The organism is Methylobacterium aerolatum (genome assembly GCF_022179085.1).
GTDB lineage: Bacteria > Pseudomonadota > Alphaproteobacteria > Rhizobiales > Beijerinckiaceae > Methylobacterium > Methylobacterium aerolatum.
The window spans coordinates 1-54827 of record NZ_BPQE01000026.1 but is presented as its reverse complement, the minus strand read 5'-3'; the positions used below and the strand labels follow the sequence as shown (position 1 = coordinate 54827).

Annotated in this window: 59 protein-coding genes and 1 tRNA gene (1 of these 60 running past the window's edge); 23 read left to right on the top strand and 37 right to left on the bottom strand. The window is 67.5% G+C overall.

The features are described 5' to 3' along the window. Positions 1-316, top strand: the 3' portion of a protein-coding gene (locus MFF06_RS17645; RefSeq protein WP_238206332.1) for a VOC family protein. Its footprint begins 65 nt before the window's first position; only the last 316 of its 381 coding nucleotides appear in the window; its start codon lies beyond the left edge, outside the window; its stop codon occupies positions 314-316. A 35-nt stretch (positions 317-351) separates the two neighbouring features. Here MFF06_RS17645 and MFF06_RS17640 read toward each other — a convergent pair whose 3' ends face one another. After that, a complete protein-coding gene (locus tag MFF06_RS17640) occupies positions 352-729 on the bottom strand; it encodes a hypothetical protein (protein ID WP_238206330.1) in 378 nt (125 codons plus the stop codon). Between the two features lie 23 nt (positions 730-752). Here MFF06_RS17640 and MFF06_RS17635 point away from each other — a divergent pair, with 23 nt between their 5' ends. The 4 genes from MFF06_RS17635 to MFF06_RS17620 all read left to right on the top strand — a co-directional run bounded on the left by MFF06_RS17635 (position 753) and on the right by MFF06_RS17620 (position 2318). Further along, positions 753-1055: a hypothetical protein gene (locus MFF06_RS17635; protein WP_238206328.1), complete on the top strand. Its 303-nt coding sequence runs from the start codon at positions 753-755 to the stop codon at positions 1053-1055. Between the two features lie 45 nt (positions 1056-1100). Then, entirely contained in the window at positions 1101-1406 is a 306-nt protein-coding gene (locus tag MFF06_RS17630; RefSeq protein WP_238206326.1) for a hypothetical protein, read from the top strand. Positions 1407-1506: 100 nt separating this feature from the next. Continuing rightward, positions 1507-1971 carry a hypothetical protein gene (locus MFF06_RS17625; RefSeq protein WP_238206324.1) on the top strand — a complete coding sequence of 155 codons (465 nt, stop codon included), beginning with the start codon at positions 1507-1509 and terminating at the stop codon, positions 1969-1971. 29 nt (positions 1972-2000) lie between these two features. After that, complete coding sequence (locus tag MFF06_RS17620; protein ID WP_238206322.1) at positions 2001-2318, top strand: hypothetical protein; 318 nt, start codon at positions 2001-2003, stop codon at positions 2316-2318. A gap of 97 nt (positions 2319-2415) precedes the next feature. Here MFF06_RS17620 and MFF06_RS17615 read toward each other — a convergent pair whose 3' ends face one another. From MFF06_RS17615 to MFF06_RS17575, 9 genes are all read right to left on the bottom strand, one after another. Beyond that, positions 2416-3918: a serine protease gene (locus tag MFF06_RS17615; protein WP_238206320.1), complete on the bottom strand. Its 1503-nt coding sequence runs from the start codon at positions 3916-3918 to the stop codon at positions 2416-2418. A gap of 161 nt (positions 3919-4079) precedes the next feature. Continuing rightward, the gene (locus MFF06_RS17610; protein ID WP_238206318.1) at positions 4080-5942 is read right to left on the bottom strand and encodes a hypothetical protein; all 1863 of its coding nucleotides are present in this window, start codon (positions 5940-5942) and stop codon (positions 4080-4082) included. Between the two features lie 15 nt (positions 5943-5957). Further along, complete coding sequence (locus MFF06_RS17605; protein WP_238206316.1) at positions 5958-6443, bottom strand: hypothetical protein; 486 nt, start codon at positions 6441-6443, stop codon at positions 5958-5960. Between the two features lie 29 nt (positions 6444-6472). After that, on the bottom strand, positions 6473-6805 hold the full coding sequence (locus tag MFF06_RS17600; protein ID WP_238206314.1) for a hypothetical protein: 333 nt from the start codon (positions 6803-6805) through the stop codon (positions 6473-6475). A 217-nt stretch (positions 6806-7022) separates the two neighbouring features. Further along, the gene (locus tag MFF06_RS17595; protein WP_238206312.1) at positions 7023-7718 is read right to left on the bottom strand and encodes a hypothetical protein; all 696 of its coding nucleotides are present in this window, start codon (positions 7716-7718) and stop codon (positions 7023-7025) included. 3 nt (positions 7719-7721) lie between these two features. Beyond that, complete coding sequence (locus MFF06_RS17590; RefSeq protein ID WP_238206310.1) at positions 7722-8117, bottom strand: hypothetical protein; 396 nt, start codon at positions 8115-8117, stop codon at positions 7722-7724. 25 nt (positions 8118-8142) lie between these two features. Next, positions 8143-8412 carry a hypothetical protein gene (locus tag MFF06_RS17585; protein WP_238206308.1) on the bottom strand — a complete coding sequence of 90 codons (270 nt, stop codon included), beginning with the start codon at positions 8410-8412 and terminating at the stop codon, positions 8143-8145. Then, positions 8412-9908, bottom strand: coding sequence for a hypothetical protein (locus MFF06_RS17580; RefSeq protein ID WP_238206306.1), 1497 nt, complete (start codon positions 9906-9908; stop codon positions 8412-8414). The genes MFF06_RS17585 and MFF06_RS17580 overlap by 1 nt, the downstream gene beginning before the upstream one ends. After that, entirely contained in the window at positions 9905-10342 is a 438-nt protein-coding gene (locus tag MFF06_RS17575; protein WP_238206304.1) for a hypothetical protein, read from the bottom strand. The genes MFF06_RS17580 and MFF06_RS17575 overlap by 4 nt, the downstream gene beginning before the upstream one ends. Before the next feature lie 326 nt (positions 10343-10668). On the opposite strand from MFF06_RS17575, the gene MFF06_RS17570 reads away from it, so the two are divergent. Beyond that, positions 10669-10935, top strand: a complete 267-nt coding sequence (locus MFF06_RS17570; protein ID WP_238206302.1) for a hypothetical protein — start codon at positions 10669-10671, stop codon at positions 10933-10935. A gap of 522 nt (positions 10936-11457) precedes the next feature. Here the strand turns inward: MFF06_RS17570 and MFF06_RS17565 are convergent. The 13 genes from MFF06_RS17565 to pdxY all read right to left on the bottom strand — a co-directional run bounded on the left by MFF06_RS17565 (position 11458) and on the right by pdxY (position 21863). Next, entirely contained in the window at positions 11458-12717 is a 1260-nt protein-coding gene (locus MFF06_RS17565; protein WP_238206300.1) for an AAA family ATPase, read from the bottom strand. Next, the gene (locus MFF06_RS17560) at positions 12717-12977 is read right to left on the bottom strand and encodes a hypothetical protein (RefSeq protein ID WP_238206298.1); all 261 of its coding nucleotides are present in this window, start codon (positions 12975-12977) and stop codon (positions 12717-12719) included. The genes MFF06_RS17565 and MFF06_RS17560 overlap by 1 nt, the downstream gene beginning before the upstream one ends. Then, positions 12974-13471 carry a RuvC family protein gene (locus tag MFF06_RS17555; RefSeq protein ID WP_238206296.1) on the bottom strand — a complete coding sequence of 166 codons (498 nt, stop codon included), beginning with the start codon at positions 13469-13471 and terminating at the stop codon, positions 12974-12976. Before MFF06_RS17555 ends, MFF06_RS17560 begins: the two co-directional genes overlap by 4 nt. Continuing rightward, the gene (locus MFF06_RS17550) at positions 13468-13821 is read right to left on the bottom strand and encodes a hypothetical protein (RefSeq protein WP_238206294.1); all 354 of its coding nucleotides are present in this window, start codon (positions 13819-13821) and stop codon (positions 13468-13470) included. Before MFF06_RS17550 ends, MFF06_RS17555 begins: the two co-directional genes overlap by 4 nt. After that, positions 13818-14237: a hypothetical protein gene (locus MFF06_RS17545; RefSeq protein ID WP_238206292.1), complete on the bottom strand. Its 420-nt coding sequence runs from the start codon at positions 14235-14237 to the stop codon at positions 13818-13820. The genes MFF06_RS17550 and MFF06_RS17545 overlap by 4 nt, the downstream gene beginning before the upstream one ends. A gap of 207 nt (positions 14238-14444) precedes the next feature. After that, the gene (locus MFF06_RS17540) at positions 14445-14666 is read right to left on the bottom strand and encodes a helix-turn-helix transcriptional regulator (protein ID WP_238206290.1); all 222 of its coding nucleotides are present in this window, start codon (positions 14664-14666) and stop codon (positions 14445-14447) included. Positions 14667-14731: 65 nt separating this feature from the next. Then, complete coding sequence (locus MFF06_RS17535) at positions 14732-15331, bottom strand: hypothetical protein (RefSeq protein WP_238206288.1); 600 nt, start codon at positions 15329-15331, stop codon at positions 14732-14734. A gap of 12 nt (positions 15332-15343) precedes the next feature. Continuing rightward, on the bottom strand, positions 15344-16528 hold the full coding sequence (locus tag MFF06_RS17530; protein ID WP_238206286.1) for a tyrosine-type recombinase/integrase: 1185 nt from the start codon (positions 16526-16528) through the stop codon (positions 15344-15346). Positions 16529-16670: 142 nt separating this feature from the next. Further along, a tRNA-Ser gene (locus tag MFF06_RS17525) sits at positions 16671-16760 on the bottom strand. Positions 16761-16922: 162 nt separating this feature from the next. Beyond that, entirely contained in the window at positions 16923-19190 is a 2268-nt protein-coding gene (gene glgX, locus MFF06_RS17520) for a glycogen debranching protein GlgX (RefSeq protein WP_238206285.1), read from the bottom strand. Between the two features lie 213 nt (positions 19191-19403). Further along, the gene (locus MFF06_RS17515; RefSeq protein ID WP_238206284.1) at positions 19404-20102 is read right to left on the bottom strand and encodes an NUDIX hydrolase; all 699 of its coding nucleotides are present in this window, start codon (positions 20100-20102) and stop codon (positions 19404-19406) included. Then, on the bottom strand, positions 20095-20979 hold the full coding sequence (locus MFF06_RS17510) for a PhzF family phenazine biosynthesis protein (protein ID WP_238206283.1): 885 nt from the start codon (positions 20977-20979) through the stop codon (positions 20095-20097). Before MFF06_RS17510 ends, MFF06_RS17515 begins: the two co-directional genes overlap by 8 nt. A 35-nt stretch (positions 20980-21014) precedes the next feature. Next, on the bottom strand, positions 21015-21863 hold the full coding sequence (gene pdxY, locus MFF06_RS17505) for a pyridoxal kinase PdxY (protein WP_238206282.1): 849 nt from the start codon (positions 21861-21863) through the stop codon (positions 21015-21017). Between the two features lie 326 nt (positions 21864-22189). Here pdxY and MFF06_RS17500 point away from each other — a divergent pair, with 326 nt between their 5' ends. Both MFF06_RS17500 and MFF06_RS17495 read left to right on the top strand, forming a co-directional pair. Next, on the top strand, positions 22190-22711 hold the full coding sequence (locus MFF06_RS17500; protein WP_238206281.1) for a DedA family protein: 522 nt from the start codon (positions 22190-22192) through the stop codon (positions 22709-22711). 86 nt (positions 22712-22797) lie between these two features. Further along, a complete protein-coding gene (locus tag MFF06_RS17495) occupies positions 22798-23298 on the top strand; it encodes an MmcB family DNA repair protein (protein ID WP_238206280.1) in 501 nt (166 codons plus the stop codon). 10 nt (positions 23299-23308) lie between these two features. Here MFF06_RS17495 and MFF06_RS17490 read toward each other — a convergent pair whose 3' ends face one another. After that, the gene (locus MFF06_RS17490; protein ID WP_238206279.1) at positions 23309-23563 is read right to left on the bottom strand and encodes a hypothetical protein; all 255 of its coding nucleotides are present in this window, start codon (positions 23561-23563) and stop codon (positions 23309-23311) included. Between the two features lie 339 nt (positions 23564-23902). Here MFF06_RS17490 and MFF06_RS17485 point away from each other — a divergent pair, with 339 nt between their 5' ends. The 3 genes from MFF06_RS17485 (at position 23903) to glyS (ending at position 27550) form a co-directional block, all read left to right on the top strand. Next, positions 23903-24823, top strand: coding sequence for a glycine--tRNA ligase subunit alpha (locus MFF06_RS17485; RefSeq protein WP_238206277.1), 921 nt, complete (start codon positions 23903-23905; stop codon positions 24821-24823). Between the two features lie 92 nt (positions 24824-24915). Next, positions 24916-25359, top strand: coding sequence for a DUF3828 domain-containing protein (locus MFF06_RS17480; protein ID WP_238206275.1), 444 nt, complete (start codon positions 24916-24918; stop codon positions 25357-25359). Positions 25360-25450: 91 nt separating this feature from the next. Further along, positions 25451-27550 (top strand): glycine--tRNA ligase subunit beta, encoded by a 2100-nt coding sequence (glyS, locus tag MFF06_RS17475; RefSeq protein WP_238206273.1) that lies wholly within the window; start codon positions 25451-25453, stop codon positions 27548-27550. 48 nt (positions 27551-27598) lie between these two features. Here glyS and otnC read toward each other — a convergent pair whose 3' ends face one another. After that, complete coding sequence (otnC, locus tag MFF06_RS17470) at positions 27599-28306, bottom strand: 3-oxo-tetronate 4-phosphate decarboxylase (RefSeq protein ID WP_238206271.1); 708 nt, start codon at positions 28304-28306, stop codon at positions 27599-27601. Beyond that, a complete protein-coding gene (locus MFF06_RS17465; RefSeq protein WP_238206270.1) occupies positions 28303-29316 on the bottom strand; it encodes a LacI family DNA-binding transcriptional regulator in 1014 nt (337 codons plus the stop codon). The genes otnC and MFF06_RS17465 overlap by 4 nt, the downstream gene beginning before the upstream one ends. Positions 29317-29751: 435 nt before the next feature. On the opposite strand from MFF06_RS17465, the gene MFF06_RS17460 reads away from it, so the two are divergent. The 5 genes from MFF06_RS17460 to denD all read left to right on the top strand — a co-directional run bounded on the left by MFF06_RS17460 (position 29752) and on the right by denD (position 35308). Continuing rightward, the gene (locus tag MFF06_RS17460) at positions 29752-31071 is read left to right on the top strand and encodes an MFS transporter (protein ID WP_238206268.1); all 1320 of its coding nucleotides are present in this window, start codon (positions 29752-29754) and stop codon (positions 31069-31071) included. Between the two features lie 9 nt (positions 31072-31080). Beyond that, positions 31081-31992: an L-threonate dehydrogenase gene (gene ltnD, locus MFF06_RS17455; RefSeq protein ID WP_238206266.1), complete on the top strand. Its 912-nt coding sequence runs from the start codon at positions 31081-31083 to the stop codon at positions 31990-31992. 133 nt (positions 31993-32125) lie between these two features. After that, positions 32126-32902: a 2-oxo-tetronate isomerase gene (gene otnI, locus MFF06_RS17450; protein ID WP_238206264.1), complete on the top strand. Its 777-nt coding sequence runs from the start codon at positions 32126-32128 to the stop codon at positions 32900-32902. A gap of 4 nt (positions 32903-32906) precedes the next feature. Continuing rightward, the gene (gene otnK, locus MFF06_RS17445) at positions 32907-34196 is read left to right on the top strand and encodes a 3-oxo-tetronate kinase (RefSeq protein ID WP_238206262.1); all 1290 of its coding nucleotides are present in this window, start codon (positions 32907-32909) and stop codon (positions 34194-34196) included. 134 nt (positions 34197-34330) lie between these two features. Next, entirely contained in the window at positions 34331-35308 is a 978-nt protein-coding gene (denD, locus tag MFF06_RS17440; protein WP_238206261.1) for a D-erythronate dehydrogenase, read from the top strand. 7 nt (positions 35309-35315) lie between these two features. Here the strand turns inward: denD and MFF06_RS17435 are convergent, their stop codons facing one another. Then, entirely contained in the window at positions 35316-35714 is a 399-nt protein-coding gene (locus MFF06_RS17435; RefSeq protein ID WP_238206260.1) for a type II toxin-antitoxin system VapC family toxin, read from the bottom strand. 5 nt (positions 35715-35719) lie between these two features. Further along, positions 35720-35950: a type II toxin-antitoxin system VapB family antitoxin gene (locus MFF06_RS17430; RefSeq protein ID WP_238206259.1), complete on the bottom strand. Its 231-nt coding sequence runs from the start codon at positions 35948-35950 to the stop codon at positions 35720-35722. Between the two features lie 80 nt (positions 35951-36030). Between MFF06_RS17430 and recQ the strand changes: the two genes are divergently transcribed. The 4 genes from recQ (at position 36031) to grxD (ending at position 40973) form a co-directional block, all read left to right on the top strand. Further along, positions 36031-37866, top strand: coding sequence for a DNA helicase RecQ (gene recQ / locus MFF06_RS17425; protein WP_238206258.1), 1836 nt, complete (start codon positions 36031-36033; stop codon positions 37864-37866). A gap of 224 nt (positions 37867-38090) precedes the next feature. Then, the gene (gene purL / locus MFF06_RS17420; RefSeq protein WP_238206257.1) at positions 38091-40316 is read left to right on the top strand and encodes a phosphoribosylformylglycinamidine synthase subunit PurL; all 2226 of its coding nucleotides are present in this window, start codon (positions 38091-38093) and stop codon (positions 40314-40316) included. Positions 40317-40331: 15 nt separating this feature from the next. Beyond that, a complete protein-coding gene (locus tag MFF06_RS17415) occupies positions 40332-40568 on the top strand; it encodes a BolA/IbaG family iron-sulfur metabolism protein (protein ID WP_238206256.1) in 237 nt (78 codons plus the stop codon). Positions 40569-40637: 69 nt separating this feature from the next. Then, entirely contained in the window at positions 40638-40973 is a 336-nt protein-coding gene (gene grxD / locus MFF06_RS17410; protein WP_238206255.1) for a Grx4 family monothiol glutaredoxin, read from the top strand. An 88-nt stretch (positions 40974-41061) separates the two neighbouring features. Here grxD and MFF06_RS17405 read toward each other — a convergent pair whose 3' ends face one another. Then, positions 41062-41205: a hypothetical protein gene (locus tag MFF06_RS17405; protein WP_238206253.1), complete on the bottom strand. Its 144-nt coding sequence runs from the start codon at positions 41203-41205 to the stop codon at positions 41062-41064. Positions 41206-41360: 155 nt separating this feature from the next. On the opposite strand from MFF06_RS17405, the gene MFF06_RS17400 reads away from it, so the two are divergent. Then, positions 41361-41894 (top strand): hypothetical protein, encoded by a 534-nt coding sequence (locus MFF06_RS17400; RefSeq protein WP_238206251.1) that lies wholly within the window; start codon positions 41361-41363, stop codon positions 41892-41894. A gap of 133 nt (positions 41895-42027) precedes the next feature. On the opposite strand, the gene dnaE is transcribed toward MFF06_RS17400, so the two are convergent. The 5 genes from dnaE to MFF06_RS17375 form a co-directional block, all read right to left on the bottom strand. Beyond that, complete coding sequence (gene dnaE / locus MFF06_RS17395; protein ID WP_238206249.1) at positions 42028-45546, bottom strand: DNA polymerase III subunit alpha; 3519 nt, start codon at positions 45544-45546, stop codon at positions 42028-42030. Between the two features lie 497 nt (positions 45547-46043). Beyond that, complete coding sequence (locus tag MFF06_RS17390; RefSeq protein ID WP_238206247.1) at positions 46044-46760, bottom strand: ABC transporter ATP-binding protein; 717 nt, start codon at positions 46758-46760, stop codon at positions 46044-46046. 11 nt (positions 46761-46771) lie between these two features. Continuing rightward, on the bottom strand, positions 46772-48094 hold the full coding sequence (locus MFF06_RS17385; protein WP_238206245.1) for a lipoprotein-releasing ABC transporter permease subunit: 1323 nt from the start codon (positions 48092-48094) through the stop codon (positions 46772-46774). A gap of 8 nt (positions 48095-48102) precedes the next feature. Beyond that, the gene (proS, locus tag MFF06_RS17380) at positions 48103-49428 is read right to left on the bottom strand and encodes a proline--tRNA ligase (RefSeq protein ID WP_238206243.1); all 1326 of its coding nucleotides are present in this window, start codon (positions 49426-49428) and stop codon (positions 48103-48105) included. 493 nt (positions 49429-49921) lie between these two features. Continuing rightward, positions 49922-50122 (bottom strand): hypothetical protein, encoded by a 201-nt coding sequence (locus MFF06_RS17375; RefSeq protein WP_238206240.1) that lies wholly within the window; start codon positions 50120-50122, stop codon positions 49922-49924. Between the two features lie 177 nt (positions 50123-50299). Between MFF06_RS17375 and MFF06_RS17370 the strand changes: the two genes are divergently transcribed. Next, positions 50300-50578, top strand: coding sequence for a hypothetical protein (locus MFF06_RS17370; RefSeq protein WP_238206238.1), 279 nt, complete (start codon positions 50300-50302; stop codon positions 50576-50578). A gap of 120 nt (positions 50579-50698) precedes the next feature. Here the strand turns inward: MFF06_RS17370 and MFF06_RS17365 are convergent, their stop codons facing one another. Together MFF06_RS17365 and motA are read right to left on the bottom strand one after the other, a co-directional pair. Beyond that, the gene (locus MFF06_RS17365) at positions 50699-51565 is read right to left on the bottom strand and encodes a flagellar motor protein MotB (protein ID WP_238206236.1); all 867 of its coding nucleotides are present in this window, start codon (positions 51563-51565) and stop codon (positions 50699-50701) included. A 22-nt stretch (positions 51566-51587) separates the two neighbouring features. Next, the gene (gene motA / locus MFF06_RS17360) at positions 51588-52451 is read right to left on the bottom strand and encodes a flagellar motor stator protein MotA (RefSeq protein WP_238206234.1); all 864 of its coding nucleotides are present in this window, start codon (positions 52449-52451) and stop codon (positions 51588-51590) included. A 599-nt stretch (positions 52452-53050) separates the two neighbouring features. On the opposite strand from motA, the gene MFF06_RS17355 reads away from it, so the two are divergent. Next, positions 53051-53542 carry a PilZ domain-containing protein gene (locus MFF06_RS17355; protein ID WP_238206231.1) on the top strand — a complete coding sequence of 164 codons (492 nt, stop codon included), beginning with the start codon at positions 53051-53053 and terminating at the stop codon, positions 53540-53542. A 640-nt stretch (positions 53543-54182) separates the two neighbouring features. On the opposite strand, the gene MFF06_RS17350 is transcribed toward MFF06_RS17355, so the two are convergent. Continuing rightward, a complete protein-coding gene (locus MFF06_RS17350) occupies positions 54183-54671 on the bottom strand; it encodes a hypothetical protein (RefSeq protein ID WP_238206225.1) in 489 nt (162 codons plus the stop codon). Positions 54672-54827 lie beyond the last annotated feature (156 nt).

The following is a 54827-nucleotide window of genomic DNA, read 5'->3' as shown; positions in this document are numbered from 1 at the left end:
GTTCGCCGCGATGGGCGGTAAGGCGGGCAAGGAGGACGCGGCGGGGCGGCTCGTTTACCTGCACCGTGGAGCGATGTTCCTCGTCACCAAGCCGATTGACGGTCAGCCCGCGAACCCAGGGAATGGGTGGACCCTCGGCTTCAACGTGGAGTCGCCGGAGGAAGCCGACGCTTGGCATAAGGCTGGAGTGGCGAACGGCGGTACTGCCATTGAGGACCCGCCGGGCGAGCGCAACGGCGCTGCCGGTCGTCTCTACCTCGCCTACTTGCGCGATCCCGACGGCAACAAGCTCTGCGCTCTGCATAAGCTCGGCTAAGGCCAAACGGCAGGCGGTGCGGCGGGAGCGGTCGGTCATAGCCATGCCGAGCCCTCCCGCCAATTGCATCCCACGGTGCTCAACACGAGAGCGGCGCGGGTCGAGGGGAACGACACCCCGTCGCCCATCATCCGCCCTTCGCTGTCGGGTCGGAACTCACCGTGAGAACGATGCCAACGATAGGCACTGCCTAGGGCGCAGTTCGGGCCGAAGCGCGTCGGGTTGCCCGCCTCCATCTCGCGGACGAGGCAACTGCGCTCGAACATGAGCCAGTCGTGATACTCGCGAAGGAGACGAGGCGTGACCGGCTCGGCAACAGCCGAAGGGGCGCCGATGAGAGTCACGCCGCCGCCGATGAGTGGCAAGGTGGTGAGGCCGCGAAGGAAGCCGCGACGGGATGCGGGGTCGTTCATGCGCCCCTCCCAAAGCTACCGGCATGGAAAGCGCCACCGCCCATGACGATGGGCTGCGCCGCGTGCTCATCATCGAACTGCGCGTCGTGCGGTTCGTCCTGCACGTCGCCGCCGGACGGATCGTCCTCTTCGATGTCGCAGTCGCCGTCGAGCAGGTCGAGCAGGGCGATGTCGGCCTCGATCCGCTCAGCGATCCGGCGGCGCAGGTCGCGGATGCGCTGCCGGTCGGGATCGGGCGTGCCGTCGAAATTATTCCGAGCGGGAATGTTTTGATCAGCGCCCCGCATCGCTCGGATGGCCTGCGTGACCGGTCCAATCTGTGGTGAAGGCAAGCGCGGGCGTTCACCGCCGCGAACGGGCGGTGTAAGGTGGTGGATAGCCATGACTGTGATGCCCTTCCAGTTCGTGGTCAGGGCCGGGAAGGAAGTTACAGCTTCCCCTCGGCCCGCTTTTCTGATACCCAGGAAATCATGTGGATGTCAATTACTGATACCCAGAAAAAGCGCGGGCGCCCGGCAACCGGCGTCACGCCGCATCAGGGCATCAGAATGCCGGCCGAGCTGCTGGCAGCTGTCGAGGAATGGCGCGACGATCAGGTCGAACCAAAACCCTCGCGGGCCGAGGCGATCCGACAAATCCTATCTGAGCATCTTAAAGTGAAGGGCTACCTGAAATAGAGCAGTCGCATGAAGCTCATTCTCCAACCAAAAGAGTTATCTAGTTGGAGCCGGGCTTGCATTTAACTAACTTATCCATGTCAATATCTTTGGGTAGACCATGCAATCAATGGACATAGTACAAGTAAATGCCTTGATCCAAGCGTCTTCGATCAATCCTGAAGATACGAAGTGGAGCCAAACTCCTCAGCTTGTCGCTTTTGCCGCGATTGCCGTATATTATGGAAAATTGACAAATTGGCAGCCAACAGAGAAGATTTCGAGTGAAACCAAGGAAAAACTTGCGAAGTTAGCTCGGGCGCTGAATATTGAAAAAGTTGCCTATCAGACTTTTATCGTTCACTTGCGCCGGATGGTCAGAAAATTCTGCGATGATTTCTCTGATCATGAGGAATTTCGAGAGGTTATAAATGCTGATACTGAAATTAATGCTTTGAACGGTATGCTAAATATTATGAAAAATCTTAACATTTTTACAGCCGGTCACATGCGTACTTGGGCTGGCTCTGAGGGGATTGAAGGTCTGCAACTCAAGAAACATCGTAACGAAGATCGTGCTTGGTAAATATGTTTAAGGGGCAAAAGGATAGTCGCATGCGTCCATTCGTAGACGTCCTCATCCTCGCCCCCGTCGTCGTCGCCATGCTGGCAGGACCGGCAATGGCGCAACCGTCGCCCCAGCAGCTTCTGAAGGCTTGGGACGAGGCGAGCTTCAATTGCAGTGGCAGCACTCAGAATGAGCAGTGGCGCTCCGATGAATGCGCCCGCGCAGCAGCCCTGCGGGCGCATCTGAACGACTCAGGATGGTGCTACGGTAAGAAGGGCGAGGCGCAGTACCAGAAGAAATGGCACCGCTGCGGCGCCGCCTCGCTCATACCCAATGACCTTATCACGAGCCCGACCGCCTACTAATCACACGACCGCCGATTGAGCGTTGGCCAGCGCCAATCTGAGCATCGGTCGAACACCGCGCTGAACTAACGGATCGCGGTCTGCACATCCCTTCGCTTCACTGACAGGCTACCAGTCCGCTGACGGCCTTCGCGGCATCCGCAAGATCGGCCGGGTCGAGTTTCGCACCAACTGTCGTTCCGGGTGAGACGGATACGCCATTGCTCTCAAGGAACGATGCCAAAATCGCTCCCTTGATCGCAAAGTTAATATTCTGCGGAAAGTCGCCAGAGGCGATGGCAACCTTGAGCACGTTGAGTTTGGACTGAACTACGCCGGTCACATTGCCAAAACTATCTAAAACAGGACCACCCGAGTTGCCCGACTGCACGGGTGCGGAAATCTGATAGAAGCGTGAGTCATCATTGATGCCGGCCAAGGCGGTGACGTTGCCAAGGGTGAAGTTGCCTGTGTTGGCCAGCATGTCGAGATGCGGATAGCCGAAAGTCGCTATACCTTCCCCGAGTCGAGCGCTTAGGCGCAGCGGCGCGAATTTGTGGCCTGCACCACCTGTCACCTGCAGAAGAGCGAGATCATTGGCAGCATCGGTCGCCTTGATGCCAGCCTTTCGGATTTGGCCATCCGGTGTCTTCACTACGACCGTGTCGCATTTTTCGACGACATGGCTGTTTGTGATGAAGCGCCCCTGAGCATCGACAAAGAACCCGCTTCCCGTGGAGATCTTGTCCTCTGGCTTGGACTGAGCGACCGGCGGTGGCGCCGCTGGGGTAGGCGGCGGTGCAAGAACTTTCGGAGCCGGAGGTATCGTCCCTGGATCAGGACGATTGAGCGGTAGGGTATCTGGAACTGACGCCACACGCGCTGGCGTCTCTTCCATAAAGCCCGGCGGCTCAACGAATGGCCGACCATTCATCACCGAGCCGAGGGAGGCCGACATTAGAACGGCGATACGCTCTCCACTGACCACGCCGGCGGAATTATCCCAAAACGCTACGAAGCCAAGAATGCCACTCCCATCTTGATGGTATCTTAGATAGCGGTCCTCGCCCGTTGCCGACGTCGCTGATACAACGAACCAGCCATCCTTGATGACCGAGTAATGGACGTGAGTGCCGTCCCTCTTCATTCTTTCAAGTGTATCGGAGTACACAAATTCAGCACTTACTCCTGGAAAATAATTGTATGAAACACGGAAGCGGCCCTGTGCATCTTTGTAGCTCAGGCCATTCTTGTTTGGGTATGACCGAAGGCCCATGCCTTGCGGTATCCAAATTTGCCGGCCACGTTCCGGGTGGGCAATTTGACGAAAGTCCCACATATTGAACATAGGCCGAGCTACGGCGAACAATCGATCCGACGTTGCCTTATTCATACTGCCGCTTGGAACAAGACCGTTGGTTATCTGAAATTCACGAATTGCATTGAAGGTGTGAAGCGTGAAACGTTCCGTTGGAACGGCATTTTGCTGACCGGCGCCAATCAGGAGGACCTGAGCGATTACTCTCTCTCGAAGATCGAGGGACGAATTAAAATAATCCTCTGCTGGATAAAATGCCGGCGGCTTCGGTGCGGCATATGCTGGCGTTGCTGCGAGGGCCACGGCCAATAGGATCGCCCCACGTCGCATTCGCCGACTCCATCATCAATTCAGACACATCCTCGCCATAAAATTGCAACTTGCAATAGTTGGCCCGAGGCGAGATCGCTTAGTGGTTACTCGGGAAGGGGCAAATGGCGGGTGGCTCAAACTGACCAACCGTCTTAGCGGATTGCCGTTTGCACGTTGCGCAGGCTCATGTCGTTCACCGTGCCCACGGATCGCGCCACCGCCGCGCCGGTTGCCTGCGGGTCGGCGGCCCCGTTCACCGTGACGTTGACGTTCGAGTTCATCGTAGCGGAGCGGCTGTTGTCGTTGCTGTTCGATACTGAGCCCATCGGCTGAGAGCGCAGCGCATCATCCACCCGGAACGTTCCCGGCGACATCACACCCGATGAGGGCTGCATGTTGGGGGTTGCAGCGGCAGGTGCATTCCCGGCGGTACCGCCCGCGCCGAGAAACGCTCGAACCCGCGCTGCCTCGGATGCCCGCATTCTAGCGACATGCTGCCCGATGGTGCCGTTGCCGTCGTTCTTGTTCTGCGAGGCATAGGGATTGCCGCCGTTGATGGTCGCATAGAGTTGGTTGAGGCCCATGCCGGGCTTAAACCCGCGTGACTTCAGAAAGCGCACCACGGCGGGCATCTGCTCAGCAAAAGTCTGCTTATCGTTCGCGCCGTGATCTCGACGTTCGTTGGGCCCGAACTGGATCAGGCCCATGTAGTTGCCGCCTTTGCCGCCCCATACGTTGGGCCGGAACTTGCTCTCGTAGCTGATAACGGTAGCGAGGTCTTCAGGGCTCGTCCCAAGTTCCTTCGCTGCCTGCCGGAGCACGTCGGCGTTCTTGCCGTCAAACTTGTACTCGGTTTTGTCTACCTTAGAGCCGAACCCTAGCCCGCGCTTCACCGCGTTCCACCCGCGCTGAATGACGCCCGGTTCGGATTTTGAACCAGACGTATCGCCCGCGTCGTTGGTTGCCGCCTGCGCCCCTGGCACGATGGCGTCCAGCAGCTTCTCACGGAAGTAGCCGGGGTTGATCGCCCCGATAATTTTCCCGATGGGGCTATTGCGGACGTACTCGAAGAGCCTGACGAACTGATCGTAAAGCAGGCCGATCCAGCGAACCAACTCCTTCAACGCAGCCAGAGGCTTGTCGAAGTAGGCGACGATGGCGCTGACGTTCTCTTCGCTTGTGAGGTGCTTCAGTAGGCCAGACAGCGCCGTCGTGACGGACTCAATGGCGGGCAGGAACAGGGACACCAGCTTGTCCCGCAGCACCTCAACAACGCCGCTCCACTCACCGAGCGCGCGGCTGATCGCGGTGGAGGCTCGCGCCATCTCCCCGCCGTTGACGCCGAATGTGCGCCGGAGGTCCTTGTACTGCTTTTCAAACTGCGCGATCTCCTTCCGATAGCGGATCCAGTGATCCACATCATCAGGGGACATGCCAAGTTCAGCGGCAACCCGTTGAGAGGTGTACTGCGGGTGCCGCTTGGTGATCGCGTCTAGCGCGTTCGACAGGACCTCGGAACCGTCGCCTTGGGTGCTGACACCGTAGCTGCGAATGATACCATCTACGCCGGGGTTGGCGCGGCGAGCCTTGGCGAAGTTCTCTAGCGCTTGGACCGCCGCCTCGGCCGACGAACCCGTCTGCGAGAAGGCGTAGCCGATGGCCTTGATGTTGTTGACGGACGCGCCCGTGCGGCCTGAGATGTAGGCCAGCCGGTCGAACTCACCGATGCCGTTCTTGACGGCGGTGGTGACGGCTGCGAGGGCGCCGACAGCTAGGGTGGCGAAGCCCGCGACGGCGACGCCGACCATGCGCAGGTTGGCTGCCACTTCCGCCGCCCGAAGCGTCTGCCCCGCGACACGCGCCTTGTCGGCGGCATCCCGCTCCTTGGCCGCCTTGTCGTTGGCGATCAGTTGCTTCTCTACACTGGTGATAAGTGTCGAGGTTTTCTTGTAGCTGCTCTCGTCAACCTTGAACCCAACGGAGAGTAAAAACTCCTTCAACACTTCTTGCGACATGGGCGAGACCTCGCGCTATCGAATGACGTAGGTGATCGAGCGCAAAAGCTGCCCGGTATCGAAGAGTGGCTTCAGGTCCGGTCCGGTGCGCCGGTTCTTCCTGCGGTGCAGCCGAGCGTAGACGGTGCGGTCGGCCAGTGGGGGTGAGAGCCCCGCCGTGATCTGACCCTGGATGATGGACACGGCCTTGAGGCCAGCGCGGTTCAGTCCATCGGTGAGCGCGGCTTTGCCTGCCGACACGTCCCCCTGGACGGCCGCGAGTGCGATGCCCTTGGCCAGGGCCTTCGCTAGTTCGTCCACGATCATCGGCTCGGCCGCTTCCATGCCGGGCATCAGGAAGGGCCGGGCCGGGATGTTGGCCTCGGGCGCGCCGTACTCATGGATGTAGGCGAGCGTCGCGTTGTTCATGGCGCTATCGGTCCGAGCGACCTTCGACGCTGGGATGCCGATCAGCAGCCGTTGGCGGACCGCAAACTTGCGAACCTTATCAACGTTCTGCATGGACTCCCTGGGCAGGCGCGGCTTAGCCATCAGGCGACGCTTTCTGGTGCGTCGGAAGATGTGTCTCCGGTAAGTGCTGCGATCCGAGACTTCGCGATCTCAAGAGTCGCCTGCGCAAGCCGAATGTAGAGAGACGCGACGTTGGCCTCATGCTCGGTGTTGCCCTCCGGCCAAGGGCCAGTTGCAATACCCATATCCGGCGCACCGGGCGCACGGATCGCGATCACCCATTCACTCGGAGCCGACGGCCAATCGATCTTGCCGAGCACAACGCGGAGAGCGCCGGGCGCCGCATACTCTTTGACAGTCAGAAAGCTGCCAGCCGGTACGGTGGCGGTCTTCAATGCTACAATGTTGCTCATGGCGCCCCTCGTCGGGATGCCCCCGGCACGTCGGCGCCGGGGGCTTTGTCGGGAGGACGCCGGCTCTCATGCAGTGGAGCCTCGTCGTCTGCTGGCGGTTACTTGGTGAGCGCCACTTGCCAGCTTGGCGCCGCGCGGGGTGAAGCCCGAGAAGGCCCCGCGCGCTAGCTTCGCGGCCGGACCCCGCCCTGTCAGGCAATCCGGTGATCGCGCTGCGTCAGGCGGCCGAGCGCGGTGATGACTCGGCGAACACGTCCTCCGGCATGGGGAGGCGGGCATCGGGATCGGAGGCGAGACGGTCTCGCGCGGCCTGCCAAGGGCAAGGCGGTAGTGTCGGAAGGCCCCGAACAACATGATGATCGATCATTGAATTGCCCCCGCTGAGGAAGCTGACCGTCAGTGCGCCGTCGATGGCGCGATCAAGCATTCGCAATCGCGTCTTCAGCTTGGCGTACTCGGCGACCACTGCCGCTGTGGCAGGTTCGGCAATGATGACGGCGCCCGCAGCATTCTCAACCCAGCCGACCGCCATGCTGTGCGCGCTTTCCAGCAGCCGAAGGTCGCTCTCGATCACCCGCTCCTGCTCGCGCAGGCGGGCGACCTCGGCGTTCACCTTCTCAAGCTCGGCCTCCATCGCCTCGACGGGAGTGGCCTCCGGCGGCTGCTCCCCGCTCAAGAGGGCGTCCAGACGTTCGGTGTAACTCGTCGGGGCGCGGCGCTGATGCTTCAGATCGTCTTCCAGAGCGAACCGCCGCGACCAAAGCGGCTGATACTTGTCCATGTGAGCCGCCTTCTCGGCGCTCTTGGCCTGGACGAGTGCGGCCCGGCGGTCGCGCTCAAGAATGGCGTCGGCCAGCTTCTGCCGCTCGGGCGTGCGGGCCGGGGGGATGAGGGTGAGGGATGCCTTCGCCACGGCTCAGTGCTTCCTGAGTCGGGACATGTTCGGGAATGCCTTCTCGGACGCCGCGACCTCAGTCTCGGTCATCCGATGGGGCTTGGTGCGCGGCTTGACCGATCCAGTGGGGACGGCGCCGATATCGGACGGATCGCTCAGCCGGAACATGTCGGGGTGCAGGCCGAGAATGATGTCGCGATCCGCCACGATAGCCTGCGCAGCGCGCTTTCGCTGAACCCGGTAGCCTCGCGCTTGGCAGTCCATCGCCAGTTTGGCCCGGCGCTTGATTGCAGCATCGGCAGCGATCTCTTTCGCCGGAACCTGTTTCGCCAGCATCTCCTCCAAGGTCATCAGATCCTCGTCAGGGATCTTGCCCATGCAGAATTCGAGGAGGTTTTCCATGGTCTCAGGGGTCATCGATCTATTCCTTCGATTTAACGGCTCAGTTGGTCCACGGGACAAAGTTCACCGCCGGCACGTCGCTCGGCTTCTCGGTGATGGGGTAGAGTTCGATCACGCCGCCGTCGGCGGGGTTGCCCGTGACGCGGGACGCCGCCGCCCAGGCCGGAGTCATCAGGTCGGAGGGGCTGACGATCAGGAATGAGCGCGTGTCGCCCGCGATGCCGGTGTAGGCAGCGGCGTTGACGCGACGGCCACGGCGGCCATCGGCCGTGAGGGCGGCGACATCGTAGAGGCAGACGCGATAGGCCATCAGAGCGTGCTCCCGTAGCGATAGCGGTGTCGGTTGCGGCCAGGGCCGGGACTTTTGAAGAATGCGGCGGCCTCAGCGGTGATGATGAGAGGTTTCGGGCCGCTGCCGACGAGCACCACGGCGCCCGCCGCCGCGTTCGCCACGTCGTCGTGCGCGCCCTTCACCTGCGGATGGTCGATGATGTCCCGGCCCGTCCCGCGCGTGGTGCGCCGCTCCAATGAGACGATCTGCGCCTCAAGTTTCGGCGCCTCGATCAGCCGGGCGCTCTGCGAATTCAGGATTGGTAGGAATGCCGCGTAAATCTCGGTCTTGCTCTTGTCCGAGATCTCGTAGGTGATGCCGTGCTTGGCGAACTGCTCGCGCGGCCACTCGCCGGCGTACTTGTCGCCCGTGACCTTCCGGATCCCATAGGTTTTCAGCGTCTCGGCAAACCGCTCCACCACCAGCGCGGGCGATGTCCCGACTGTCTCCTCGCGGATCGCGTCGAGGAAGGTCAGATCCTTCTCCCGGTGTGCAATGCCGAGCGTCATGCTGTCGGCGCCGCCACCGGCCGGGTCCACGAAGGCGACGTAGCGTGTGCCTTCAACCGGAGGCCGCTCGCGAACCCCCGCGTCCATGCACGCCTGAACCGCCTCCAAGGTGATGAAGGCTTCCACGTCCCGCCGGAACTCAGCGCCATACTCCGCCGCCGCCGCCGCCGGATCGCGGGTATAGGCCCGCTTCACCACCGCAGGGTCGAGGCTCGGGTTCATCGTCTGCGACGGGGCGCGGAGCACCAGCACCACCGGGTCGCCGTTCGGCCCGAAGTCCCGCTGATGGGTCCGGTAGAGTTCACCCTTGCGCGCGTAGGGGCTCGACAGGACGCAGAGAGGGCCGCCCGTCGTCGCCATCCCCGGCCTCACCGCGTCGAGGATCAGCGTGTCGGGATTGGCGCTGTTCTCAAGGCTCCAGAACGCCACCTCATCGCAGAGGCACCCAATTAGCGTCTCGCCCCGGATCGTCTTGTAGTTCGCTGGCCGAACCTCAATGTCCACGCCCGCGCGCAGCCGGATCGTGTCGGCGGTCGGCTCGCCGTCCACCATGTCCCGCATCTCGGCCGAGTACTCGAACACGCCGCGCATGTACGAGAAGATCTTGGCGGCCTGGACCGTGGTCGCGGCCATGATCGGCAGCTTGAACCGCTCTCCGATGCCCTGAATGGCGCTGTAGTCCACCAGCCCGGCGAGGTAGGCGCCAAGCACGGAGAAAGCGCGGGACTTGCCGCCGCGACGGCCGACGATGCCCCAAAGCTCGTCAACGGGATGCTCCGGCTCGCGCTCGCGGCCGGTAAGCGCGGTGAAGATCGCCCGCTCGTCGTCGGTCAGCTCCTCGCCCCTGGACGCGATCAGGATGGCTCGCCACGGCGCCCAGGTTTCGCCCGGCAGGATCTCCGCGAAGATCGCGGGATCGGCCAGGGCCTCGCGCATGGTGCAGAGGGGGCGGCAGGCCGGGTTCATGCCGGGCGACCCTTGGCGTAGCGCTCGCGGACGCTCTGACGCTCGGGGGCCTTCACCGGCCCCATGCGTCGAAGCTGGCGGTCGGCCCGGTCGCACAACTGGCCGTAGGTCTCAGGATCAATGGCGCGCCCTGCGGCCCGCTCAGCCTCCATAAGCTCGCGTTCGACCACCAATTGCGCGTAAGCCCGAATTGCCTGTCTGCGGCCAACGTCGAGACTTTCAGCGCCGCCCCGCTCCGCCTCCAAGGTTCGAACCAGATCCTTGAAGCGTCGCCCGGCAGCGGATCGGCCATCCACCCGGCCGAGATGCATCCGGGTGCCATTGCTCAAGGCCGACTGAACCCGAGGGGAGCGAGTGGAACCGCGCACGGCCAGCGTCGAGCCCTGCCGCCCATCGGGCCGGTCGGTCGTCGTGGTGTGTGCGCCGTAGGCCATTGCCTGCCATCCTGCCGCGCTGAGCCGCCGAAAACGGCACGCACTCGAACGCTTCGGTAACTAATATAGCACAAGCTATAATATTTTCCATAGCTTTGGTAGGCGGCTCTCGGAGACTTGCGTCTGCGGCGATGCCGAACAGGACAACACGCCCGCGAAGCCTGACGCGAGTAGGGTGGAGCCGCAGACGGATTAGTCGCTGAAGCTGGACGCCAAGCCGAAGCAGTAAGCGTCACACGGGGACACCATTCTCGCCGTGTCCTTGGCAGACGACATTTTGACCGCCAGCGTGAAACCGTGGCCACGCCTCGGGCGTAGCGGGCGCCATGACCAGGCTACCCGACCGCTACAACCCCGTCCTCGATGTCGTCGCCTCGGCGCTCGGCGTGCCGGTCGAGCACTTCTTTGAGGATGCCGCTGTCCTTCCCGATGAAAGCGCCGTAGCCCTACTCAGAGCCTGGGCGGCCATCAGTGACGCACAGGCCCAACGGCGTGTCCTAAGCTTCGCCCAGCATGAGGCAGACAAGGCCGCCGGGCATGAGGGCGTCTCAGACCCGACGACGGTGGTTCCGCTAAGGTCGGGCGGTCCCTGAAGCATTCGCTCTACCATACGTGGCTCAACCGGGTCAGAAACGCCCCCAATCGTGGGCGAGAACGTGGGTAGCGTGACGGCTGCAATCTCAAGGCATTGCCGTTGCGGTGCTTTTCGGCCTCGATAGCGGACGACCTATCCGCCATTCGGTTTTCGGAACGATGCGGGTCGGTCAGCGGCGGCGCCAACGATGGCGGTCGGCTGTTTTATTCAGGCCACTGGCGCGGGCGAGCGGCGCCCAACAGCCCCTATATCGCCAGCGTCTCAAGGTGATGGGGTGCTGCGATGGGCAACGGTCTGATCGGTGAGCTTGTGGTTCTGGCCCTCGTCGTCAGCGCCCTCGTTGCGGGGTTCATCTACGTGCGGAGGCTCAAGGACCCCTGAGGAACGTGCTGCGCCACCTCGAAAAGGTGGAGCGCCGCAAAGTGGCGCAGTGGAGCGGAAAGGATCTTTGCGCCACTGCGCCACTTGCGCCACCCCCTTATAGGGGTGGCAAGTGGTGGTGGCGCAGATCCCGGCCATTTCAGGTGCCATCCGAGGTGGAGCAAGCGAGAGTGCCAACCTCGATGAAAGTGCGGACCTTTCGGCCCTCGTCTTGGCCCTCAACTGTCACGAACATGCCGTTGGCGATCCACGTCTTGAGCAGTCGGCCGATGCGCTGCCGGTCGGTCTTGCTGTCGGGATCGAGGCGAAGAGCCTTGGCGATTGGGTAGCCGATCCATTGAGGCGACTGCGGGCTTTGCCGCCACGGGCCACCGGCCATGACTTCGGTCTGCGCGGCCACCAGATCGCGGACTTCGATGCCCTCGAAGGCGTCGGGCCACTGCCACGACTCTACGACGCCGACGCTATCGCCGAAGTCGAGATTGCCGGGGCCTCGGTTGCCGAGATCGACGGAGGTGAGGTGAAACCAAGTGGAGGCGTCGCTGCTCGGCGGCGCGAGGTTGCCCTTGCCCCGATCCACCCGGAAGTAGGTGCCGCGCATTTCCACTCCGGCTCTCTCCGCTTCCTCCTTCGTCATGGGATTGAGCACGCGGGCGGCGCGGGCCTTGGACAGAAGGGCGACGGCACCGCGCGCATCTTCGGCTGTCACCTCCTGGCCACCGGTCTTCCGGGAGTGATGCACAAGTTCGATGGCGGCTCCGGTGCTATCCGCGATCTGCGCCCAGGCGGTCGCCACGGCATTGATGGCGCCGTTGTCGTTCTCGTTGACCGCGTGGCAGCTCACGAACGGGTCGATCACCACCACGTCGATCATGTTGCCGATGATGGTCGCGCGGATGGCCTCGACCACCGGCACCGCGACGACTGTGCCGGTCCGTTCCTGTCGGGCGATGACGATCTCGGTGTCGCGGCCCGAATTGACGAAGAGCCGGCCGCCAATGTCCTTCTCAGTGATGCCGTAGCGCATGGCCGTGGCGATGACCCGACGCTGCAACTCGTCTTCCGGGTCCTCCCCGTTCCACAGCCAGACGCGATAGGTGCCGTGGGGTTCGTGTCCGATCAGATTGCGGCCAGTGACGAGCGACAGCGCCTCCGCGATGCTGAGGGAGGATTTGCCGACGCCGCCGGGGCTGACGGTGGTCGAGATGAACTTGCGGATCATGTGCCGCCCGAGCACCCACTCGCGGCGGGGAAGCTTGGTCGGATCGATCCACTCGAACCGTTGCGCGCGGATGGGGCGCGCCACTGGCGCACCCTCCTGTTGTCCGTACTCCGGCCATCGGCCGTCGTCGGCGCCGCCTAGCGGCGGAAGGGTGTCCAGGCGTTCGTAATGCTGCATCAGACCCCCCTTCCTGGTCCGATGTCTTCGGTGCGGGTGCGGAGCATCGCGGCGGCACGGGACCGCTCGACCTCCGCGCCTGCCGCTTGCATCGCCCTCAGGTATGCGACGGTGCAGCGGGTGGCGTAGTCGAGGCCCGGCAGAAACCGGATCTCGGCGTACTGCCGCATGACGGTGGCGTGCGCGATCACGCCGCCGGCCATCTCAGCGAGGAAGTCGCAGGCATTCTCAACGGTGCCGTAGGGAGCAGGTTCGTTCATGCGGCCTCTCCCTTCGCGATGGTGTCGGCGCCGTAGCGGGCGAGCAGGGCGGCGTCGGCTCGGTTGTGGTCCTTGCGGCGCTCAAAGCGTTCGCCGCTGACGGGAAAGAGCCGGATTGCCAGTGCTCGCGCGGCCTCCTCACCGCCAGCTGTCTTGCCCGGCAATCGGAAGTGACGCTTCCAAAGCTGCGCCGAGACGAGGTGGGTAGGAATGCCCGCTGCCTCAATGGCAGCGCGAGTCTGCCCATAGGCCATGCCGAGCTTGAACGACGCGATGGAGCCGTTCTTCGGCATCGCATGAACCTGCTCAACGATGGCCAGCGTCGGCCCCATCTGAGCGATCCGGCGCCGCAGCAGGCCAGTATCGATCTCGCCGCCCGCCGTCGGGGCATCTTCGACGGCAACACGATCCGGCGCCGAAGGAAAATACCAAGCTAGGGCGCCAGTCAGACCGCAATCGACGCCGAGGATGCAGATCTCGGGAGGCTTGCTCATGCCCGGCCTCCCTGCCTGTAGGATGTCGTCAGTTCGGCCAGCCGAGCGCCATAAGTCTCCGCCGCGACCTTCCCGAGATCCAGCGCCATCTCAAGCGTGCCGCCGTTCACGTGAACCGTGTCTGCGATGGCAAGTACGTGGTCATAGATGGCTTTGTCGGCGAGCGCCTGTGCCTCCTCCAGGGACCAGCCCGGTTCGGTCTGGACCTTGAAGAACACGGTTTCGGCGTTGTCGCGGGCGAGCGCGGTGATCAGCTCGATGAGCATGCCAAATCCGTCTGGCACGTAGTCGAGACCTTCAAGGCGTTGTGTGAAGTGGTCGGCGATGCGCTGAACGTTATCGGTGCTCATGCATGACCTCCCTGGTTGTGAAAGGCCGCAATGAGCAGGCTGATAGCCTCGCTAAAGTCCCGACCTGGGTAGATCAGATCCCAAGCCTTCTTGCACTCGGAAGCGTAGCGAACCTCAGTCTTCGCATCCGCTCGACCAACGTCTTGCATCGCTCCGATAAGACCCTGCGCCATGAAGTGCGGGGCAATCGTCACGATGCCGTCTGACGTTGCGACCGTGCGGATGTCGTCCTTCCATTCCGAGGAACGAAGCTTGCGCTGGAAGTCGCGGCGAAGGTCGCGCGGCAGATCAAGACAATGCTGAAGGTCTTCGGGCGCGTGCCAGGGCAGGTGAGGGCCCGGCAAAGGCGCCATGAAGAACCGCAACGGCTTGTTGTTGAGGGTGCCCGTGTAGGATGGGACGAGGATTGCGCTCATCGCTGCGCCCTCCATGAGTCGAGGACGGGATAGACAAGCTCGGCCAAAAGCGCCGCCGTCGCAGGGGCGACGCCGAAGCGGCTAGTAAATCTATGGACGGCGAGGGAGTGAGGCGCTATATCGGAAGGGTCGATGCGATACGACAATTCCGAAGCCCGCTGGCGTGCCACCGCCGTGCGGGCTTCACCTTTTCTGGATGCCATTCGTCTACGCGGCCTCAGTCAGCGAGTTGAGGTAGCCGCGAATGCTGTCAGCAAGGATCAGCGTCCGCGCGCCAGCCTTGATCGCGCGAAGTTTGTCCTTCGCGATTAGATCGTAGACTGTCGTCCGGCCGAGACCTGTCGCGTAGCAGGTTTCGGGGATCGTATAGGCAAGCTTCTCCACTGGCGTGCGCGGGGTCTCCACGCCGCCCTGAACCGTGTAGTTCATGGCTGCACCTAATTTTTGCCCGCGCCGCGTTCGGGCGGGTACAGGTGGATACTGGCGCCGCCCGCCTACGTGCTCAATGGCCCCGGAGTGCCATTCCCAGAGATGGCACTATCGGCGTCGAGGATTTCCGCAATCTGCCTCTGGATTGTTCTCCAGCCATAGCCGCGGTCCCGCCTCGATTTGTTGGCACGCCTACAAACTCCAGCCTCTAAGTCTTGTGCCAGCTGCTTTGAGTTGCGAAGAGGTTGGCCGAGATCGGCAGCCTCAGCGATGATGTGCTGTCGTAGAGCAGCATTTTTATCTGAAGCTGATTTGGATTTTTTAGTATTTGCGTTCTCAGAGCTTATTAAACCAGCGTAGCCCGCACCATTGTGGCTGCCAACTTCGAGCATCGTATCTACGAGGCGCATAAGCCTAAATTTGAAGACCCACTTTGGGGTGCCTTGCTCAGCAGCCAGATCTATCATGTGCATCATTTGATCAATGGTTCTGCGGGCATCTTTCACGCTGATCGCAATCTGCATCTTTGCGGAGATGTCGATTTTCTCAGACCGCTCAATAGTCTTAGCTATCGCCTTTAGCCTCTTGATTATGCGTCGTTGCGCGTCTCTCTCATCCTTTAAGCCACTATTGACCAGCGCAGCTAGGTCGTACCCATAGTCCATGGCCGGATGCTCCTAAGCTTGCCGGCCGACATAAGCTGCCCAAGCGCTCATCAGCTCACGCCGCTTTTCGAATAGGTCGCCGCGCCGGTAGGCTCGTTCGACCTTCGACTCTACGGTATGGGCCAACGCCATCTCGACCACTTCTGACGGGAAGTCGGTGGTCTCCGAGGCCCAATCCCGGAAGCTGCTGCGGAAGCCGTGAACAGTGAGATCGCCCCGCTCCATCCGCCGGAGCAGGACGAGCATGGCCATATTGCTGAGTGGCTTGCCGCGCCGGCCGCCGGGGAAGACGTAGGTGGCGTCCAGGCCCTTCATCTCCCCGAGGATAGCCAGCGCCGCCGACGACAGCGGCACGCGGTGTTCGGCGGCGGCCTTCATTCGCTCTGCCGGTACGGTCCAGATCCCGGCCTCAAGGTCGATCTCGCCCCATCGGGCACCAAGCGACTCGCCTGTGCGTGCCGCCGTCTGGATCGTGAAGGCCAGCAGCTTTGCCGCAATGCCCTCTTGGGCGGCCAGCTTTGCCATGAAGGCAGGGACTTCTGCGAAGGGGAGGGCGGCGTGGTGCTCGACCTTGGCTACCCGCGACCGCTTCGGCAGCAGGTTGGCGAGATGGCCTTTCCAACGAGCGGGGTTCTCGCCGCGTCGGTAGCTGTGGGTCGTCGCCCAATCGAGGATCGACTCGATCCGGCCGCGCACCCGCGTCGCCGTCTCGGCCTTCGTGGTCCAGATCGGCTGCAACGCCTGCATCACCAGCCCGGTATCGACCGCCTGAACGGGCAGTTCCCCGAACACAGGATAGGCGTAGGCGCCGAGGGTCGCCGTCCACTGCGCCGCGTGCTTCGCATTGCGCCAGCCTGCCTTGTGCGACTCGATGTACCGCTCGGCGCAAGTTTTGAAGGTTATGGCCTTGGCGGCCTCAATGGCGGCGTCCTGTCGCTGGCCGCGTCGCATCTCAATCGGGTCGATGCCCTCATAGAGAAGCTTCCGGTAGGTGGTCGCCTTGTCGCGTGCCTCGGCCAACGAGAAGGTGGCCGCCGATCCCAGGCCCATCTCCCGCGACTTGCCGCGCAGGGTGAAGCGGAAAATCCAGCTTTTGGCGCCGTTGCCGGTCACCTGAAGCCAAAGGTTGCCGCCGTCCCCATACATGCCGGGGGTCTTGAGCTTCGCAACCCCAAGGGCAGTGAGCTTCCCAACCATTTCAGTATCACCCACGCGAGTACCCACATGGTAATCGCGAATTTGGGCGAACGCCAGCGACCGGCTGCGAACAGAAAGCTGATGATTATCTAGCGATTTGAGTGGTTTAGCGAACCGCTGCGAATGGTGGCGAACGGTTATCTGGCGGAGGGAGCGGGATTCGAACCCGCGATACGGTTTCCCGTATACACACTTTCCAGGCGTGCGCCTTCAACCACTCGGCCACCCCTCCGCACGGGAGACCCCTGCCGGAACGGGGCCGGGCGCCGGGGTCTCGCGTGAGGGGGGTGCTGTATCCCGGCGCGGGGGCATCGCGCAAGGCTTAACCGGCGAGGAAATGCCGGAACCGCTCCGGGCGTGGCCGGCGGGGTTCTCCGCCGGCCACGCCCTCGCCTCAGGCCTCGTCGTCGAGGTGGAAGCGGACGCGTTCCACGTTCGCCCGCTCGAAGGCCTGCATGACGTGCTGGTAGGAGCGCTCCATCTCCGTGGCGGCGTCGCCCGGCGTGTCCTCCGGCTTGAGGACGAACATCAGGAGCGAGCGGCCGGTCACCTCGTAGGGCTGGCCGAAGCCGAAGCTCTCCACGTCCTGGCTGTCGGGCAGGTTGGTGTCGAGGAGGCGCGTCCAGGCCTGCCCGCCTACCGTCTCCGGCAGCGTGAAGGTCACGAGGTCGTGGTAGGCGTTGAACAGGAGGAGCAGCGTCGCGTCGCCGCCCCGCCGGTGGAGGCCCGTCGCCTGGGCGCGGCCGTCGAGGCGGACGGCGAAGCTGCGGGCCTCGCCGTCGCTCCAGTTCTCCGGCGCCATCTCGCCCCCGTCCGGGCGGAGCCATTCCACGTCCTTGACGCCGAACTCCTCGTCGTACTGTCCCGTGAGGAAACGCCCGCGGTTCAGGATCGGCAGGGCGTTGCGCAGGATGATCAGGCGCTGGGCGAACTCGGCGAGGTCGCGCTCCTCCTCCGCGATGGCGCCCCAATCGAGCCAGGAGATCGCGTTGTCCTGGCAATAGGCATTGTTGTTGCCCTCCTGGGTGCGGGCGAACTCGTCGCCCGCGAGCAGCATCGGCGTGCCCCGCGAGAGGAACAGCGTGGCCAGCATGTTGCGCATCTGGCGCATCCGCACCGCGCGGATGCCGGCGTCGTCCGTCGGCCCCTCGACCCCGTAATTGTACGAGAGGTTGTGCGAGTGCCCGTCGCGGTTGCCCTCGCCGTTCGCCTCATTGTGCTTGTCGTTGTAGGCGACGGTGTCGTGCAGGGTGAAGCCGTCATGGGCGGTGAGGAAGTTCACGCTCGCCCAGGGCTTGCGCCCGCGCTTGTTGAACTTGTCGGCCGAACCGCTGACCCGGGCCGCGAGGTCGGGCAGCAGCCCGCCGTCGCCCTTCCAGTAGGCGCGCACGTCGTCGCGGAACCGGTCGTTCCACTCGGCCCAGCCGGGCGGGAAGCCGCCGACCTGATAGCCGCCGGGGCCGCAATCCCACGGCTCGGCGATGAGCTTCACCGAGTTCAGCACCGGATCCTGGCGGCAGGTGTCGAGGAAGCCGCCGCCCTCGTCGAACCCGTAGGGCTCCCGGCCGAGGATGGTGGCGAGGTCGAAGCGGAACCCGTCGACCTGCATCTCGGTGGCCCAGTAGCGCAGGGAATCGGTCACGAGCTGCAGCACCCGCGGATGCGACAGGTTGAAGGTGTTCCCGGTGCCCGTGTCGTTGATGTAGTAGCGCTTCTCGTTCGGCAGCAGCCGGTAGTACGAGGCGTTGTCGATGCCCTTGAACGAGAGGGTCGGCCCCTTCTCGTTGCCCTCGGCCGTGTGGTTGTAGACCACGTCGAGGATCACCTCGAGCCCGGCCCCGTGCAGCCGGGAGACCATCTCCTTGAACTCGGAGAAGGCGAAATCCGGCACCGCCGCGTAGCGCCGCGCGGGGGTGAAGAACGAGATGGTGTTGTAGCCCCAGTAGTTCACGAGGTCCTTCTGCTCCAGGTAGTCGTCCTGGACGAAGGAGTGGACCGGCAGCAGTTCCACCGAGGTGACGCCGAGGCTCTTGATGTAGTCGAGCACCTCCGGCGTGCCGAGGCCGGCATAGGTGCCGCGCAGCTTCTCGGGCACCCTGGGATGCAGCTTGGTGAGGCCCTTCACATGGGCCTCGTAGATGATCGTGCGCTCCCACGGCACGTGCGGCTTGCGCTGGCGGCCCCAGGTGAAGGCGGGGTCGATCACCCGCGAGCGGCGGGTGTAGGGGGCGGAATCGCGCTCGTCGAAGGTGAGGTCGTCGCCCGACTCCATCTGGTAGCCGAACAGGGCCGGATTCCAGGTGATGGAGCCGATCAGGCCCTTGGCGTAGGGGTCGATGAGGAGCTTGTTCGGGTTGAACCGGTGGCCCGCCTTCGGCTCGTAGGGGCCGTGGACGCGGTAGCCGTAGATCGTGCCCGGCCGGGCATCCGGCAGGTAGCCGTGCCAGATCTCGTCCGTGTACTCGGGCAGTTCGATCCGCTCGATCTCCCGCTCGCCCTGGTCGTCGAACAGGCACAGTTCGACCTTGGTGGCGTGGGCCGAGAACAGGGCGAAGTTCACCCCCAGCCCGTCCCAGGTGGCGCCGAGCGGATAGGGCTGACCCTCCAGGATGCGCGAGCGGGCCGCGCGGGCCTGGAACGTCGAACGGGGGGAATCGGACATGGGGTCTCCGGTGCTCCGCCCGTCGGCGCCGCGACGGGGGCAGTTCGGGAACGTGCCGGACACGGCGAAGCTCCCCGCAGTGCGGGAAAAATTGAGCTCTGGGATTCCAGACGAGTCCCTCGGTGCGGTCCAGGGGCAAAGCCCCTGGGCCCTGGCGGGGCGCCGCCCTGCACCGGCCAGAGGGCTTGCCCTCCGGACACCCCGTTCACGGCTTCAGAACGCCCCGGCGAGGTAGGCGCGCACGAAGCCCGGCATCCGCTGCGGATCGCCGTCGGCGGGCCCGCGCAGGGCGTGGAGGCCCGCGAGCTCCGGCTCCGCCTCGGCCCGGCGGTGGGCCTCGGCTTGCGCCAGCAGCGCGTCGGCGGTCCCGGGGAAGCGGACCGGGCGCAGGAAGGCGAGCTGCCCCTCCCCTTCGAGGAGGATCCAGTCCTGTGCCGCGCCCTCGGGGAGGGCGAGGCCGGTCTCCTCGGTGAACTCGCGGGTGGCGCTGCCGGCGAGGTCGACCCCGGTGCCGCGCACGTCGTCCCGGTCGGGGGTGCCGCAGGGGAAGTAGAGCTGGCCCGCATTGGCGGTGTGGGCGGCCATCTCGCCGATCAGCACCGCCCCGTCCGCGCTCCAGGGCACGATGGCCGCGAAGGCGTTGGCGACGGCGTCATCGAAGACTCCGCCGTCGCGGTAGGCGATGAACCGGGAATAGGACGTCTCGAACAGGTCGATCCGGCAGTGCCCGTTCGTCACCACGCAGGCGCAGGCCAGGAGGACGATCCCGTCGAACATCGCCGGCCGCGCCGCCCGGCGCCGCTCCCAGTTCGCCGCAATGGCCGCGGCGTTGTCCCGCGCCCAGGGCCAGTCGTAGGGGACGAGCCGTGCCTCGATGCCCCTGAGGTGGATCGTGCGGAAGCCGTCAGACACGCAGGACTCCCTCGGAGATCAGCACCGCCGCGCCGCCGATCTCGACGCCGTGCAGGGCGCCGGCCAGCACCGTGACCTGCAGGTCGATCCGGCTCGGGCGGCCCATCGCCTGCCCCTGCAGGATGGCGACGTCGTGGCTGCCCTCGCCCAGGGCCTCGAACCGCCTCAGCACCCCGGCGAAGGCCGCCGCCGCCGCGCCCGTGGCGGGGTCCTCCGCGATGCCCATCTGCGGCGCGAACATCCGGGTGCGGAAGGCGAGGCCCGTGGAGTCCGGATCGGGGGCGTAGAGATAGAGCCCGTCGCCCTCCTCCGGGGCCGCCGCCGGGCGGATGCCGTCGAGGCGCTCCACAGACGCCACCGGCACGCAGGTGAAGCGGGGGCCGGTCCCGAACCGGCTCGGCCGGTGCGCGCCGAAGCCGATCTCGCCGGGTGCGAGGCCGAGGCGCGCCGCCAGCGCCTCCGGCTCCGGTCCCGGCCCGAGCTCCTCGGGCATCGTCGGCAGGCGGAAGCGCGCCCGGCCGCCCGAGCCGTCGGCCAGGGTCTCGACGATGCAGGGAACGATCCCGATCTCCTCCTCCAGCCCGAAGGCGCGGGCGTCGGCGACGGGCGGGTCCTGCATCGCCAGGAACACGGCGGTGCCCACGGTGGGGTGGCCGGCGAAGGGCAACTCCCGGGCGGGGGTGAAGATGCGCAGGCGCGCCCGGTGGCGGGGCTCCGACGGGGGCAGGACGAACACCGTCTCCGACAGGTTGAACTCCCGGGCGATGGCCTGCATCGCCGCGCCGTCGAGGCCCTGCGAATCGAGCACCACGGCCAGCGGATTGCCCGCGAGCCGGTGCGTGGTGAACACGTCGAGGGTGGCGAAGCGGCGCGTCATGGCGGAACCTCGGGCTTGTCGGGACGGACGCGGGGTCAGACCGCCTCGGCCGGGAAGGTTTCGGAGGGAGCGACGAACTCGTCCTGGGCGGCCACGGTCAGGATCTCCCGCGAGCCCGCCCCGGCGGTGCGCCGCAGGAGGCCGTAGACCGAAGCGGCCGCCTTCTCCAGGGCCGTGGCGACGGCGCCTTCGCGGGCATAGTGGACGAGGAACAGGGCGGCGATGCAATCCCCCGCCCCGTTGATCGCGAGGTCGAGGCGCGGGGTGCGCACCCGGTAGAGCGCCCCGCCCTCCCCGGCCAGGAGGTCGATCCGGTCGGTCGGGGTCTCGGCGGTGGCCGCCGAGGTCACGAGCACCACCCGCGGCCCCCGCGCCTGCAGGGCGGCGACGGCGGCCCGGGCCTCGGCGAGCGTGGCGCTCGGCAGGCCGGTGAGGAGGTTCAGCTCGAACTGGTTGGGGGTGACGATGTCGGCCGCCGGCACCGCCCGCTCCCGCATGAACTCGGTGATGCCGGGGCGGACATAGACCCCCTCCTCCGTGTCGCCGATCACCGGATCGCAGCAGTAGAGCGCCCGGGGATTCTCGGCGCGCACGGCGGCCACGGCCTCCAGGATCGCCTCGCCGATCGGGGCCGAGCCCATGTAGCCGGAGAGCACCGCGTCGCACCGGGCCAGCGCCCCGCGCTCCGCCACGCCCTGCACGACGTCGCGGATCGTCTGCGCCGCGAAGACCTCTCCCCGCCACGCGCCGTAGCCGGTGTGGTTGGAGAACTGCACCGTGTGGACCGGCCAGACCTCCACCCCGAGACGCTGCATCGGGAACACCGCCGAGGCGTTGCCGACATGGCCGTAGGCGACGTGGGACTGGATGGAGAGGACGTTCACGCGGACGACTCCGGCGGGCCGGGACTCACGGCAGCCTGCCGAGGAGGTCCTGGACCACCTGCGGATTCTTGTCGAGGAGGGCCGGCCTCCCGCTCCGTATACGCCTCGATCGGGCGCGCCAGCGAAGAGATCCAGTGCGGCGGAGCATGTCCGGACGTGATGGATCCCTGGATTGCTTCGCTGGCGCTCGCCTCGACGGTGTCGGTGGAGGAGCCGTCACGGCGTGCCTTCCACTCCTCTCGGTATGCATCCCGCGAAGCCCGTCCCTTGTCGGCATGCTGTGCGCGCATCAGATGGGATCGGCCCAAGGAGATCATGCCGGCCCCATGGATATCGACGCGCTTAAGGATTCGACCCTCGCCTTCGTGCAGGCGCACCGGGCGTGGACGCCGGTGATCGCGGCGGCGCTGGCCTTCTGCGAATCGATCGCGGTGCTCTCGCTCATCGTGCCGGCCACGGTGATCCTCCTCGCCGTCGGCGCACTCGTCGGCGGGGCGGGGGTCGAGTTCTGGCCGGTGGTGGTCGGCGCGGCCGTCGGGGCGATCCTGGGGGATTGGATCTCCTACGAGTTCGGGCACTGGCTCGGGCCGGGCGCCAAGGCGAAGTGGCCCCTGAATCGCTATCCCGAGATGACCGCGAAGGCCGAGGGCTTCATCCATCGGTGGGGCGTGGCGGCGGTGGCGCTCGGCCGGTTCTTCGGCCCGGCGCGCGCGCTGGTGCCGCTGCTCGCCGGCGTGCTCGGCATGGCGCGGCTGCCGTTCCAGCTCGCCAACGTCGCCTCGGCCTTCGTCTGGGCCTTCGTGCTCCTCGCGCCCGGTGCGGGGCTTCTCACGTGGTTCGGCAAGTAGGGCCGGGCGCGTGATGGCGCGCCGCAGGTGACGCCGCCGCCCCGCGCCTTCAGGATGTCCCGATTCGGCACGATACCGATTCGGACATGACACTCACCGCCCTGCCCTCGCCCGAGGTCTCGCCCCTCCTGCCGCCGGACCGGCGCCAGTCGCCGACGGCGCTCCGCATCCAGCGGGGCGTGCGGCGCCTGTTTTCCGAGATGGGCTGCGTCACCCTGCCGGAATTTTCCCTGGTCAACGGGCGGCGGGCCGACGTCATCGCCCTGTGCGGGGCGGGGCGCCTCACCATCGTAGAGATCAAGTCGAGCGTCGCCGACTTCCGGGCCGACCGGAAATGGCCCGATTACCGGGACTTCTGCGACCGTTTCTTCTTCGCGATCCCCGAGGATGTGCCCGAGGCGTTGATCCCCGAGGAATGCGGCCTCATCGTCGCCGACGCCTACGGGGCGGCGATCCTGCGCGAGGCACCGGAGCACGCCCTCAGCGGCCCGCGCCGGAAAGCGGTGACGCTGCGCTTCGCGCACAGCGCCGCCCGCCTGCTCCATGCGATGGCCGATCCCGGCGCAATCCGCGAGGGCGCCCTGTAGGGCTGTCCGGTCAGCGCGCGGCGCAGCCCTCCGGCGTGCCGTAGCTGCCATAGACCACCCGCACCTTGCGCACGCACTCGGGTTGGCGCGCGGGGGCCACAGGGCTCACCTCGACCGGCTCCACCCGGAGCGTCGCCGTCGCCACCGGGTCGTCGGAGGTCGCCAGTGCCCGGCTCGCGTTCATCACGAGGGGAGTCGCGGCCATCGCCGAGACGGCGAGGGTGGCGATGAGGGCAAGGTGGCGATGGGCGAAAGACTTGCGCATGGTCCGCGATCCGCAGCATTCGGCAGCGCGTGGCTGCCAGATATCCCCTGGTTATCAACATAACTTGGCTGTGGGCGTCACGGTTCCGCTTGGCGGCGGCGCTTTTCCATGCATTGCGAAGAAATGGCCGGCCGCCCACGGTGCGGAAACGCACCGCCCCGGTGAACTTACTGGGCCGGGCGGCGGCGAAGTCTCTGCGCATCGCCCGTGATCCTTGGATCACAGGACGCCTGCTCCGCGCGACCGTCGCGGCGCGGGCTCCCCCGGCATCGGTGCGCCTTGCGCCCTCGGCCCGGCTCTCCTAGACCGCGCCCCGAGTCCGCCACACGACGACAGATCATGCCGAGCGCCGCCAACTCCCCGAAAAAATCCTTCCAGGGGCTGATCCTGGCGCTCCAGGAGTACTGGGCGGCCAAGGGCTGCGTCATCCTCCAGCCCTACGACATGGAGGTCGGCGCCGGCACGTTCCACCCGGCCACCACGCTCCGGGCGCTCGGGCCGAAGCCGTGGAAGGCGGCCTACGTGCAGCCCTCCCGGCGCCCGAAGGACGGGCGCTACGGCGAGAACCCCAACCGGCTGCAGCACTATTACCAGTTCCAGGTGATCCTGAAGCCGAACCCGCCGAACCTTCAGGAACTCTACCTCGCCTCGCTGGAGGCCATCGGCGTCGATCTCAAGCTCCACGACATCCGCTTCGTCGAGGACGATTGGGAGAGCCCGACGCTCGGGGCCTGGGGGCTGGGCTGGGAGTGCTGGTGCGACGGGATGGAGGTGAGCCAGTTCACCTACTTCCAGCAGGTCGCGGGCTTCGAATGCGCCCCCGTGGCGGGCGAGCTGACCTACGGGCTGGAGCGGCTGGCCATGTACGTGCAGGGCGTCGAGAACGTCTACGACCTCGACTTCAACGGCGCCGAGGGCGAGGACCGCGTCACCTACGGCGACGTGTTCCTCCAGGCCGAGCAGGAATACTCGCGGCACAATTTCGAGGCGTCCGATTCGGAGATGCTGTTCCGCCAGTTCACCGATGCGGAATCCGCCTGCCGCGCCTACCTCGCGGCCGGGGCGCCGGAGGAGGGCCAGCGCCACCGGATCGTGCAGCCGGCCTACGACCAGTGCATCAAGGCGAGCCACGTCTTCAACCTGCTCGACGCGCGCGGCGTCATCTCCGTCACCGAGCGCCAGAGCTACATCCTGCGGGTGCGGGAGTTGGCCAAGGCCTGCGGCGCGGCGTGGCTGAGGACGGAGGCCGGCGGGGCCTGACGGCCGTCGCCCGGGAGCGCCGGGCGGCCTCGCGCGTTGCAGCCCCGCCAACCGGCGCGCCGCGGCGCGTCCGCAGACGCAGGAATCGCATCATGAAACAGACCGTCTTCGCCTTCGGTATCCTCGCGCTGGGGCTCGCGCCGGCGCTCGCGGCCGAGGCCGGCCCGGAGGCCGTCGTGAAGAAGCTCTACGCCGAGCCTCACCCGAACCACTCGGCCGTCTACACCAAGCGGCTGCAGGGCCTGTTCGACGCCGACGCGAAGCAGGCCAACGGCGCCACCGGCAACCTCGATTTCGACTACCGCCTCAACGGCGAGCCGTTGAAGCCCGACACGGTGAAGGCGCTCACCTTCAAGGAGGCCACCGAGGGCAAGGATCAGGCGAAGGTCACGGTCCAGCGCAAGGGCGGCAACGGCGCCCAGGCCATCGTCTACGATCTCGTGCGCGAGGACGGCGGCTGGAAGGTCTCGGACGCCCACGCCATCGGCGACCGCAAGTGGCAGCTCTCCGCCATCCTCAAGGGCGAAGCGAAGTAAGGGGGTTCCAAGGGACGAGTCCCTTGGCGGGTGCAGGGCAGCGCCTCGCGAACCCCTCGACAGGGGTGCGGCGCGGCGATATGGCCCCGCCATGCCCGACCTTTTGCTCGAACTCCGCTCGGAAGAGATCCCCGCCCGCATGCAGCGGCGCGCGGCCGAGGATCTCAGGAAGCTCGTCACCGACGCGCTGGTGGAGCGTGGCTTCCTGTACGAGGGCGCCAAGGCCTTCGCGACGCCCCGCCGCCTCGCCCTGCACGTCGCGGGCCTGCCCCCGCGCGGCGAGGCGGTGCGCGAGGAGCGGCGCGGGCCGCGCGTCGGCGCCCCCGAGGCGGCCGTCCAGGGCTTCCTCAAGGGCGCCGGGCTCACGAGCCTCGATCAGGCCCAGACGATCACCGACCCGAAGAAGGGCGAGTTCTACCTCGCGGTGATCGAGAAGCCCGGCCGCGAGACGCTGGACGTGCTGGCCGAGATCCTGCCGGAGATCGTCAAGAACTTCCCCTGGCCGAAGGCGATGCGCTGGGGCGCGGCCTCGGCCCAACCCGGCGCCCTGCGCTGGGTCCGTCCGCTGCAATCCATCGTCGCGACCTTCGGCCCCGAGACCGAGACGCCGGAGGTGGTCCCCTTCGAGGTCGGCGGCATCCGGGCCGGCACCACCACCTACGGCCACCGCTTCCTGGCGCCGGGCGCCATCGAGGTCCGCCGTTTCGACGACTACATCCAGGCGCTGGAGAAGGCGAAGGTCATCCTCGACGCCGACCGGCGCAAGGACGTGATCCTGCACGACGCCCGCGACCTCGCCTTCGCCCGCGGCCTCGACCTCGTGGAGGACGAGGGCCTGCTGGAGGAGGTGGCGGGGCTGGTGGAGTGGCCCGTGGTGCTGCTCGGCTCCTTCGACGACGCCTTCCTCGACATCCCCGCCGAGGCGATCCGCGCCACGATCCGCGCGAACCAGAAGTGCTTCGTGCTGCGCAAATCCGGCTCGGAGGATCTGGCGCCGGCCTTCATCCTGGTCTCGAACCTCGTCGCCAGCGACGGCGGGCTTGCCATCACCGCCGGCAACGAGCGGGTGGTGCGCGCGCGCCTGTCGGACGCGAAGTTTTTCTGGGAGACGGACAAGGCGATCCGGCTCGCGGAAAGGCTCCCGAAGCTCGACAGCATCGTCTTCCACGAGAAGCTCGGGACGCAAGGCGCCCGCATCCAGCGCATCGCGGCGCTCGCGAAGGAGCTGGCCCCGCTGGTCGGCGCCGATCCGGCTGAGGCCGAGCAGGCGGCGCGGCTGGCCAAGGCCGACCTCGTCACCGAGATGGTCGGCGAGTTCCCCGAATTGCAGGGCCTGATGGGCGCGAAATACGCGGTCCTCGAAGGGCTTCCGCCGAGCGTCGCGACGGCCATCGGCGATCACTACAAGCCGCTCGGCCCCACCGACCGGGTGCCTTCCGACCCCGTCGCCATCGCCGTGGCGCTGGCCGACAAGATCGACACTCTGGTGGGTTTCTGGGCCATCGACGAGAAGCCCACGGGGAGCAAGGACCCCTACGCCCTGCGCCGGGCGGCGTTGGGGGTGATCCGGCTGATCCTCGACAGGGGCCTGCGGCTGCGCCTGCGTGATCAATTCGGCGCCGCCGATCGCCAACTTGGGGACCGGGCCGGGGCCGATCCTGCGGATCTGCTCGCCTTCTTCGCCGACCGCCTGAAGGTCTACCTCCGCGATCAGGGCGCCCGGCACGACCTCGTGGACGCGGTCTTCGCCCTGCCCGGCCAGGACGACCTGCTGCTGATCGTCCGACGGGTCGAGGCGTTGCAGGCGTTCCTGAACTCGGAGGACGGCAAAAACCTGCTCGCCGGGTACAAGCGCGCCGCCAACATCCTCCGCATCGAGGAGAAGAAGGACGGCCGCGCCTACGACGCCGCCCCCGATGCGGCTTTGGCCGCCCAGGGCGAGCCGGCCGAGCGGGCCTTGGCGGAGGCGTTGCAGACCGCCCGCACCGAAGCCTCCAAGGCGGTGGAGGCCGAGGACTTCGCCGGCGCGATGCGGGCGCTCTCGACGCTGCGCGCCCCGGTGGACGCCTTCTTCACGGACGTCACCGTGAACGCCCCCGATCCGAAGCTCCGGGAGAACCGCCTCGCCCTCCTCAACGCGCTGCGCGCCGCGACGCGGGAGGTGGCCGACTTCTCGAAGATCGAGGGGTGAATCACCCCCCTCTCCCCGCAGGCGGGGCGAGGGGACGATCACCCTCATTCATCCGTGATCGTGCCCGTCATCGTGATCGTGCCCGTCATACTCCGGCAGGGTGAGCCCGAAATGGCTCACCAAGTCCTGCACCTGCGCGGGTGACAGGTGCCGCGGGTTGAGGTTGCGGAGCAGCAAATACAGCTTGGCCGTCTCCTCCAGTTCCTCCGTGGCGAAGACCGCCGCCTCCAGGCTGTCGCCGGCCACCACCGGCCCGTGGTTGGCGAGCAGGACCGAGGAATAGCGCCCCGCCAGCCCCCGGATGGCGTCGGCCACCGCCGGGTCGCCGGGGCGGAAATAGGGGACCAGGGCCGTGCCGCCGGTGCGCATGAGGTAGTAGGGCGTCAGGGGCGGCAGCACCGCCTTCGGATCGATCTCCGGCAGCATCGACACCGCCACCGCGTGCGTCGAGTGCAGGTGGACGATGGCGCGGGCCGCACCCCGGCTCTCGTAGAGGGCGCTGTGGAGGGGGATCTCCTTGGTGGGCTTGTCGCCGGACAGGAGCCGTCCCTCCCCGTCGAGACGGGAGATCCGCGCCGGGTCGAGGAAGCCGAGGGAGGCGTTCGTCGGCGTCACCAGCCAGCCGCCATCGGGCAGGCGAAGCGAGATGTTGCCCGATGAGCCGGGCGTCAGGCCGCGCTCGAACAGCGACCGGCCGTACCGGCAGATCTCCTCGCGCAGGCGGGATTCCTCGCTGATGCGGGATTCCTGGCTCATGCGGTGGCTCCTTCGATCAGTGTGAATCCGAGGTCGATCCGTGCGGGCCCGGTGCCCGTGAGGCAGGCGGCGGCCCGGCGGCCGATCTCCAGGCGCGGCGTGCGCACCGTCGAGAGCGGCTGGGGCATGGCCTCGGCGAAGTCGAGACCGTTGAAGCCGAACAGGGCGATCCGCTCCGGCACGGCGAGGCCCAGGGAGAGGCAGGCGAACCAGCCGCCGAGCGCCATGTCGTCGTTGGAGAAATACACCGCGTCGAGACCGGGCCGGCGGGCGATCAGCGCCTCGAACCCCGCCCGGCCCGAGGCGGCCGAGGACCGGCCGGGGCGGATCTCCCGTTCCGCGAGCGCGGTGCCCGCTTCCGCGAGGGCCGCCTCGAACCCCGCGAGACGCTTGCTCGCCCGGAGGTCGGCCGAGGGATCGTGGCCGCAATAGCCGATGCGCCGGTAGCCGCGGGCCAGGAGATGCCGGGCGCTCGCCTGCCCGGCCGCCCGGTTCGAGAAGCCGACCACCGTATCGATCCCCTCCCCGTCCGTGTCGATCATCTCCACCACCCGCACGCCCGAGGCGCGGGCGAGGGTCACGGTGCCCGCCGTATGCTCCAGGCCGGTGAGCAGCAGCGCCTCCGGCCGCCAGGACAGGAGCGCGGCGACGAGCGCCTCCTCGCGCTCCGCGTCGTACTCGCTGACGCCGACGACGCTCTGCATCCCCGTGCCGTCCAGCGCCCCCGTGAGGCCGCGCAGCAGGTCCGGGAACACGACGTTGGCGAGCGAGGGAATCACCACCCCGACGAGGCCCGTTCCGGTCCCCGTGCTCGCCCCCGCGAGGCTGCCCGCGAGACGGTTCGGCACGTAGCCGAGGCGGGCCACCGCTTCGGCCACCCGCTCGCCCGCGCGCTTCGAATAGGAGCCGTGGTTGCGCAGCACCCGCGAGACGGTGCTCTCGCCGACCCCCGCCTCGCGGGCGACATCGGCCAAGGTGACGAGCCGTCCCGGCGGCTGGAATTCGGTCATGGTCTCCCATCCCCCTGGCGCCGTGTCTTCGACGGATCGCCCGCCTCGTCCCAAGCCTGCGAATCGAGCCGGAAAGGTCGCGGCGTTTCGGGATTCCCCCACGGTCCTTGCGAGCGAAGCGACGCAATCCAGGGCAGCGGGCCGTCTCTGAACGTGGCGCGACCCTGGATTGCGTCGCTTCGTTCGCAAGGACGACGGGGGGCCGTGAGCGATCCGGCACGACGAGGAGGATGAGGGCGAGGGTGGGGCATTGTCCGTTTCGGGCGCTTTCCAGCGATTGCCGAGGCATGCGCGTCATCCCGCATACCTACGTGCATTTTGTTTCACAATAGAATTGGCAGCGCTGCCAAACGGAGATATAGGGCCGCCAACGCCGCCCGTTGAGCGGCCCCGTCATCGGCCCGCGTGGCGGGAATTGGGGAAGGAAGACACGCCATGTCCGTTCAGGCTACCGCGGCGCCGGGGAGCGCCGCGCCGAGCGATGCGAGCTTCATCGACAAGACCTACTCCAAGGTCTTCTGGCGGCTCGTGCCGTTCCTGATGCTCTGCTACGTCGTCGCCTACCTCGACCGGGTGAACGTCGGCTTCGCCAAGCTGCAGATGTCGAAGGAACTCGGCTTCTCCGAGACCGCCTACGGGCTGGGCGCGGGCATCTTCTTCTTCGGTTACTTCCTGTTCGAGGTGCCCTCGAACGTGATCCTCCACCGGGTCGGCGCCCGCGTGTGGATCGCGCGGATCATGATCACCTGGGGCTTCATCTCCGGGGCGTTCATGTTCGTGAACTCGGAGATGACCTTCTACGCCATGCGCTTCCTGCTCGGCATCGCCGAGGCGGGCTTCTATCCGGGCGTGATCCTCTACGTGACCAACTGGTTCCCGTCGCACCGCCGGGCGCGGGTCATCACCGTGTTCATGGCGGCGATCCCGATCTCGGGCGTGTTCGGCAACCCGCTCTCCGGCTGGATCATGGACACCTTCCACCAGACCCACGGCCTGTCCGGCTGGCAGTGGATGTTCCTGCTGGAGGCGGTGCCCGCCGTGATCGTCGGCCTCGCGGTGCTGTTCTACCTCGACAACCGCCCCTCCGAGGCCAAGTGGCTCGATCCGCAGGAGCGTCAGGTGCTGGAGCGCGACCTCGCCGCCGAGGAGCGGACCAAGACCGACAGCCCGCACTCCATCGCCACCGTGTTCCGCCACGGCCGGGTGTGGTTCATGAGCCTGATCTACTTCCTGTTCGTGGCCGGCCAGTACGGCCTGACCTTCTGGGTGCCGACCATCGTCAAGGCGTCCGGCGTGCAGGGCAACTTCAACATCGGCCTGATCAGCGCGATCCCCTTCCTCGTCGCGACGGTGACGATGGTGCTGCTCGGCCGCAGCGCGGACCATTTCCGCGAGCGGCGCTGGCACCTGATCATCCCCGCCCTGATCGGCGCTGTGGGCTTCACGGTCTCGGCCTCCAGCGCGGACACCACCATCGCCATCGCGGCCCTCTCCGTGGCGGCGGGCGGCGTGCTGGCCTGCTCGCCCCTGTTCTGGTCGCTGCCCACGGCGTTCCTGAGCGGCGCGGGCGCGGCGGCGGGCATCGCCCTCATCAACTCGGTGGGCAACCTCGCGGGCTTCGCCGGCCCCTACGCCATCGGCGCGCTGCGCGACGCCACCGGCAGCACGGCGGCGGGCATGTACGTGCTGGCGGCCACCCTGGTGCTCGGCGCGGCCTGCGTGTTCGCCGTGCCGTCCCGCCTCGTGAACCGCTGAGGGCTGGCCATGACGGGAACGGCAGACACGAACCGCGTCGCGGTGATCGGCCTGGGCTCGATGGGCTCAGGGATGGCGGCCTCGCTCCTCAAGGCGGGCTTCTCGGTCGCCGCCTGCGACGTGAACCCGGAGGCGGTCGCCCGCTTCCGGGAGGCGGGCGGGCAGGCGGCGGCCACCCCCGCCGAGGCGGCGAAGGGGGCCGCGGTGGTGGTGGCGGTGGTCGTCAACGCCGCCCAGACCGAGGCGGTGCTGTTCGGCGAGAACGGCGCGGCCGCCGCCATGCCGGAGGGGGCGGTGTTCGTCTCCTCCGCGACCATGGACCCGGCCATCGCCCGGCGCCTCGCGGCCCGGCTGGAGGAGACCGGCCGGCACTATCTCGACGCGCCGATGAGCGGCGGCGCCGCCCGTGCGGCGGAGGGGCAGCTGACCTTCCTCGCCTCGGGCTCGAAGGCCGCCTTCGCCGGGGCGCGCAAGGCCCTCGATGCCATGGCGGGCACCCTCTACGAGCTCGGCGACGAGCCCGGCCAGGGCGCCGCCTTCAAGATGATCAACCAGCTACTGGCGGGCGTCCACATCGCCGCCGCCTGCGAGGCGATGAGCTTCGCCGCCAAGCAGGGCCTGGACCTTCGCCGCGTCTACGAGGTGATCACCAAGTCCGCCGGCAATTCGTGGATGTTCGAGAACCGGGTGCCGCACATCCTCGATGCGGATTACTCCCCGAAGAGCGCCGTCGACATCTTCGTGAAGGATCTCGGCATCGTGCAGGACATGGCGCGGGCTGAAAAATACCCCGTGCCGGTGGCGGCGGCCGCGCTCCAGATGTTCCTCATGGCCTCCGGCGCCGGCATGGGCCGGGACGACGACGCCTCCGTGGCGCGGCTCTACGCGCAGGTCTCGGGGGCGAAGCTGCCGAACGCGTAGGCTCGCGCGCCGTCATCGCGAGCGACAGCGAAGCGACCCAGGGCAGCGGGCCGCTTCAGACCTTGGCGCTGCCCTGGATTGCTTCGCTCCGCTCGCAATGACGGAAGCGGCCGAATGAGAAGGTTCGGAAAAAATGCCCCGCTTCGCCGCCAACCTCACCCTGATGTTCAACGAGGTGCCGTTCCTCGACCGCTTCGAGGCCGCCGCGCGGGCGGGGTTCGAGGCGGTGGAGTTCCTGTTTCCCTACGAGCATCCGCCGGAAGCCATCGCCGAGCGCCTGCGGGCGAACGGCCTGACCCAGGCGCTGTTCAACATGCCGCCGGGGGATTTCGCGGGCGGCGAGCGGGGGCTGGCCGCTCTCCCCGACCGGTTCGACGAGGTGAAGGCGGGCGTCGAGACGGCGCTCCGCTACGCCGGGGCGACGGGCGTGAGGCGCCTGCACCTGATGGCGGGCCTCGCCGACCCGAAGGACGCGAGCGCGCAGGGCGCCTACCGCAAGGCCGTGACCTATGCCGCCGAACAACTCGCCCCGGCCGGGCTCGACCTCGTGCTGGAGCCGATCAACGGCCGCAACATGCCGGGCTACTTCCTCAACGATTTCGGTGCGGCGGCGGCGCTGATCCGCGAACTGGCCCTGCCGAACCTGAAGCTCCAGTTCGACCTCTACCACTGCCAGATCCTGCACGGCGACGTCACGATGCGCCTGCGGGACCTGATGCCGATGGTGGGCCATGTCCAGACGGCGAGCGTGCCCGACCGGCACGAGCCCGGCACCGGCGAGATGGACGATGCGTTCCTCTTCGCCGAACTCGACCGGCTCGGCTACGACGGATTCGTCGGCTGCGAATACATCCCGGCGGGGAACACCGAGGCGGGCCTGACGTGGTTCGCCCCCTACAGGAAGGCTTGATCCCATGACAGACGGCAAGCCGCTCGCCCTCGGTTGCGTCGCCGACGACTACACCGGCGCCTCGGACCTCGCGAACACGCTCACCAAGGCGGGCCTGCGGACGGTCCAGACCATCGGCATCCCTGCCTCCGACCTCGCGCTGCCCGAGACGGACGCGGTGGTGGTGGCCCTGAAGAGCCGCTCGATCCCCGCCCCCGAGGCCGTCGCCCGCTCCCGCGAGGCGGAGGCGTGGCTGCGGCAGCGCGGCGCCGCGCACGTGATGTTCAAGGTCTGCTCGACCTTCGATTCGACCGATGCCGGCAATATCGGCCCCGTCGCCGACGCCCTGCGCGAGGATGCCGGCGAGGCCATCGCCCTCGTCACCCCCGCCTTCCCCGAGACGGGGCGCAGCGTCTACCAGGGCAACCTGTTCGTCGGCGCCCTGCCGCTGAACGAGAGCCCGCTCAAGGACCACCCGCTCAACCCCATGCGGGACGCGAACCTCGTGCGGGTGCTGGAGCGCCAGAGCCGCCACGGGGTCGGCCTCATCGACATGGCGACGGTCGCCAAGGGGCCGGAGGCGGTGGCCGCCCGGCTCGAGGCGCTGGCCGCCGAGGGCAAGGGCGCGGCCATCGCGGACGCCATCTTCGACGACGACCTCGAGACGCTGGGCCGGGCCATCGTGGGACGGCGGTTCTCCGTCGGCGCCTCGGGCCTCGGCCTCGGCCTCGCCCGGGCGCTGGCGGCGGACGGGCGGGGCACCCGCGACGCGGCCGGCGCCGCCGTGGGCGAGCCGGTCGGCGGCCATGCCGCCTGCCTCGCGGGCAGCTGCTCGCAGGCGACCCTCGGGCAGATCGCCGCCGCCGGGGCGGTGATGCCCGTGCTGCGCCTCGACGCCGGCCGGATCGTCGCCGACCGCGAGTCCGTCGTCGCCGAGGCCCTGGCCTTCGCCCGCGAGCGGATCGCGGCAGGCCCGGTTCTGATCGCCTCCTCGGCCGACCCCGCGGCGGTGCGCGCGCTCCAGTCCCAACACGGATCCGAGGCGGCGGGCCACGCGGTCGAAGCCGCCCTCTCGGCCATCGCCGAGGGGCTGGTCGCGCAGGGCGTGCGGCGCCTCGTGATCGCGGGCGGCGAGACCTCGGGGGCGGCCGTGGACCGGCTCGGCCTGCGGGCCTTCCTCGTCGGCCCGGAGATCGCGGCGGGCGTGCCCGTGCTGCGCACCGCCGGCCGCGCGGAGCCGATGCTGCTCGCCCTCAAGTCGGGCAATTTCGGCGGCCCCGACTTCTTCGCCCGCGCCCTCGACATGATGCGCTGATTCGCGGTTCCCAAAGGACTAAGTCCTTTGGCGGGTGCAGGGCAGAGCCCTGCGAGACCCAGGGGTTTCACCCCTGGCCTCCACCAAAGGGCTCGCCCTTTGGGACACCCAACCAAAACTCTCGGGAGGTTCTGATGCACGCCCTCATCCTCGGTGCCGCCGGCATGATCGGCCGCCGTCTCGTCGACGTCCTGGTGGCCGAGGGACGGGTCGGCGGGCAGCCCCTCACCGGCCTGACCCTCCTCGACGTCGTCACCCCCACCGCGCCCGAGGGCGTGCCCGGCCCCGTGCGTGCGGAGGCCGCCGACCTCACCGCTCCCGGCGCCGCCGAGGCGGCGATCCGCGACCGGCCGGAGGTGATCTTTCACCTCGCGGCGGTGGTCTCCGGCGAGGCGGAGGCGAATTTCGACCTCGGCTACCGGGTGAACCTCGACGCGACGCGCAGCCTGTTCGAGGCGATCCGCGCGGCGCACGAGGCCGAGGGCTACACGCCGAAGGTGGTGTTCACCTCCTCGCTCGCCGTCTTCGGCCCGCCCTTCCCGGCCGTGATCCCCGACGACCACATCCTGCGCCCCGCGACCTCCTACGGCACGCAGAAGGCCATGGGCGAGATGCTGCTCGCCGACTATGCCCGCCGGGGCATCTTCGGCGGCATCGGCCTGCGCCTGCCCACCATCTGCGTGCGGCCGGGCAAGCCGAACAAGGCGGCCTCCGGCTTCTTCTCCGGCATCATCCGCGAGCCGCTGGCCGGGCAGGAGGCGATCCTGCCCGTGCCGGACACGGTGCGGCACTGGTTCGCGAGCCCGGCGGCGGCCGTGGGCTTCCTGACCCATGCGGCCGAGCTCGATCTCGCCCGCCTCGGCACCCGCCGCAGCCTGACCATGCCGGGCGTCTCCGCTACCGTCGCCGAGGAAATCGAGGCCCTGCGCCGGGCGGCCGGCGACAAGGCCGTCGCCCTGATCCGCCGCCAGCCGGACGAGGCGGTCCAGCGCATCGTGGAGACGTGGCCGGAATCCTTCGACACCGCCGCCGCCACGGATCTCGGCTTCCGGGCGGACGCCTCCTTCGACGCGATCGTCGCGCAGCACATCGCCGCGTTCCACGGGGGGTGAGGCGCCGTCAGAGCGCGGGGGCGATATCGGTCTGCGGAAAATCGTCCCCGACGAAGAGCAGCCGCGCCCCGTGCGCCTTCGCGCAGGCATAGGCGAAGCAATCGCCGAGGTTGAGGCGCGCCGGGTGGCGGCCCTTGCCGAAGCGGGCGTGGGCCGTCAGCGCGATGATCGTCTCGGTGACGGTGATCGGCACCAGGGCAATACCGGCCTCGTTGAGAAAACTGACCACAGCCGCTTCGGCAACCGACACGCTTACGGATCGCAGGCGCGACAGGGCGAGGGTCGCTTCGAAGACCGCGAGACCGCTGGTGAGCGGCGTGGCCACCCCTTCCAATCGATCCCTCAGCGTGACGTATCCCGGCTCTTCGGCCAGGATCGCGACGATGGCGGAGGCATCGACGAACATCGCCGTCAATCGTCGTAGAGGCTGTCGTAGAACGCCTTGTCGGCCTTCAGTCCCGTTCTGGGGGTGCGGGCCAGTTCGTCCTGGATCGGCCGGATGCGCTCGGCCAGCGTCTTGCCGGTCCGCGCCAGTTCGTGCACCAAAGCGACGCGAACCGCCTCGGCCTTGCTCACGCCGGTCCGCGATGCCAATTTCTCGGCGAGCTGATCGACCTCGTCGCTGGCGATGGTGAGCGGCATGGCGGCCTCCGTGGTGCCTGGAAAAACGTAAGACCCGCCGCGCCTTGCCGCAAGCACACCAGACAGTGAAAGACCCCCGGATGACTCGCCTCGACGAGGCACGCGCCGCGCTCAAGACCACGTTCGGCTACGAGGATTTCCGGGCAGGCCAGGACGAGGTGATCGGCGCGGTTCTCGACGGCGTCGATGTGTTCGCGGTGATGCCCACGGGCTCGGGCAAGTCGATGACCTACCAGCTCCCGGCACTGGTGGATGACGGGCTGACCGTGGTGGTCTCGCCGCTCATCGCCCTGATGCACGATCAGGTGCAGCAGATGCGGGCCTTCGGCGTCCCGGCCGCGACCCTCAACTCCACCGTCACGGAGGTCGAATCGCGTGAGACGTGGAGGGGCATCCGCGACGGGACCCTGCGGCTCCTGTTCGTCTCCCCCGAGCGCCTGCTGATGAACGGCTGCATGGAGGCCCTGCGCGGCGCGGGCGTCCGGCGGCTGGCGGTGGACGAGGCCCACTGCGTCTCGCAATGGGGGCACGACTTCCGGCCCGAATACCGGGAGATCGCCCGGGCGCGGGAGGCTTTGGGGAACGTCCAGACCCTGGCGCTGACCGCCACCGCCGACGCGGCGACCCGCGCCGAGATCGCCGAGCGGCTGTTTCCCGAGGGCCGGCCCCCGCGGATCTTCGTCCATTCCTTCGACCGGCCGAACATCCGCCTGATCTTCCAGCCGAAGGACAACCCCGCCCGGCAGATCGAGCGCTTCCTGAAACACCGCCGGGAGGAGAGCGGGATCGTCTACTGCTCGTCGCGCAAGCGCACGGAGCAGCTGGCGGAGACCCTGAGCAAGGACGGGTTCAACGCCCTGCCCTACCATGCCGGCCTCGACCAGGGGACGCGGGCGCGCAACCAGGACCGGTTCCTACAGGAGGACGGGGTGGTGATGACCGCCACCGTCGCCTTCGGCATGGGCATCAACAAGCCCGATGTCCGCTTCGTCGTCCACGCCGACATGCCGACCAACGTCGAGGGCTACTACCAGGAGATCGGCCGCGCCGGCCGCGACGGGCTGCCCGCCGACACGCTGACCCTCTACGGCCTCGACGACATGGCGCTGCGCCGCCGCCAGATCGACGAGAAGGAGATTTCCGACGAGCGCCGCCGGGTCGAGCGGCGCAAGCTGGAGGCGATGATCTCGCTCTGCGAGGGGGCCTCCTGCCGCCGCCAGTCGCTGCTCGCCTATTTCGGCGAGGCGAGCGGGCGGTGCGGCCGCTGCGACCTGTGCCGCGACGGGGTGGAACTCGTGGACGGCACCGTGCCGGCCCAGAAACTCCTCTCGGCCATCGTGCGCACCGGCCAGCGCTTCGGCGCGGCCTATGTCTGCGACGTGGTGCACGGCAAGGAGAGCGAGCAGATCCGCCGCAACGGCCATGACGGGCTGAAGACCTTCGGCGTGGGGTCGGACAAGCCGGTGGCGGCGTGGCGGGCGATCCTGCGCCAGCTCTTCGCCGCCGGCGCCGTGGCCGAGAACAGCGACGGCTACGGCGGCCTCAGCCTGACCGACCGGGGCACCGAGATCCTCTACGGCCGCGAGCCGATCACCCTGCGGCCCGATCCCGAACCCAAGGCCGCGACGCGGGACCGCCGCCGGTCCGCACCCCGGGCCACGGAGGAAATGGGTCTGTCCGAGGCGGACGAGGCCCTGTTCCAGCACCTGCGCGGCCTGCGGGCCACCCTTGCGCGGGCGGAAGGCATCGCGGCCTTCATGGTCTTCCCCGACCGCACGCTCATCGAGATGGCCCGCCAGAAGCCCGTCGATCTCTGGGCGATGCGCACCATCCACGGCGTCGGCGAGCGCAAGCGCGAGGCCTACGGAGACCGCTTCGCGGAGGCGATCAAGGAGTTCCTGGGCCACACCGCGTGAGGGGGCGGCCGGATCTCCCCACCGTCATTGCTTCGCTCCGCGCGCACTGACGGACGTGGCGGTCGAGAACGGGAGAAACGAACCGGTCTCCGCTGTCTCATTCACATGAGAGACAGTGCAGATGTTGCATCGCATGACCAGATGGCACTAATCCGTCGCGATTGTCCCAGCGCCCGGTCCGGGTCCGGGTTTGCCGCTGTGTGCCTGCTCGTCGAGACCGCCGCATGTTCCGCAACGATGTCCCGATCACGCCCGAGCTCGTGGCCCAGCACGGCCTCAAACCGGACGAATACGACCGCTTCCGCGCCCTGATCGGCCGCGACCCGACCCTGACCGAACTCGGCATCGTCTCGGCGATGTGGAACGAGCACTGCTCGTACAAGTCCTCCCGCAAGCACCTGCGCGGCCTGCCGACCTCGGGCCGCCACGTGATCCAGGGGCCCGGCGAGAACGCGGGCGTCATCGATATCGGCGATGGGCTGGCCTGCGTCTTCAAGATGGAGAGCCACAACCACCCGAGCTTCATCGAGCCCTACCAGGGCGCAGCGACCGGAGTCGGCGGCATCCTGCGCGACGTGTTCACCATGGGGGCGCGGCCCATCGCGGCGCTGAACGCGCTCCGCTTCGGCGACCCCGAGCATCCCCGCACCCGCGGCCTCGTCTCCGGCGTCGTCGCCGGCGTCGGCGGTTACGGCAATTCCTTCGGCGTGCCGACGGTGGGCGGCCAAGTGGGCTTCCACCGGCGCTACGACGGTAACATCCTCGTGAACGCGATGGCGGTGGGCCTCGCGAGGCAGGACGGCATCTTCTACGCGGCCGCCGCCGGGGTCGGGAACCCGATCGTCTATCTCGGCTCCAAGACCGGCCGCGACGGCATCCACGGCGCCACCATGGCCTCGGCCGAGTTCGACGAGGGCACGGAGGCCAAGCGCCCGACCGTGCAGGTCGGCGATCCCTTCGCGGAGAAGCTGCTGCTGGAAGCCTGCCTGGAGCTGATGGCGTCCGGCGCCGTGATCGCCATCCAGGACATGGGCGCGGCGGGGTTGACCTGCTCGGCCGTGGAGATGGGCGCCAAGGGCGACCTCGGCGTCGAGCTCGACATCGAGAAGGTGCCCGCCCGCGAGGAGGGCATGACCCCCTACGAGATGATGCTCTCGGAGAGCCAGGAGCGGATGCTCATGGTGCTCAAGCCCGGCATGGAGGCGGAGGCCGAGGCCATCTTCGTGAAGTGGGGCTTGGACTTCGCGGTGATCGGCAAGACCACCGACACGCTGCGCTTCGTCATCAAGTGGCACGGCGAGACGGTGGCCGACCTGCCGATCAAGGAGCTCGGCGACGAGGCCCCCCTCTACGACCGGCCGCACATCGCCAACACCCACCAGCCGGTGATCGCGGCGGGCGAGGTCGCGGCCCCCGCCTCCCTGGCCGACGCCCTGGCGCGCCTCGTCGCCTCGCCGGACCTCGCCTCGAAGCGCTGGGTCTACGAGCAGTACGACCACTTCATCCTCGGCAACACCGTGCAGAAGCCCGGCGGCGACGCGGCCATCGTGCGGGTCGAGGACGGGCCGAAGGGGCTCGCCATCACCTGCGACGTCACCCCCCGCTACTGCGAGGCCGACCCGGTCGAGGGCGGCAAGCAGGCGGTGGCCGAGGCGTGGCGCAACATCACGGCGGTGGGCGGAAAGCCGCTGGCCATCACCGACAACCTCAACTTCGGCAACCCGGAGAAGCCCGAGGTGATGGGCCAGCTCGTCGGCTGCCTGCAGGGCATCGGCGAGGCCTGCCGGGCGCTCGACTTCCCCGTCGTGTCCGGCAACGTCTCCCTCTACAACGAGACCAACGGCGTCGGCATCCTGCCCACCCCGACCATCGGCGGCGTCGGCGTGATGGACGACGTCACCCGGCACGCGACCATCGCGATCAAGCGCGAGGGCGACACCCTGGTGCTGATCGGCGCGGGCGAGGGCTGGCTCGGCCAGTCGGCCTATCTCGCCGTGGTTGAGGGCCGCGAGGAGGGCGCGCCGCCCCCCGTCGACCTCGCCCTGGAGCGCCGCAACGGCGACTTCGTGCGCGGCCTTATCGCCTCGGGCACCGTGGACACCGTCCACGACCTGTCGGATGGCGGCCTCGCCGTGGCGCTCGCCGAGATGGCGATGGCCGGCGGCATCGGCGCCGCGCTCCCTGAAGTGCCGGTGGACCTGCCCGCCCACGCCTACCTGTTCGGCGAGGATCAGGCCCGTTACCTCCTGTCCGTCCCGCCCGAGACCGCGACGGACCTGCTCACCGCCGCCTCGGCGCAGGGCATCGACGCCGCCGTCATCGGCATCACCGGTTCGGACCGCCTGACCCTGCCGGGCGGCGAGACCATCGCCGTCGCCGCCCTGCGCGAGGCCCACGAGGGCTGGATGCCGGCCTACATGGCGAGCCAGCCCGCCGCCCCCGCCGCCTGAACGGAGTTCGAACCCATGCCGATGGATGCCCGCGAGATCGAGCGCATGATCGTCGAGGCCCTGCCCGACGCGAAGGTCGAGATCCGCGACCTCGCCGGGGACGGCGACCACTACGCCGCGACCGTGCTGAGCCACGCCTTCAAGGGCAAGACCCGCGTGGCCCAGCACCAGATGGTCTACGGCGCCCTCCAGGGGCGCATGGGCGGGGTGCTCCACGCCCTTGCGCTGACGACGGGCGTCCCGCAGGATTGAGCACAACGCAGTTGAAATCCACGCCCGACCGTCACTAGATCACGGATACGGAACAAGGATCGAGATCCCATGACCGACGCCAACACGACCATCCAGAACGAGATCGCCTCCCAGGACGTGGTGGTGTTCATGAAGGGCACGCCGCAGATGCCGCAATGCGGCTTCTCGGGGCAGGTGGTGCAGATTCTCAACTACCTCGGCGTGCCGTTCAAGGGCGTGAACGTGCTGGCCGACCAGAGCATCCGCGAGGGCATCAAGGCTTTCTCAAACTGGCCGACCATTCCGCAGATCTACGTGAAGGGCGAGTTCGTCGGCGGCTGCGACATCACCCGCGAGATGTTCCAGTCCGGCGAACTGCAAACCTTCCTGTCCGAGAAGGGCATCCCGGTGAAGAGCGCTGCCTGACAAATCGGGGTGTCCAGAGGGCGAGCCCTCTGGCGGATGCAGGGCGGAGACCTGCGGATGTCCAGGGGCTCCGCCCCTGGACCTTCCCTCAGATCCAGGCGCGCTTCGTCGCCACGATGGTGCGAGCACCGGCATGTTCGGTGTCCGGGTTGCGCGGCTCGCGGAAGCCGGGGGCGCGGCCATCGACGAGGTAGACGAGCAGGGTGAGGACGAGGGTGATCTTGATACGCATGACGACGCCTGAGACTTAAGCGTCGCTGTGTAGAGTGGATCGCTTTTGAAGGAATTGCTGCAGCGCACATGGCGGTCGCGGTCGTGACTGTTTTTGTCCCGCCATCCTTAAGGGATGCTGGCGGCCCGGCTGCGGCGGGCCTCACGGGTTAACGAATGCGGATTCTCGGCCTCGCTCTGGCGGTCTCGCTGGTCACGGCCCCGGCCCTGGCGGCCGGGGGAGAGGCGGATCTCGCCGGCGAGGCGACGATCGGTACCGAGGCGCGCCACGTCGCCCTGCACCTCGCCTGCGACCCCGCCCATGCCGGGCTCTCGGCGGCGCTGACGGTGCCGCGCTTCGCCGACCTGACCGCCCGCTTCGCCTTTGACGCCTTCGAGGGGCCGAGCGGCACGACCAAGCCCCTCACCGCCCTGCGCCTCGTCGGCCCGAGCGGGGTGCGCACGGTGATCGCCCCGGCCAGCGGCGCGGTGGCGGCCGATCCCTCGACCAGCTTCACCCTCACCGTCGCCGCCCCCCGGCGCAGCGAGAACCCCCTGCGGGCGGTGGCCGCTGGCTTCGCCCAAGCTGGGACGCGGATCGTCTGGACGCAATCGAGCCCGCGGGCGGGGGACGCTTCGATGGTGGCGACCTTCACGGTGAGCGATCCGGCGCCGCTGCGCGCCGCGCTGGAGCCGTGCTTTGGGCCGTGAGGCCCGCCACCATCGCGACGCTTATCGTCATTGCGAGCGAAGCGAAGCAATCCAGGGCAGCGCGACCTGACCGAACGTGGCGCAAACCTGGATTGCTTCGCTCCGCTCGCAATGACGGAGCGGTGGGTGCTGCCTAGCTCACCTCCACCTGCGCCACCCCCGGCATCGCGCGCAGCATCCCCGCGAGCTGCGGCGTCGCCTGGTAGCGGCCCGGCAGGCGGATCTCCACCTCGCGCTCGCCGCCGTCGAGGCGGAGCACCAGGGACACCTCCCCCTCCCCGCGCATGGTGAGGCGGCTCTGCACCGCCTGGATGCCGCGGGCGTCGTCGAGGTGGATGCGCATGCCCTTCTGGAAGCGGGCCACCGCCGCGTCGAGGGGTTCGACGGTCATGATCCGGGCGCGGACGTCCTCGCCCTCCAGGTTCGCCTGCAACTGGAGCACCAGGGGGCGGCCGGGCTCCAGGGTGTCCCGGTAATGGGCGAGCCCCTCGGAGAAGATGATCGCCTCGAAATGCGCCGTCCGGTCCGAGAGGGTGACGATGCCCATCTTGTTGCCGGTCTTGGTGCGCCGCTCGGCCCGGTCGAGGACGGAGGCCGCGACCCGGCCGACGCTCGTCGTGCCCGCCCGCACCGCCCGGCAGAAATCCGCCCAGCTCTGCACCCGCAGCTTGTCAAGAAGGTCGCCGTACTCGTCGAGCGGATGGCCGGAGATGAAGAAGCCGATCGCCGCGTATTCGCGCTTCAGCGTGTCGGCCATGGGCCATAGCTCGTGGGCCGGGATGCGGAGCGACACGTCCGCCGAGGCGACGCCGCCGAACATGTCGGCGACGCCCGTCGTCTCCGCCTCCACCGCGCTGGCGGCGAGCCGCATCATCGGCTCGACGGCGGCGAAGGCCCGCGCCCGGTCCGGCTCGATGCAGTCGAGCGCGCCGGCCTGGACGAGGCTTTCCAGCGTCCGCTTGTTTACGAAGCGCGGGTTCAGGCGCCGGGCGAGGTCGGCGAGGTCAGTGAAGGGTGTGTCGCCCCGCGCCTCCACCAGCGCCCGCACTGCCTCGCGGCCGACGCCCTTGATGGCGGCGAGCGCGTAGAAGATCCGGCCCTCGCGCACCTCGAACACCTCGCCCGAGGCGTTGATGGAGGGCGGCTCGACGACGATCTTCAGGCGCTGCGCGTCCTGGCGGAATTCGGCGAGCTTGTCGGTGTTGTCGATGTCCAGCGTCATGGCGGCGGCCAGGAACTCGACCGGGTGGTTCGCCTTCAGGTAGGCCGTCTGGTAGGTCAGCAGGGCGTAGGCGGCGGCGTGTGACTTGTTGAAGCCGTAATCGGCGAACTTGGCCAAGAGGTCGAAGATCTCGTTGGCCTTGGCCTTGGTCAGGCCGCCCGCCTCGCAGCCTTTCACGAAGCGCTCGCGCTGGGCGTCCATCTCGGCGCGGATTTTCTTGCCCATGGCGCGCCGGAGCATGTCGGCCTCGCCGAGCGAGTAGCCGGCGAGCACCTTCGCGATCTCCATCACCTGCTCTTGGTAGACGATGATGCCGAAGGTCTCGCGCAGCATCGGCTCCAGCTTGGGGTCCGGATACCACGACATCTCGTTGCCCGCGTCGCGGCCGAGCTTGCGCTCGCAGTAGACGGGGATGTTGGCCATCGGGCCCGGCCGGTACAGGGCCACCAGGGCGATGATGTCCTCGAACCGGTCCGCCTGCATCTCGCAGAGCGCCTTGCGCATGCCGGCCGATTCCACCTGGAACACACCCACCGTCTCGCCCCGGCCCATCGGCTCGTAGGTCTTCGGGTCGTCCAGCGGCAACGAGGCGAGATCGATGTGGATGCCGCGCTGCTTCAACAGATCGGTGCAGCACCGCAGCATCGTGAGGGTTTTAAGTCCCAAGAAATCGAATTTGACCAGCCCGGCCTGCTCCACCCATTTCATGTTGAACTGGGTGACGCGCATCCCCGTCTTCGGGTCGCGGTAGAGCGGGACCAACTCTTCCAGCGGCCGGTCGCCGATCACCACGCCGGCGGCGTGGGTCGAGGCGTGGCGGTGCAGCCCTTCGAGCTTCTTGGCGATGTCGATGAGGCGGCCGACGATGGGCTCCTCCTCGATCGCCTGCTGCAGCTTCGGCTCGCCCTCGATGGCCTGGGCGAGGGTGACGGGGTTGGCCGGATTCTGGGGCACGAGCTTGGTGAGCTTGTCCACCTGCCCGTAGGGCATCTCCAGCACGCGGCCGACATCGCGCAGCACGCCCCGGGCCAGCAGGGTGCCGAAGGTAATGATCTGCCCGACCTGCCCCTCGCCGTAGCGCTCCTGCACGTAGCGGATCACCCGCTCGCGGCCCTCGACGCAGAAGTCGATGTCGAAATCCGGCATCGACACGCGCTCGGGGTTGAGGAAGCGCTCGAACAGCAGGCCGAAGCGGAGCGGGTCGAGGTCGGTGATGAGCAGCGACCACGCCACCAGGGAGCCGGCGCCGGAGCCGCGCCCCGGCCCCACCGGGATGTCGTGCTCCTTGGCCCACTTGATGAAGTCCGACACGATCAGGAAGTAGCCGGGGAACTTCATCGAGACGATGACGTCGAGCTCGAAGGCGAGCCGCTTGCGGTAGTCGTCCTCCGAGAAGCCCGGCGCGGTGCCGTGCTGTTGCAGGCGCAGTTCGAGCCCGGCCTCCGCCTGGCGGCGCAGCTCGGTCGGCTCGTCGGAGGCGATGGCCTGGGCCACGTCCCCCGAGGCCTGCGCCAGCGCCTCGGCCATCGGCGCGGCCTCGCCTGCGGCGACCCGCGAGAAATTCGGCAGGATCGGCTTGCGGGTGCGCGCGCGGACGGCGCAACGCATGGCGATCTCCACCGTCGCCGTCAGGGCGTCGGGCAGGTCCGCGAACAGGGCGGCCATCTCGGCGCGGGTCTTGAAGTGGTGGCGCGGGGTGAGCTTCCGGCGCCGGTCGTCGGAGACGATCCGCCCGTCCGCGATGGCGAGCAGGGCGTCGTGGGCGTCGTAGTCGTCGGGCTTGGTGAAGTAGGTCTCGTTGGCCGCCGCGATGCCGAGGCCGTTCCGGTCCGCGAGATGCAGCAGGGCCGCCTCGATCCGCGCCTCCTCGGGCAGGCCGTGGCGCTGGATCTCGACGTAGAGATGGTCCTCGCCGAAGGCCCGTTTCAGGCTCTCCAGGCGACTGGCGGCGAGTTCCGGGCGGCCGGCCCGGAGCGCCGCGTCGAGGGGGCCCCCCGCCCCGCCCGTCAGCGCGATGAGCCCGGCCGCGTTGTCGGCCAGGGCGGCGGCAGCGACCCGCGGCGCCTCGCCCAGCGGCGAATCGAAATAGGCCCGGCTCGCCAGCCGCAGCAGGTTGGCGTAGCCCGCCTCGTCCTGCGCGAGCAGCACCACGCCGTGGTAGGTCGGCAGGGTCCGGCCATGCGGGTCGGCGGCCTCGAAGGCGACCGAGAGCTGGATGCCGGCGATGGGCTGCAGCCCGTCCTTGGCCGCCTTCTCCGAGAATTCGAGCGCCCCGAACAGGTTGTTGGTGTCGGTGAGCGCCAGCGCCGGCTGCCGGTCGGCCACGGCGGCCTTCACGAGGTCGCCGACCTTCACCGCGCCTTCGAGGAGCGAATAGGACGAGTGGACGTGGAGGTGGCAGAAGCCGACCTCCTTCAGGTGACGTGTCATGTCCGGCCTTGTTCGGGAGCCGGGAGGATCGTCCCGCCGCGCCCCCAAGTCGATGTGGCCCGCTTGCCCCCGGGGAGCTTTTCCACCGCTCGTGCCCCGTTCGCATCACCCGCGCCGCCGGATCAGGGAAATCCGGCGCGGAGGCCGGGTTAGCCTGTGGACAACCCGCTTTTCGCGGGAACCGGCCCACGCCCGGGGAGAGCCCGTCAACGGATCGGCGCCAAGGCTACCGCCCAGGCCCCGACGGCGCCGAACAGCATTCCGAACGCCATGAGCTCCGCCACCCCGGTCAGGAACATCCGCTTGCCCATCGCCGCCTCCCGTCTTGTCGGGGGCGATTATGTTCTTGTTTTGTTCTATTGGAAGTGGCGATTTGAGCTGCGCGGCGGCGGTGTGGGGAGATGGTCAATGAAGGGTTAGCGCGCTTGCCCCTCTCCCCGCAGGCGGGGAGAGGAGAAGGGCGGCCACTTCGGAGGCAAAGACGCCCCGCCTACTCCTCACTCCAGCGGCAGGATCTGCCCGTCCTGGATCGTCACCCGCCGGTCCATGCGGGCGGCGAGGTCGAGGTTGTGGGTGGCGACGAGGGCGGCGAGGCCCGAGGCCCGCACCAGCGACATCAGCACCGAGAAGACGTGCCCGGCCGTGACCGGATCGAGGTTGCCGGTGGGCTCGTCGGCCAGCAGCAGGCGCGGGCCGTTGGCCACGGCGCGGGCGATGGCGACGCGCTGCTGCTCGCCGCCGGAGAGTTCCGCCGGGCGGTGGGACAGCCGCTCGCGCAGGCCGAGGAAGGTGAGGAGTTCCGCCGCCCGGGTCTTCGCCTCGTCGCGCTTCAGGCCCCGGATAAGCTGGGGCATGGTGACGTTCTCCAGGGCGGAGAATTCCGGCAGGAGGTGATGGAACTGGTAGACGAAGCCCATCTCCTCCCGGCGCAGGCGGGTGCGCTCGGCGTCGGCCATGGCGGCCGTCGGGCGGCCGCCGATATAGACCTCGCCCCCGTCCGGCCGTTCCAGCAGCCCGGCGAGGTGCAGGAGGGTCGACTTGCCGGCGCCCGAGGGCGCCACCAGGGCGACGAGTTCCCCCGGCCAGATCGCGAGGTCGGTCCCGCGCAGGATCTCGAGGGCGCCCTCGGCCTGGGCGTAGCGCCGCTCCACCTGCGCGAAGAACAGGGCGGGCACCGGCTGGTCGCCGACGGCAGGCTGGGGGCCGGAACTCATCGTGAAGGGCCTCAGCCGTAGCGCAGGGCCTGCACCGGATCGAGCCGGGCGGCGCGCCACGAGGGATAGAGGGTGGCGGCGAGCGACAGGAGCAGCGTGGTGATCACCACGGCCACGATCTCGCGCGGGTTCATCTCGGCGGGGATCTCGGCGAGGAACCGCACCGTGGGGTCCCAGGCGCCGGGGAAGAGGAAGCGCTGGATCGGCTTGATGTTGAGGGTGATGACGACGCCGAGCGCCAGCCCCGACAGCGTCCCCACCACGCCGATCAGCGCGCCGTTGATGAGGAAGACGCGCATGATCGTACCCGGCGTCGCCCCCATGGTGCGCAAGATCGCGATGTCGCTGGACTTGTCCCGCACCAAGAGGATCAGGCCGGAGACGATGTTGAGCGTCGCCACCACCACGATCAGGCTGAGGATCAGGAACATCACGTTCCGCTCGACTTCGAGGGCGCCGAAGAAGGTGCGGTTGCGCTGGCGCCAGTCGGTGAGGAGCAGAGGCCGCTCGGCCGCCATCTCCAGGGGCTCGCGCATCTCGCCCACATGGTCGGGATCGTCCACGTAGATCTCGAGCAGCGAGACGTCGCCCTCGCGGTTGAAGAAGGTCTGCGCCTCGGTGAGCGGCATGAAGACGAAGGTCTGGTCGAACTCGGTCATGCCGACCTCGAACACCGCCTTGACAGTGTAGCTCTTGGTGCGGGGCGCCGTGCCGAAGGGGGTCGAGGCGCCCTTGGGCGTCGAGAGGGTGATGGTGTCCCCGGCCTGGAGGCCGAGGGAATCGGCGAGTCGCTTGCCGATCAGCACGCCGGTCCCGTCGTCGAACCCGTCCAGGGTGCCGCCGCGGACCGAGGTGGTGACCGAGCCCAGCGTGTCGAGATCCTGGGCGCGCACCCCGCGCACGAGGACGCCGGAGCCGCCGTATTGCGAGGAGGCGAAGGCCTGTCCCTCCACCAGCGGCACGGCGGCCTTCACCCCCGCCACCTTGGACAGGCGGTCCGACAGGTCCTGCCAGTCGGTGAAGGAGCGGTCGATGGGCGTGGCGAAGAGGTGGCCGTTGATGCCGACGATCTTCGACAGCAACTCGGCGCGGAAGCCGTTCATCACCGAGAGCACGATGATGAGCGTGGCGACGCCCAGCGCGATGCCGAGCACCGAGAAGAAGGCGACCACCGAGACGCCGCCGCCCCGGCGGCGGGCGCGGAGATAGCGTCCGGCCAGGATCCACTCGAACGGCGCGAAGGGCGGCGTGCCCGCCCGGAACGACGCCGCCGTCTCCGCCGCGAAGCCGGCCGCGCGCTCCTTCAGCCGTTCGAACGTCTCGCGCCCCGCCATCGGCCCGCCTAGACGCGCCGGATGCGGGCGAGCAGGTCGACCGCCGCGAGGCTCTCGCGCTCGCCGCCGGCCCGACGCTTCAGCTCGATCTTGCCCTCGGCCAAGCCCTTCGGCCCGACGATCACCTGCCAGGGCAGGCCGATCAGGTCGGCGGTGGCGAACTTGGCGCCCGGCCGCTCGTCGCGGTCGTCGTAAAGGACGGAGAGGCCGGCGGCCTCGAGCTCGCCCTGGATCTTCGCGCAGGCGGCATCGGTGCCCGCCTCGCCGACCTTGAGGTTGATGAGCGCCACATCGAAGGGAGCCACCGCATCCGGCCAGATGATCCCCGCCTCGTCATGGGAGGCTTCGATGATCGCCGCCACCAGACGGCTCGGGCCGATGCCGTAGGAGCCCATGTGGACCGGCCGCTCGATCCCGTCCGGCCCGGCGACCTTGGCGCCCATGGGCTCGGAGTACTTGGTGCCGAAGTAGAAGATGTGCCCGACCTCGATGCCCCGGGCGGAGAGGCGGCTCTCCTCGGGCACCTCGGCGAAGGCCGCCTCCTCGTGCATCTCCTCCGTCGCGGCGTAGCGGGAGGTCCAGGCGTCCACGAGGCCCTGGAGGCCGGCGACGTCCTCGAAATCCACCGTCTCCGGCGGGATGTCCATGGCGAGATACGCCTTGTCGCAGAACACCTCGCTCTCGCCGGTCTGCGCGAGGATGATGAACTCGTGGGAGAGGTCGCCGCCGATCGGCCCGGTATCGGCCCGCATCGGGATCGCCTTCAGGCCGAGGCCGGCGAAGGTGCGCAGGTAGGCGACGAACATCCGGTTGTAGGCGTGGCGGGCGCCGGCCTGGTCGAAGTCGAAGGAGTAGGCGTCCTTCATCAGGAACTCGCGCGAGCGCATCGTGCCGAAGCGCGGGCGCACCTCGTCCCGGAACTTCCATGAGATCTGGTAGAGGTTCTTCGGCAGGTCCTTGTAGGAGCGCACGCTCGCCCGGAAGATCTCGGTGACCATCTCCTCGGCGGTGGGGCCGTAGAGCATCTCGCGCTCGTGCCGGTCCTTCAGGCGCAGCATCTCCTTGCCGTAGGCGTCGTAGCGGCCTGATTCCCGCCAGAGCTCGGCCGATTGCACCGTCGGCATCAGGATCTCGACGGCGCCGGCGCGGTCCTGCTCCCGGCGGATGACGTCGCAGACCTTGTTCAGCACCCGCAGGCCCAGCGGCAGCCAAGCGTAGATGCCCGCCGATTCCTGGCGCACCAAGCCGGCGCGCAGCATCAGGCGGTGGGAGACGATCTCGGCTTCCTTGGGCGTCTCGCGCAAGGTCGGCAGGAAGTAGCGGGAGAGACGCATGATCGTTCTGTGCGGAAGCCTTGCCGGGCGAGGGGGCCGGGAGAGGGGCGCCGGGCTGGGGCACACAACACATCACTGTGGCAAAATACAAGCGGCGGACCACAACGAGACCGGGCAATCGCCCCCGTGCCCCGGCGAGGGCGGATTGGGGCGGGAATGGGATGGTTCCTCGCTTTCGGCAAAAAAGCGCAGATTTTTCTCGGCCCCCCGGTGACAGCACGCATTCTTGTTCCTATAAGCGTGCCGCGATGTTTGCGACGCCCCGCGGGGCTGGCGCAAGGTCCGAGTCTCGGGAGGAAAAACCGGCCACCACGCAGGCAATGCGTCGGGCAAACCAAGGCCGAACAACTAGCGCTTCAAAAGCAAGGCCTTCACGGCCTTGCTTTTTTGTTTGCGCATTGCAGCAATCAACTTGGCCGGGGGGGTTGCGCGCGGCGCGTCGTATCCCCCGCGCGCACCTACCCCCAGGTTGTATCGCCGGACGGGGCCGTCCTCAGCGGACGGCGGTGTCCGACAGCTCGCGCGTCCAGCAGAACGCGGAGATCCGGGCCCCCTTCTCCGTGGAGAAGGCGTAGGGCGAATGGCGCAGGGCCGAGCCGTCGGGACGGCGGATGACCCAGCGGAAGCTCGGGGCGAGGCCGTCGCAGGGCACGATTTCAATGGTGTGGGAGCGGGAAGCGATCGTCTGCATCATGCGAAACTAACGTTCGCAACCGCGAAATGGTCCCACGCAAAATGCTGACCCCGCGAGATCGGTGTCACATGCTTACCACATCCCTGCGCCGATTGGTTCGGCAAGGATAAGCTGCCACACTCTGCCCGAACGCCTCCTCCATGACTGCTTCCACAGTCAGACAGGGAAGGCGAACCGATGAGCAACCGGAGGCAGGCGGAGGACGCGACAATCGTGGCTTTTCCGGCTCTCCTTTCGCCGGCCGTGGCCGACGAGAGCGTGGCGTCGGTGATCGAGGTGCTGCAGGATCAGCTCGCTTTGGCCCGCGAGGGCAAGCTCCGCTCGGTGGCCGTCGTCTCGGTCTCCTCCGACGGCGAGGCGATCGGCACGCAATGGTCCTGCCGCAAGGGCGACCTCACGAGCCTGATCGGCAAGCTGACGGTCCTCACCCACGACATGATGGCCTCCCGCGAGTAGGCGGCCGGCCCGTTCCCCACGGACGGCGAGAGCCCCGCCCGGTCCAGGCCGGCGGGGCTCTTGTCGTCTTGGGCGCCCGCGCGCAAGGGGAGCCGGGGCGATGCCCCCTCCCCCGCGCCGTCAGCGGAGGAGGTTGGAGGGCGCCGGCGGGTTCGCGTTGAGCAGGGTGATCGTCACCCGCCGGTTCGACGCGATGTAGGGATTGTCGGGGAAATACGGCTCGGTGTCCGCGCGTCCGACCACGGCCGAGAAGTTGTCGCTGGGGACCCCGGCCCCCGACAGGATCTCGCGCACCGCGAGCGCGCGGCCGGCGGTGAGGTTCCACGGTTCGCCGGCCTGGACCGAGCCTGTGCCCGGCCGCGCGGTGGAGGTGTGGCCGGTGATCGTCAGCCGGTTGGGCAGGCGGCGCAGGGCGGGCGCGATCGCCTCCAGCACGCGCCGGGTGCGGTCGTAGGGATCGACCGAGCCCTCGCGGAACATGGCGCGGCCGTTCTCGTCCACGAGGGAGACGTTCACGCCCTCCCGGGTCGGCTCGATGAGGATGTTGTGCGACAGCTCCGCGATGTCGGGCATCGTCTGGAGCGCCTGCCGGAGGCTCGCCATGGCGCTGTAGTTGATTTCCGCGTTGACGGCTTGGCGGCCCGCATCGGGGTCGCCGGCTTGGCCCGGACGGGCCTTGCGCGCCTTGTCCTTCTGCTCGGCGGAGCCCGTCTCCGTGTCGCGCGGCTTGGCCGACTTGTTGCCCGAGGAGTCGAGGGCGGTGCCTTGCAGCATTCCGCCGGCGCCGCTGGTCGTGGCGCTCAGGGAGGCCGGGGCGAAGTATTCCGCCAAGCCGACCTTCTGCTCCTGCGTCGTCATGCTGATCAGCCACATCAGCAGGAAGAAGGCCATCATGGCGGTCACGAAGTCCGCGTAGGCGATCTTCCAGGCCCCGCCGTGGTGGGCGTGGCCCCCCTTCTTGACCTTCTTGATGATGATCGTGGACATGGCGTCCCTGCTTGCGGTGGGGTCAGGCCTGGGCGGGCAGTGCGGCGGTGGCCTCCTCGACCTCGTTGAAGGTCGGGCGGACGTCGCTCATCAGGGACTTGCGGGCGAATTCGATCGCCATCACCGGCGGCTGGCCGCCGATATGGGCGAGCAGGCCCGCCTTGAGGGACAGGTAGTACTTGGACTCGGCCTCGAAGAGGCTCCTGAGCGACTGCGCCATCGGCCCGAAGAAGCCGTAGGCCACGAAGACGCCGAAGAAGGTGCCCACGAGGGCGCCGCCGATGAGGTGTCCGAGCACCTCCGGCGGCTCCTTGATCGCCCCCATCGTCTTGATGACGCCGAGCACGGCGGCGACGATGCCGAGCGCCGGCGTGCCGTCGGCGAGCGACTGCATGGCCGAGACGATCCGCTCCTGCTCCTGGTGGTGCGTCTCAAGTTCCTCGTCCATCAGGACTTCGATCTCGTAGACGTTGTTGACGCCCAGCGTCACCATCCGCATGTAATCGCACAGGAATTCCACCGCGTGGTGGTTGCCAGCGAAGGTCGGGAAGGCGTTGAACAGCGCCGACTCGCCCGGGTTCTCGATGTGCGGCTCGAGGGCCATCGAGCCCTTCGACTTCGCGAGCTTGAACAGCGAATACTGCATGCCCAGCAGTTCGAGATAGCTCTGCTGGTTGTACTTCGGGCCCTTCACCAGCGTGCCCAGCATCCGGGGCACGGCCTTGAGCACCGGCCCGATGTTGCCGATCACGAAGGCGCCGATCGCCGCCCCGAGGATGATGACGAACTCGTACGGCTGCCAGAGCACCTCGAGGTGGCCGCCCATCTGCGCATAGCTGCCGAAGACGCAACCGAAGACGATCAGTGTGCCGACGATCAGCCGCATGATTTGCGATCCTTGCCTGGCGGCAGGTTCAGCCCGCGCGAAGCTACCAATGAGCCGGTAAATTACTGATCAAGGTTAACAGCGAGTTTAGCGGGCCGCCGGAAAGGCCCGCGATGGGGGCGGACGGGCGGCGGGACGGTGCGGCCGTGGCCCCCTCGATCGCCTCGCCTCGTCCGCGACGACGGGAGAGCCCGTCGCCCCCGCCGCGTGCGAGTCCAGCGCGTCGCGCCTGGATGCAAAATACGGTCAAAAATCACTCAAATGGATTCATGACTTGGAATCTCAAGACTGAACGTCGCAGTCTTGCAGGTGACTAGTTCGATTTGCATTCGTACCAGTATAAAATTCAAAGCATTCTTGTTTAGGAAGTTTGGCGGTACTTGAAGGAGCAAGCTGGAGATCGAAGCGACGGCTTGCTCGAAGGTCCTCGCGCGCCAGCGGGGTTCGACGTCAAGACCTGGAAGGGGTGGGCGGCGATGGGATCACTGAACGGCGGCGATCTCAATCAGGCTCGGACATCCGGTAAGCTGGGGTCCGGCTCCGATTTCGCGATCCGTGGCCGCGCGATGCTCGCCGGCGGGACGGAGTTCCCGTGCCGGGTGCAAGAGATCAATCTGAAGTCGGCGGAGTTCATCGCCACCGCCCGGGTCGAGGTGGGGCAGGTCGTCGTCTGCTCCCTCGATTACATCGGCATCCTGCCGGGCAGGATCTCGACCCTGACGCGTCGGGGCTTCATCCTCGACTTGCGGATCCCCGAGGACCGTCGCGGCCGCGTCTCGGCCCGGCTCGACTGGTATGCGAAGCGGCGCCTGCAGCAGGCCGAGTTGCGCGGCGCCCCCCGCATCGTGCCGAAGCATCGCGCGGTCGAGGTGCGGCTCGGCGAGAACATCCTGATGCCCGGCACGATCCAGGACATCTCGCTGTCCGGGGCCGCGATCGACCTCGGGACCGACGCGTTGCCGTTCGTCGGCTCGCGCGTGCGGGTCGGGGCGCGCTACGCCACGGTGGTGCGGTTGATCCCACGGGGCATCGCGGTCCAGTTCGCGGAGCCCTTCGCCGCCGATTCCTTCGCCGATTGGGTACGCCCCTGATCGGCGGACGAACCGGCCGCCCGAAGCTCACCGAGCGTAGTGCGGATCGCCGCAACGGCGACGCCGGCCCCATGCCCGGCACCCGACGCAGGAGCGGAAGCAGAAAAGCCAGACGGTCGAGGATGTTGTTGAGGTGATGGCTCCCCGAGCAGTTAAGCCATAAGCGAGCGCTGCCAACACGTTAGCTCCCGCACCGAGGTGAGCGTGGGCCATTCACGGCAAACGGCAATTTTCGACGCCTCCCGCACCGCACCGAGCTTCCCGTGGCCGGAGGAACGGTCGTAGCTCTGTCTAAGAGCCTTTTACAAAACTCCCGCTGCGCCGTTGTGGCCGGAGGGGAAAACTCCCGGCTGTCGGGAGTTTTGTGAGGAGCTCTAAGAAAGGGATGTCGTGATCGGCAAGCAGGCCGTCGCTGCTGGGTTAGCCGGAATATTCCCGCAGCAGTGCAGGAGGCCGGTCTCAACGACTTGTCTCTGCTCGTCCTGCGTTTCGTCGGGGCTAGCGCATAACCGAAAAGCCTGGGGGAGTCGGGGTGGCTGCTTGCCCTCTCGATGAATGTCAGAGTTGGGTGGATTTCCGCCCGTCCGCTCCCGAATTGGAAATGGAGGAAGCGGACGTACTTGAGGCGTTGGGTCGCAACCTAAGAAGAAGGCTTCATCCGCAGTCTGAGCCAACAGCCCAGCAAGCTCGGAAATAAGTATAGATTAAAATTCAATTGCCGGTAAAATTCTGCCAGTGAAGATGGAGTATCATCCGATATATCACTGTACAATTTGAAATCAGGAAGGGCGGTATCTTGTGCCCAAACCACGGGAACACATAGGACAACAATCAAGCACAGCATCCATAGCGGAATGCGGCCAAATATAGCAGCTGAAATGTACGCAACACATCCTGCCAGAATAATTGCCCCTGAGAAATGGATTATAAGAAAAATTATACCAGCTATTGCACTCATTAATGGAAGGACTGTAAGGGCGTGCAAGATGGAGCGATGTGGGTTTGCTTTAAGGATATCGGTTATCAATATCTGATACATGCCCCACGCAACAAACGTCAGCACAAAGAAAAACGATCCGAATAGTAGAAATGTTGCTGCGGCTTTTGCTGGGCTTATTTGTTGTTGCATGTGATAGGTTCCCAGTCAGCGCATTCGCGCGGACCCTGCCTCAAGCGGCGCTCTGTTTCTACCCCGAGCCGAAGTTCCCGGGGGGCTGAAGGCCGGCCGCTTTGGAGAAGCTCCGACAGTGATCCTGGCGGCTGAGTTGGGTCGCTACCGGACTGG

Coding starts and splice junctions, on each gene's coding strand:
- MFF06_RS17555 (WP_238206296.1), bottom strand. CDS start 13,471: ATGAGCAAGCCTCCCGAGATCTGCATCCTCGGCGTCGATTGCGGTCTG.
- MFF06_RS17565 (WP_238206300.1), bottom strand. CDS start 12,717: ATGCAGCATTACGAACGCCTGGACACCCTTCCGCCGCTAGGCGGCGCC.
- MFF06_RS17605 (WP_238206316.1), bottom strand. CDS start 6,443: ATGCAGAACGTTGATAAGGTTCGCAAGTTTGCGGTCCGCCAACGGCTG.
- MFF06_RS17510 (WP_238206283.1), bottom strand. CDS start 20,979: ATGACGCGCCGCTTCGCCACCCTCGACGTGTTCACCACGCACCGGCTC.
- MFF06_RS17400 (WP_238206251.1), top strand. CDS start 41,361: ATGCGGATTCTCGGCCTCGCTCTGGCGGTCTCGCTGGTCACGGCCCCG.
- MFF06_RS17600 (WP_238206314.1), bottom strand. CDS start 6,805: ATGAGCAACATTGTAGCATTGAAGACCGCCACCGTACCGGCTGGCAGC.
- otnK (WP_238206262.1), top strand. CDS start 32,907: ATGACAGACGGCAAGCCGCTCGCCCTCGGTTGCGTCGCCGACGACTAC.
- MFF06_RS17575 (WP_238206304.1), bottom strand. CDS start 10,342: ATGGCCTACGGCGCACACACCACGACGACCGACCGGCCCGATGGGCGG.
- proS (WP_238206243.1), bottom strand. CDS start 49,428: ATGCGTCTCTCCCGCTACTTCCTGCCGACCTTGCGCGAGACGCCCAAG.
- glyS (WP_238206273.1), top strand. CDS start 25,451: ATGCCCGACCTTTTGCTCGAACTCCGCTCGGAAGAGATCCCCGCCCGC.
- MFF06_RS17590 (WP_238206310.1), bottom strand. CDS start 8,117: ATGACCCCTGAGACCATGGAAAACCTCCTCGAATTCTGCATGGGCAAG.
- MFF06_RS17370 (WP_238206238.1), top strand. CDS start 50,300: ATGAGCAACCGGAGGCAGGCGGAGGACGCGACAATCGTGGCTTTTCCG.
- otnI (WP_238206264.1), top strand. CDS start 32,126: ATGCCCCGCTTCGCCGCCAACCTCACCCTGATGTTCAACGAGGTGCCG.
- MFF06_RS17545 (WP_238206292.1), bottom strand. CDS start 14,237: ATGAGCGCAATCCTCGTCCCATCCTACACGGGCACCCTCAACAACAAG.
- denD (WP_238206261.1), top strand. CDS start 34,331: ATGCACGCCCTCATCCTCGGTGCCGCCGGCATGATCGGCCGCCGTCTC.
- MFF06_RS17390 (WP_238206247.1), bottom strand. CDS start 46,760: ATGAGTTCCGGCCCCCAGCCTGCCGTCGGCGACCAGCCGGTGCCCGCC.
- MFF06_RS17585 (WP_238206308.1), bottom strand. CDS start 8,412: ATGGCCTATCGCGTCTGCCTCTACGATGTCGCCGCCCTCACGGCCGAT.
- dnaE (WP_238206249.1), bottom strand. CDS start 45,546: ATGACACGTCACCTGAAGGAGGTCGGCTTCTGCCACCTCCACGTCCAC.
- MFF06_RS17375 (WP_238206240.1), bottom strand. CDS start 50,122: ATGATGCAGACGATCGCTTCCCGCTCCCACACCATTGAAATCGTGCCC.
- MFF06_RS17490 (WP_238206279.1), bottom strand. CDS start 23,563: ATGCGCAAGTCTTTCGCCCATCGCCACCTTGCCCTCATCGCCACCCTC.
- MFF06_RS17550 (WP_238206294.1), bottom strand. CDS start 13,821: ATGAGCACCGATAACGTTCAGCGCATCGCCGACCACTTCACACAACGC.
- otnC (WP_238206271.1), bottom strand. CDS start 28,306: ATGAGCCAGGAATCCCGCATCAGCGAGGAATCCCGCCTGCGCGAGGAG.
- MFF06_RS17640 (WP_238206330.1), bottom strand. CDS start 729: ATGAACGACCCCGCATCCCGTCGCGGCTTCCTTCGCGGCCTCACCACC.
- MFF06_RS17620 (WP_238206322.1), top strand. CDS start 2,001: ATGCGTCCATTCGTAGACGTCCTCATCCTCGCCCCCGTCGTCGTCGCC.
- MFF06_RS17460 (WP_238206268.1), top strand. CDS start 29,752: ATGTCCGTTCAGGCTACCGCGGCGCCGGGGAGCGCCGCGCCGAGCGAT.
- motA (WP_238206234.1), bottom strand. CDS start 52,451: ATGCGGCTGATCGTCGGCACACTGATCGTCTTCGGTTGCGTCTTCGGC.
- MFF06_RS17570 (WP_238206302.1), top strand. CDS start 10,669: ATGACCAGGCTACCCGACCGCTACAACCCCGTCCTCGATGTCGTCGCC.
- MFF06_RS17500 (WP_238206281.1), top strand. CDS start 22,190: ATGGATATCGACGCGCTTAAGGATTCGACCCTCGCCTTCGTGCAGGCG.
- MFF06_RS17350 (WP_238206225.1), bottom strand. CDS start 54,671: ATGCAACAACAAATAAGCCCAGCAAAAGCCGCAGCAACATTTCTACTA.
- glgX (WP_238206285.1), bottom strand. CDS start 19,190: ATGTCCGATTCCCCCCGTTCGACGTTCCAGGCCCGCGCGGCCCGCTCG.
- MFF06_RS17560 (WP_238206298.1), bottom strand. CDS start 12,977: ATGAACGAACCTGCTCCCTACGGCACCGTTGAGAATGCCTGCGACTTC.
- MFF06_RS17405 (WP_238206253.1), bottom strand. CDS start 41,205: ATGCGTATCAAGATCACCCTCGTCCTCACCCTGCTCGTCTACCTCGTC.
- MFF06_RS17580 (WP_238206306.1), bottom strand. CDS start 9,908: ATGAACCCGGCCTGCCGCCCCCTCTGCACCATGCGCGAGGCCCTGGCC.
- MFF06_RS17540 (WP_238206290.1), bottom strand. CDS start 14,666: ATGAACTACACGGTTCAGGGCGGCGTGGAGACCCCGCGCACGCCAGTG.
- MFF06_RS17415 (WP_238206256.1), top strand. CDS start 40,332: ATGCCGATGGATGCCCGCGAGATCGAGCGCATGATCGTCGAGGCCCTG.
- grxD (WP_238206255.1), top strand. CDS start 40,638: ATGACCGACGCCAACACGACCATCCAGAACGAGATCGCCTCCCAGGAC.
- MFF06_RS17485 (WP_238206277.1), top strand. CDS start 23,903: ATGCCGAGCGCCGCCAACTCCCCGAAAAAATCCTTCCAGGGGCTGATC.
- MFF06_RS17365 (WP_238206236.1), bottom strand. CDS start 51,565: ATGTCCACGATCATCATCAAGAAGGTCAAGAAGGGGGGCCACGCCCAC.
- MFF06_RS17535 (WP_238206288.1), bottom strand. CDS start 15,331: ATGGACTATGGGTACGACCTAGCTGCGCTGGTCAATAGTGGCTTAAAG.
- MFF06_RS17385 (WP_238206245.1), bottom strand. CDS start 48,094: ATGGCGGGGCGCGAGACGTTCGAACGGCTGAAGGAGCGCGCGGCCGGC.
- MFF06_RS17480 (WP_238206275.1), top strand. CDS start 24,916: ATGAAACAGACCGTCTTCGCCTTCGGTATCCTCGCGCTGGGGCTCGCG.
- MFF06_RS17465 (WP_238206270.1), bottom strand. CDS start 29,316: ATGACCGAATTCCAGCCGCCGGGACGGCTCGTCACCTTGGCCGATGTC.
- MFF06_RS17635 (WP_238206328.1), top strand. CDS start 753: ATGGAAAGCGCCACCGCCCATGACGATGGGCTGCGCCGCGTGCTCATC.
- MFF06_RS17495 (WP_238206280.1), top strand. CDS start 22,798: ATGACACTCACCGCCCTGCCCTCGCCCGAGGTCTCGCCCCTCCTGCCG.
- MFF06_RS17430 (WP_238206259.1), bottom strand. CDS start 35,950: ATGCCGCTCACCATCGCCAGCGACGAGGTCGATCAGCTCGCCGAGAAA.
- purL (WP_238206257.1), top strand. CDS start 38,091: ATGTTCCGCAACGATGTCCCGATCACGCCCGAGCTCGTGGCCCAGCAC.
- recQ (WP_238206258.1), top strand. CDS start 36,031: ATGACTCGCCTCGACGAGGCACGCGCCGCGCTCAAGACCACGTTCGGC.
- MFF06_RS17625 (WP_238206324.1), top strand. CDS start 1,507: ATGCAATCAATGGACATAGTACAAGTAAATGCCTTGATCCAAGCGTCT.
- MFF06_RS17610 (WP_238206318.1), bottom strand. CDS start 5,942: ATGTCGCAAGAAGTGTTGAAGGAGTTTTTACTCTCCGTTGGGTTCAAG.
- MFF06_RS17530 (WP_238206286.1), bottom strand. CDS start 16,528: ATGGTTGGGAAGCTCACTGCCCTTGGGGTTGCGAAGCTCAAGACCCCC.
- ltnD (WP_238206266.1), top strand. CDS start 31,081: ATGACGGGAACGGCAGACACGAACCGCGTCGCGGTGATCGGCCTGGGC.
- MFF06_RS17435 (WP_238206260.1), bottom strand. CDS start 35,714: ATGTTCGTCGATGCCTCCGCCATCGTCGCGATCCTGGCCGAAGAGCCG.